The organism is Georgenia satyanarayanai (genome assembly GCF_009193135.1).
In the GTDB taxonomy this organism is placed as follows: Bacteria; Actinomycetota; Actinomycetes; order Actinomycetales; family Actinomycetaceae; genus Oceanitalea; species Oceanitalea satyanarayanai.
The window spans coordinates 111,319-166,727 of the sequence record NZ_VUKC01000003.1 but is presented as its reverse complement, the minus strand read 5'-3'; the positions used below and the strand labels follow the sequence as shown (position 1 = coordinate 166,727).

At 73.7% G+C, this 55,409-nt stretch carries 59 protein-coding genes, 1 pseudogene and 1 riboswitch (2 of these 61 only partly in view); of the genes and pseudogenes, 49 read left to right on the top strand and 11 right to left on the bottom strand.

Annotated features, from left to right (window positions below):
* From GD632_RS05680 to lgt, 8 genes are all read left to right on the top strand, one after another.
* Positions 1 to 1,499, top strand: partial view of an anthranilate synthase component I gene (locus GD632_RS05680; RefSeq protein WP_152189698.1) — the 3' portion only. It extends 58 nt beyond the left edge of the window; only the last 1,499 of its 1,557 coding nucleotides appear in the window; its start codon lies beyond the left edge, outside the window; the stop codon is at positions 1,497 to 1,499.
* On the top strand, positions 1,496 to 2,128 hold the full coding sequence (locus tag GD632_RS05675; protein WP_152189696.1) for a Trp biosynthesis-associated membrane protein: 633 nt from the start codon (positions 1,496 to 1,498) through the stop codon (positions 2,126 to 2,128). The genes GD632_RS05680 and GD632_RS05675 overlap by 4 nt, the downstream gene beginning before the upstream one ends.
* A 41-nt stretch (positions 2,129 to 2,169) precedes the next feature.
* On the top strand, positions 2,170 to 2,454 hold the full coding sequence (locus GD632_RS05670; RefSeq protein ID WP_152189694.1) for a hypothetical protein: 285 nt from the start codon (positions 2,170 to 2,172) through the stop codon (positions 2,452 to 2,454).
* Positions 2,451 to 2,729, top strand: coding sequence for a hypothetical protein (locus GD632_RS05665; protein WP_152189691.1), 279 nt, complete (start codon positions 2,451 to 2,453; stop codon positions 2,727 to 2,729). The genes GD632_RS05670 and GD632_RS05665 overlap by 4 nt, the downstream gene beginning before the upstream one ends.
* Before the next feature lie 83 nt (positions 2,730 to 2,812).
* Entirely contained in the window at positions 2,813 to 3,628 is an 816-nt protein-coding gene (gene trpC / locus GD632_RS05660) for an indole-3-glycerol phosphate synthase TrpC (protein WP_152189689.1), read from the top strand.
* The gene (trpB, locus tag GD632_RS05655) at positions 3,625 to 4,917 is read left to right on the top strand and encodes a tryptophan synthase subunit beta (protein WP_152189687.1); all 1,293 of its coding nucleotides are present in this window, start codon (positions 3,625 to 3,627) and stop codon (positions 4,915 to 4,917) included. Before trpC ends, trpB begins: the two co-directional genes overlap by 4 nt.
* Positions 4,917 to 5,732: a tryptophan synthase subunit alpha gene (gene trpA / locus GD632_RS05650; protein WP_152189685.1), complete on the top strand. Its 816-nt coding sequence runs from the start codon at positions 4,917 to 4,919 to the stop codon at positions 5,730 to 5,732. The genes trpB and trpA overlap by 1 nt, the downstream gene beginning before the upstream one ends.
* A 214-nt stretch (positions 5,733 to 5,946) precedes the next feature.
* Positions 5,947 to 6,888, top strand: a complete 942-nt coding sequence (gene lgt, locus GD632_RS05645) for a prolipoprotein diacylglyceryl transferase (RefSeq protein WP_452176641.1) — start codon at positions 5,947 to 5,949, stop codon at positions 6,886 to 6,888.
* An 11-nt stretch (positions 6,889 to 6,899) separates the two neighbouring features.
* On the opposite strand, the gene GD632_RS05640 is transcribed toward lgt, so the two are convergent.
* Positions 6,900 to 7,436: a DUF2231 domain-containing protein gene (locus GD632_RS05640; protein ID WP_152189682.1), complete on the bottom strand. Its 537-nt coding sequence runs from the start codon at positions 7,434 to 7,436 to the stop codon at positions 6,900 to 6,902.
* On the bottom strand, positions 7,433 to 7,867 hold the full coding sequence (locus tag GD632_RS05635; protein ID WP_152189680.1) for a DUF4383 domain-containing protein: 435 nt from the start codon (positions 7,865 to 7,867) through the stop codon (positions 7,433 to 7,435). The genes GD632_RS05640 and GD632_RS05635 overlap by 4 nt, the downstream gene beginning before the upstream one ends.
* Positions 7,868 to 7,977: 110 nt before the next feature.
* On the opposite strand from GD632_RS05635, the gene GD632_RS05630 reads away from it, so the two are divergent.
* The 15 genes and pseudogenes from GD632_RS05630 to GD632_RS16200 form a co-directional block, all read left to right on the top strand.
* On the top strand, positions 7,978 to 8,475 hold the full coding sequence (locus GD632_RS05630) for a CinA family protein (protein ID WP_226924641.1): 498 nt from the start codon (positions 7,978 to 7,980) through the stop codon (positions 8,473 to 8,475).
* Between the two features lie 232 nt (positions 8,476 to 8,707).
* On the top strand, positions 8,708 to 9,268 hold the full coding sequence (pyrR, locus tag GD632_RS05625) for a bifunctional pyr operon transcriptional regulator/uracil phosphoribosyltransferase PyrR (RefSeq protein WP_152189678.1): 561 nt from the start codon (positions 8,708 to 8,710) through the stop codon (positions 9,266 to 9,268).
* Positions 9,265 to 10,254, top strand: coding sequence for an aspartate carbamoyltransferase catalytic subunit (locus tag GD632_RS05620; RefSeq protein ID WP_152189676.1), 990 nt, complete (start codon positions 9,265 to 9,267; stop codon positions 10,252 to 10,254). The genes pyrR and GD632_RS05620 overlap by 4 nt, the downstream gene beginning before the upstream one ends.
* Complete coding sequence (locus GD632_RS05615; protein ID WP_152189674.1) at positions 10,251 to 11,570, top strand: dihydroorotase; 1,320 nt, start codon at positions 10,251 to 10,253, stop codon at positions 11,568 to 11,570. Before GD632_RS05620 ends, GD632_RS05615 begins: the two co-directional genes overlap by 4 nt.
* A complete protein-coding gene (carA, locus tag GD632_RS05610; protein ID WP_152189672.1) occupies positions 11,567 to 12,781 on the top strand; it encodes a glutamine-hydrolyzing carbamoyl-phosphate synthase small subunit in 1,215 nt (404 codons plus the stop codon). The genes GD632_RS05615 and carA overlap by 4 nt, the downstream gene beginning before the upstream one ends.
* On the top strand, positions 12,781 to 16,068 hold the full coding sequence (gene carB, locus GD632_RS05605; protein ID WP_152189669.1) for a carbamoyl-phosphate synthase large subunit: 3,288 nt from the start codon (positions 12,781 to 12,783) through the stop codon (positions 16,066 to 16,068). Before carA ends, carB begins: the two co-directional genes overlap by 1 nt.
* A complete protein-coding gene (gene pyrF / locus GD632_RS05600) occupies positions 16,065 to 16,913 on the top strand; it encodes an orotidine-5'-phosphate decarboxylase (protein ID WP_226924640.1) in 849 nt (282 codons plus the stop codon). Before carB ends, pyrF begins: the two co-directional genes overlap by 4 nt.
* A gap of 175 nt (positions 16,914 to 17,088) precedes the next feature.
* The gene (gene mihF, locus GD632_RS05595) at positions 17,089 to 17,400 is read left to right on the top strand and encodes an integration host factor, actinobacterial type (RefSeq protein WP_152189667.1); all 312 of its coding nucleotides are present in this window, start codon (positions 17,089 to 17,091) and stop codon (positions 17,398 to 17,400) included.
* Between the two features lie 2 nt (positions 17,401 to 17,402).
* Positions 17,403 to 17,984, top strand: a complete 582-nt coding sequence (gmk, locus tag GD632_RS05590; RefSeq protein ID WP_152190126.1) for a guanylate kinase — start codon at positions 17,403 to 17,405, stop codon at positions 17,982 to 17,984.
* Between the two features lie 64 nt (positions 17,985 to 18,048).
* On the top strand, positions 18,049 to 18,312 hold the full coding sequence (gene rpoZ / locus GD632_RS05585) for a DNA-directed RNA polymerase subunit omega (protein WP_110851226.1): 264 nt from the start codon (positions 18,049 to 18,051) through the stop codon (positions 18,310 to 18,312).
* A 2-nt stretch (positions 18,313 to 18,314) separates the two neighbouring features.
* Positions 18,315 to 19,532 (top strand): bifunctional phosphopantothenoylcysteine decarboxylase/phosphopantothenate--cysteine ligase CoaBC, encoded by a 1,218-nt coding sequence (gene coaBC, locus GD632_RS05580; protein WP_152189665.1) that lies wholly within the window; start codon positions 18,315 to 18,317, stop codon positions 19,530 to 19,532.
* A 14-nt stretch (positions 19,533 to 19,546) separates the two neighbouring features.
* The gene (metK, locus tag GD632_RS05575) at positions 19,547 to 20,752 is read left to right on the top strand and encodes a methionine adenosyltransferase (protein ID WP_152189662.1); all 1,206 of its coding nucleotides are present in this window, start codon (positions 19,547 to 19,549) and stop codon (positions 20,750 to 20,752) included.
* A gap of 89 nt (positions 20,753 to 20,841) precedes the next feature.
* Positions 20,842 to 22,872: a primosomal protein N' gene (locus GD632_RS05570; RefSeq protein WP_152189660.1), complete on the top strand. Its 2,031-nt coding sequence runs from the start codon at positions 20,842 to 20,844 to the stop codon at positions 22,870 to 22,872.
* A gap of 49 nt (positions 22,873 to 22,921) precedes the next feature.
* A complete protein-coding gene (locus GD632_RS05565) occupies positions 22,922 to 23,329 on the top strand; it encodes a VOC family protein (RefSeq protein WP_152189658.1) in 408 nt (135 codons plus the stop codon).
* Positions 23,330 to 23,468: 139 nt separating this feature from the next.
* Positions 23,469 to 23,693: pseudogene (locus GD632_RS16200) on the top strand (DUF6226 family protein); the annotation flags it as partial.
* A gap of 93 nt (positions 23,694 to 23,786) precedes the next feature.
* Here GD632_RS16200 and GD632_RS05560 read toward each other — a convergent pair.
* Positions 23,787 to 24,851, bottom strand: coding sequence for a YeiH family protein (locus GD632_RS05560; RefSeq protein ID WP_152189656.1), 1,065 nt, complete (start codon positions 24,849 to 24,851; stop codon positions 23,787 to 23,789).
* 88 nt (positions 24,852 to 24,939) lie between these two features.
* Between GD632_RS05560 and GD632_RS05555 the strand changes: the two genes are divergently transcribed.
* Genes GD632_RS05555 through GD632_RS05545 form a run of 3 tightly spaced genes read left to right on the top strand, consistent with a single transcriptional unit; the run spans position 24,940 to position 28,023 of the window.
* Positions 24,940 to 25,569 (top strand): HAD family hydrolase, encoded by a 630-nt coding sequence (locus GD632_RS05555; RefSeq protein WP_152189654.1) that lies wholly within the window; start codon positions 24,940 to 24,942, stop codon positions 25,567 to 25,569.
* 31 nt (positions 25,570 to 25,600) lie between these two features.
* Entirely contained in the window at positions 25,601 to 26,542 is a 942-nt protein-coding gene (gene fmt / locus GD632_RS05550) for a methionyl-tRNA formyltransferase (protein WP_152189651.1), read from the top strand.
* Entirely contained in the window at positions 26,539 to 28,023 is a 1,485-nt protein-coding gene (locus GD632_RS05545) for an RsmB/NOP family class I SAM-dependent RNA methyltransferase (RefSeq protein WP_152189649.1), read from the top strand. The genes fmt and GD632_RS05545 overlap by 4 nt, the downstream gene beginning before the upstream one ends.
* A gap of 57 nt (positions 28,024 to 28,080) precedes the next feature.
* Here GD632_RS05545 and GD632_RS05540 read toward each other — a convergent pair whose 3' ends face one another.
* Positions 28,081 to 29,586, bottom strand: a complete 1,506-nt coding sequence (locus GD632_RS05540) for an HNH endonuclease signature motif containing protein (protein ID WP_152189646.1) — start codon at positions 29,584 to 29,586, stop codon at positions 28,081 to 28,083.
* 200 nt (positions 29,587 to 29,786) lie between these two features.
* Between GD632_RS05540 and rpe the strand changes: the two genes are divergently transcribed.
* The 6 genes from rpe (at position 29,787) to GD632_RS05510 (ending at position 34,242) form a co-directional block, all read left to right on the top strand.
* Positions 29,787 to 30,446 (top strand): ribulose-phosphate 3-epimerase, encoded by a 660-nt coding sequence (rpe, locus tag GD632_RS05535; RefSeq protein ID WP_152189643.1) that lies wholly within the window; start codon positions 29,787 to 29,789, stop codon positions 30,444 to 30,446.
* A gap of 130 nt (positions 30,447 to 30,576) precedes the next feature.
* Positions 30,577 to 30,700: riboswitch (FMN riboswitch) on the top strand.
* Positions 30,701 to 30,787: 87 nt separating this feature from the next.
* On the top strand, positions 30,788 to 31,642 hold the full coding sequence (locus GD632_RS16460) for an ABC transporter permease (protein ID WP_152189641.1): 855 nt from the start codon (positions 30,788 to 30,790) through the stop codon (positions 31,640 to 31,642).
* Complete coding sequence (locus GD632_RS05525) at positions 31,639 to 32,613, top strand: ABC transporter substrate-binding protein (RefSeq protein WP_152189639.1); 975 nt, start codon at positions 31,639 to 31,641, stop codon at positions 32,611 to 32,613. The genes GD632_RS16460 and GD632_RS05525 overlap by 4 nt, the downstream gene beginning before the upstream one ends.
* Before the next feature lie 50 nt (positions 32,614 to 32,663).
* Positions 32,664 to 32,927, top strand: coding sequence for a phosphoribosyl-ATP diphosphatase (locus GD632_RS05520; RefSeq protein WP_152189637.1), 264 nt, complete (start codon positions 32,664 to 32,666; stop codon positions 32,925 to 32,927).
* A 23-nt stretch (positions 32,928 to 32,950) separates the two neighbouring features.
* Positions 32,951 to 33,793, top strand: a complete 843-nt coding sequence (gene hisG, locus GD632_RS05515) for an ATP phosphoribosyltransferase (protein ID WP_152189634.1) — start codon at positions 32,951 to 32,953, stop codon at positions 33,791 to 33,793.
* Entirely contained in the window at positions 33,790 to 34,242 is a 453-nt protein-coding gene (locus GD632_RS05510) for a PH domain-containing protein (protein WP_152189632.1), read from the top strand. Before hisG ends, GD632_RS05510 begins: the two co-directional genes overlap by 4 nt.
* A 110-nt stretch (positions 34,243 to 34,352) precedes the next feature.
* Here the strand turns inward: GD632_RS05510 and GD632_RS05505 are convergent, their stop codons facing one another.
* Positions 34,353 to 35,447 (bottom strand): DUF3866 family protein, encoded by a 1,095-nt coding sequence (locus GD632_RS05505; protein WP_152189630.1) that lies wholly within the window; start codon positions 35,445 to 35,447, stop codon positions 34,353 to 34,355.
* A 276-nt stretch (positions 35,448 to 35,723) separates the two neighbouring features.
* On the opposite strand from GD632_RS05505, the gene GD632_RS05500 reads away from it, so the two are divergent.
* From GD632_RS05500 to GD632_RS05460, 9 genes are all read left to right on the top strand, one after another.
* Complete coding sequence (locus GD632_RS05500; protein ID WP_226924638.1) at positions 35,724 to 36,686, top strand: helix-turn-helix transcriptional regulator; 963 nt, start codon at positions 35,724 to 35,726, stop codon at positions 36,684 to 36,686.
* Positions 36,679 to 37,650 (top strand): helix-turn-helix transcriptional regulator, encoded by a 972-nt coding sequence (locus GD632_RS05495; protein ID WP_152189628.1) that lies wholly within the window; start codon positions 36,679 to 36,681, stop codon positions 37,648 to 37,650. Before GD632_RS05500 ends, GD632_RS05495 begins: the two co-directional genes overlap by 8 nt.
* Positions 37,647 to 37,958 carry a hypothetical protein gene (locus GD632_RS05490; protein ID WP_152189626.1) on the top strand — a complete coding sequence of 104 codons (312 nt, stop codon included), beginning with the start codon at positions 37,647 to 37,649 and terminating at the stop codon, positions 37,956 to 37,958. The genes GD632_RS05495 and GD632_RS05490 overlap by 4 nt, the downstream gene beginning before the upstream one ends.
* Positions 37,959 to 38,021: 63 nt before the next feature.
* Entirely contained in the window at positions 38,022 to 38,282 is a 261-nt protein-coding gene (gene tatA / locus GD632_RS05485) for a twin-arginine translocase TatA/TatE family subunit (RefSeq protein WP_264371879.1), read from the top strand.
* A gap of 24 nt (positions 38,283 to 38,306) precedes the next feature.
* Positions 38,307 to 39,107 carry a twin-arginine translocase subunit TatC gene (gene tatC / locus GD632_RS05480; protein ID WP_226924636.1) on the top strand — a complete coding sequence of 267 codons (801 nt, stop codon included), beginning with the start codon at positions 38,307 to 38,309 and terminating at the stop codon, positions 39,105 to 39,107.
* A complete protein-coding gene (locus tag GD632_RS05475; protein ID WP_152189622.1) occupies positions 39,104 to 40,042 on the top strand; it encodes a diacylglycerol/lipid kinase family protein in 939 nt (312 codons plus the stop codon). The genes tatC and GD632_RS05475 overlap by 4 nt, the downstream gene beginning before the upstream one ends.
* Complete coding sequence (locus GD632_RS05470) at positions 40,039 to 42,870, top strand: DEAD/DEAH box helicase (RefSeq protein ID WP_152189620.1); 2,832 nt, start codon at positions 40,039 to 40,041, stop codon at positions 42,868 to 42,870. Before GD632_RS05475 ends, GD632_RS05470 begins: the two co-directional genes overlap by 4 nt.
* Before the next feature lie 381 nt (positions 42,871 to 43,251).
* Positions 43,252 to 44,805 (top strand): apolipoprotein N-acyltransferase, encoded by a 1,554-nt coding sequence (gene lnt, locus GD632_RS05465; protein ID WP_226924634.1) that lies wholly within the window; start codon positions 43,252 to 43,254, stop codon positions 44,803 to 44,805.
* Positions 44,802 to 45,545 carry a polyprenol monophosphomannose synthase gene (locus GD632_RS05460; RefSeq protein WP_152189616.1) on the top strand — a complete coding sequence of 248 codons (744 nt, stop codon included), beginning with the start codon at positions 44,802 to 44,804 and terminating at the stop codon, positions 45,543 to 45,545. The genes lnt and GD632_RS05460 overlap by 4 nt, the downstream gene beginning before the upstream one ends.
* Before the next feature lie 63 nt (positions 45,546 to 45,608).
* On the opposite strand, the gene GD632_RS05455 is transcribed toward GD632_RS05460, so the two are convergent.
* Positions 45,609 to 45,959, bottom strand: coding sequence for an RNA polymerase-binding protein RbpA (locus tag GD632_RS05455; RefSeq protein WP_152189614.1), 351 nt, complete (start codon positions 45,957 to 45,959; stop codon positions 45,609 to 45,611).
* Positions 45,960 to 46,113: 154 nt separating this feature from the next.
* Between GD632_RS05455 and GD632_RS05450 the strand changes: the two genes are divergently transcribed.
* Positions 46,114 to 47,067, top strand: a complete 954-nt coding sequence (locus GD632_RS05450; protein ID WP_152190120.1) for an aldo/keto reductase — start codon at positions 46,114 to 46,116, stop codon at positions 47,065 to 47,067.
* Between the two features lie 18 nt (positions 47,068 to 47,085).
* Here the strand turns inward: GD632_RS05450 and GD632_RS05445 are convergent, their stop codons facing one another.
* A complete protein-coding gene (locus GD632_RS05445; protein ID WP_152189612.1) occupies positions 47,086 to 47,574 on the bottom strand; it encodes a hypothetical protein in 489 nt (162 codons plus the stop codon).
* Positions 47,575 to 47,775: 201 nt separating this feature from the next.
* Between GD632_RS05445 and GD632_RS05440 the strand changes: the two genes are divergently transcribed.
* The 5 genes from GD632_RS05440 (at position 47,776) to GD632_RS05420 (ending at position 51,872) form a co-directional block, all read left to right on the top strand.
* The gene (locus GD632_RS05440) at positions 47,776 to 48,111 is read left to right on the top strand and encodes a single-stranded DNA-binding protein (protein ID WP_152189608.1); all 336 of its coding nucleotides are present in this window, start codon (positions 47,776 to 47,778) and stop codon (positions 48,109 to 48,111) included.
* A gap of 68 nt (positions 48,112 to 48,179) precedes the next feature.
* A complete protein-coding gene (locus GD632_RS05435; RefSeq protein ID WP_152189605.1) occupies positions 48,180 to 48,623 on the top strand; it encodes a helix-turn-helix transcriptional regulator in 444 nt (147 codons plus the stop codon).
* Between the two features lie 5 nt (positions 48,624 to 48,628).
* The gene (locus GD632_RS05430) at positions 48,629 to 49,036 is read left to right on the top strand and encodes a VOC family protein (RefSeq protein WP_152189603.1); all 408 of its coding nucleotides are present in this window, start codon (positions 48,629 to 48,631) and stop codon (positions 49,034 to 49,036) included.
* A gap of 24 nt (positions 49,037 to 49,060) precedes the next feature.
* Complete coding sequence (locus GD632_RS05425) at positions 49,061 to 51,433, top strand: ATP-binding cassette domain-containing protein (protein WP_152189601.1); 2,373 nt, start codon at positions 49,061 to 49,063, stop codon at positions 51,431 to 51,433.
* 121 nt (positions 51,434 to 51,554) lie between these two features.
* Complete coding sequence (locus GD632_RS05420) at positions 51,555 to 51,872, top strand: hypothetical protein (RefSeq protein ID WP_152189599.1); 318 nt, start codon at positions 51,555 to 51,557, stop codon at positions 51,870 to 51,872.
* A gap of 11 nt (positions 51,873 to 51,883) precedes the next feature.
* Here the strand turns inward: GD632_RS05420 and GD632_RS05415 are convergent, their stop codons facing one another.
* From GD632_RS05415 to GD632_RS05400, 4 genes are all read right to left on the bottom strand, one after another.
* The gene (locus GD632_RS05415; protein ID WP_152189597.1) at positions 51,884 to 52,177 is read right to left on the bottom strand and encodes a DUF4287 domain-containing protein; all 294 of its coding nucleotides are present in this window, start codon (positions 52,175 to 52,177) and stop codon (positions 51,884 to 51,886) included.
* A 92-nt stretch (positions 52,178 to 52,269) separates the two neighbouring features.
* Positions 52,270 to 52,509: a PspC domain-containing protein gene (locus tag GD632_RS05410; RefSeq protein WP_152189594.1), complete on the bottom strand. Its 240-nt coding sequence runs from the start codon at positions 52,507 to 52,509 to the stop codon at positions 52,270 to 52,272.
* Positions 52,510 to 52,674: 165 nt separating this feature from the next.
* Positions 52,675 to 53,610, bottom strand: coding sequence for a hypothetical protein (locus tag GD632_RS05405; RefSeq protein WP_152189592.1), 936 nt, complete (start codon positions 53,608 to 53,610; stop codon positions 52,675 to 52,677).
* 141 nt (positions 53,611 to 53,751) lie between these two features.
* Positions 53,752 to 54,504 (bottom strand): VOC family protein, encoded by a 753-nt coding sequence (locus tag GD632_RS05400; RefSeq protein WP_152189589.1) that lies wholly within the window; start codon positions 54,502 to 54,504, stop codon positions 53,752 to 53,754.
* A gap of 220 nt (positions 54,505 to 54,724) precedes the next feature.
* On the opposite strand from GD632_RS05400, the gene GD632_RS05395 reads away from it, so the two are divergent.
* Together GD632_RS05395 and GD632_RS05390 are read left to right on the top strand one after the other, a co-directional pair.
* Positions 54,725 to 55,192 (top strand): CPBP family intramembrane glutamic endopeptidase, encoded by a 468-nt coding sequence (locus GD632_RS05395; protein ID WP_226924632.1) that lies wholly within the window; start codon positions 54,725 to 54,727, stop codon positions 55,190 to 55,192.
* Between the two features lie 46 nt (positions 55,193 to 55,238).
* Positions 55,239 to 55,409, top strand: the start of a protein-coding gene (locus GD632_RS05390) for a hypothetical protein (RefSeq protein WP_152189585.1). Its footprint extends 282 nt past the window's final position; the window shows 171 of its 453 coding nt (coding positions 1-171); its start codon is at positions 55,239 to 55,241; its stop codon lies beyond the right edge, outside the window.

Sequence of the window (55,409 nt, the reverse complement as noted above, 5' to 3'; positions counted from 1 at the left end):
CCGCCGGCCGCCGCGTCATCCCGGTCGTCCGCCGTCTCCTCGCCGACGACGTCACGCCCGTGGGCCTGTACCGCCAGCTCGCCGCCGGCCGGCCGGGGACCTTCATCCTCGAGTCCGCCGAGCACGGCGCCTGGGCGCGGTGGTCCTTCGTCGGCGTCCGCTCCCGCGCGACGCTCCTGTCCCGCGGCGGGCGCGCCACGTGGCTCGGTGACGTCCCGGTGGGTGTGCCCACCGAAGGTCCCGTCCTCGACGTCCTGCGCGAGACGCTGCGTGTCCTGCACACCCCGGCCCTGCCCGACCTGCCCCCGCTCACCGGCGGGCTCGTCGGCTCCCTCGGCTGGGACGTCCTGCGCCAGTGGGAGCCGCGGTTGCGCGCCAACGCCCCCACCGAGCTCGACGCCCCCGAGGTCGCGTTGTGCCTGGCCAGCGACCTCGCCGCCGTCGACCACGCCGACGGCTCGGTGTGGCTCATCGCCAACGCCATCAACTTCGACGACACCGACGAGCGCGTCGACCAGGCCCACGCCGACGCGGTCGCCCGGCTCGACGCGATGCAGGCCGCGCTCCTGGCACCGGTGACCAGCCACGCCGCCGTCACCGCGCCCGGCGCGCCGGAGCCCGCGGAGCTGCGCTACCGCACCACCCGCGAGGACTTCGAGAACGGTGTCCAGGCGGCCAAGCAGGCCATCCGGGACGGGGAGGTCTTCCAGCTCGTCCTGTCCCAGCGCGTGGACGTCGACTCCCCGGCCGACCCGCTCGAGGTCTACCGCGCGCTGCGCACGATCAACCCAAGCCCGTACATGTACTACCTCGAGCTGCCCGACGAGCCGGCCGAGGGCCGCTCGGCGAGCTTCGCCGTCGTCGGCTCGAGCCCGGAGACGCTCGTCAAGGTCACCGACGGCACCGTCGTCACCTTCCCCATCGCGGGCTCCCGCCCGCGCGGCGCGCACGCGGAGGAGGACAGTGCGCTGGGGGAGGAGCTCCTCGCCGACCCCAAGGAGCGATCGGAGCACATCATGCTCGTCGACCTCGCCCGCAACGACCTCGTCAAGGTCTGCGAGCCGACGACCGTCGAGGTCGTCGAGCTCATGGAGGTCAAGCGCTACAGCCACATCATGCACATCTCCTCGACGGTGACCGGGCGGCTGCGCGAGACGTCCACGGCCCTGGACAGCCTCGTCGCGACCTTCCCCGCGGGCACGCTCTCCGGTGCCCCCAAGCCCCGCGCCATCGAGCTCATCGACGACCTCGAGCCCGCCCGCCGCGGTATCTACGGCGGCACGATCGGCTACCTCGACTTCGCCGGCGACGCCGACATGGCCATCGCGATCCGCACCGCGTACATCCGCGACGGCGTCGCGAGCGTCCAGGCGGGGGCCGGGATCGTCGCCGACTCCGTCCCCGAGCTCGAGTACGAGGAGTCCCGCAACAAGGCGGCCGCCGCGCTGCGTGCCGTCCACGTCGCCGCGTCCCTGCGCCCCGCCGAGGAGCAGGGATGACGACGCCGGGGGGCTCGTCCCGCCGGCCGCCGACGCGGGGACGCGCCGTCGTCGTCGTCCTCGTCCTGGGCGTCGTCACGTTCGGGCTGTCGCTGCTCACCTGGGCGAGCGCGCCCGTGCCGACGGTGCTGGCCGAGCAGACCGTGACCGTCAGCGGCGGGGACGCCGCGCCGGCCACCACCGCCACCGGCCTGGCCGTCCTCGCCACCGCGCTGGCCGTGGCGCTGGGCGGCCGGTGGGTGAGCCGCATCTGCGCCGTCGCCCTCGTCGTGCTCGGTGCCCTGCTGGCCGCCGCGGCGGTCGGCTTCCTCCTCGACCCCCGGCCGCCGCTCCTCGCCGCGGCCGCCGCCGTCAGCGGTGTGCGCGAGATCTCAGCCGAGCCGTCGACCACCCCGTGGCCCTACCTCGCGGTCGCGGCCGGCGTGCTCGTCGCGGCCTCCGCCGTCCTCGTCCTGCGCGCCGCGAGGACGACGACGGCGGGCGGGCGCCGCTTCGAGCGGGCCCCCGCCGCGGGGGCGCGCCCCCGTCCCGCTGCGGGCGCCGAGGCACGGGACGACCGCGTCCGGGCCATGGACGACTGGGACGCGCTCGGGCGGGGCGAGGACCCGACCGAGCCCGAGCACCGATAGGCTTGCCGGCAGACCACGGACCGTTTGAGAGGACTCGACCCATGGCGCACGACGGCACGAGCCGCGACTACGACCTGCCCCCGGTCGCCCCGTTCCACAACGAGGGCAAGACCGTCGCAGGCTGGGTGATGTTCTGGGGCGTGTGCGTGGGTGCCGTCGTCGTCGCCCTGGGCATGATCATGTGGGAGATGTGGATCATCGCCGTCGGTGGCGCGATCCTCGTCCTCGCGCTCGTCGTCAGCGGGGTCCTCAGCGTCATGGGCATGGGCCAGCCGCGGAACCGGGACAACCCGCCGCAGGCCGGGCAGCCCGACTGGTACGCGTGAGCAACCCCGCCACGGAGAGCAACCGCCTCGGGAGCTGGGCGCTCGGACTTGGTGTCCTCGGTCTCGTCGCGCTGCTCGCGCCGGCGGCGGTCGCCGTCGTCGTCGCGGGGGCGCTCGTGAGCATCACCGCCGTCGTCCTCGGGGTCAACGGCGTGCTCGCCCACTCGGCCGGGCGGGCGAGCAACCGCCCGCAGGCGGTCGCGGGCATCCTGCTCGGGGCCGTCGGTGCCCTGCTGTGGCTGCTCGCCGTCGTCGGCGTGGTCATCGGGGTGTAGCACCCGCCCGCTAGCCGGACGGTGGGCCGGGGGGTCAGTCGTGGCCCCTACCATGGGACCCAGAACCAGGGGAGGGAGACACCGTGACGGTCCTGGAAGACATCGTGGCCGGGGTCCGCGAGGACCTTGCCGAGCGTGAGCAGCAGGTGCCGCTCGACGCGCTCAAGGAGCGTGCCCAGCAGCAGCCGGGCGCCAAGGACGCGGTCGCGGCACTGCGTGGCGGCGAGGAGGCCGTCACCGTCATCGCCGAGGTCAAGCGGTCCAGCCCCTCCAAGGGCGCGCTGGCGGACATCGCCGACCCCGCCGGGCTGGCCGGCGACTACGAGGCCGGCGGCGCCAGCGCCATCTCCGTCCTCACCGAGCGGCGGCGCTTCGGTGGCTCCCTCGAGGACCTCGCAGCTGTGCGGGCGTCGGTGGACGTGCCGGTCCTGCGCAAGGACTTCGTCGTCACCCCCTACCAGGTGTGGGAGGCCCGGGCCTACGGCGCGGACCTCGTCCTCCTCATCGTCGCCGCCCTCGAGCAGACCGTCCTCACCTCGCTCGTCGAGCGCGTCCACTCCCTCGGGATGACCGCCCTCGTCGAGGCGCACGACCGCGAGGAGGCCAAGCGCGCGGTGGACGCCGGTGCACAGGTCGTCGGGATCAACGCCCGCAACCTCCACACCCTCGAGGTCGACCGGTCCGTCTTCGCCAACGTCGTCGACGTCGTGCCCAGCGGGCTGCTCCGGGTCGCCGAGTCCGGTGTCCGCGGCCCGCACGACGTGCTCGACTACGCCCGCGCCGGCGCGGACGTCGTCCTCGTCGGCGAGGCGCTCGTCACCCAGGGCACCCCCCGCCAGGCGGTGGCCGACATGGTCGCCGCCGGGGCGCACCCCGCCCTCCGGTCGGTGCGCAAGTGAGCCTGAGCCAGGCCGAGGGCCCCTACTTCGGTCGCTTCGGCGGCCGCTTCGTCGCCGAGGCGCTCGTCGCCGCGCTCGACGAGCTCGACACCGCGTGGCGCGAGCTGCGCGAGGACCCCGCCTTCCAGGCCGAGCTCGCCGAGCTGCACCGCACCTACACGGGACGCCCGAGCATCATCACCGAGGTGCCGCGCTTCGCCGAGCACGCCGGGGGTGCGCGGGTCATCCTCAAGCGCGAGGACCTCAACCACACCGGGTCCCACAAGATCAACAACGTCCTCGGGCAGGCGCTGCTCACCCGCAAGCTCGGCAAGAAGCGGGTCATCGCCGAGACCGGTGCCGGCCAGCACGGCGTCGCGACGGCCACCGCGGCCGCGCTCCTCGGCCTCGAGTGCGTCATCTACATGGGCGAGGAGGACGTGCGCCGCCAGGCGCTCAACGTCGCGCGCATGGAGCTGCTCGGCACGAAGGTCGTTCCCGTGTCCAGCGGCTCGCGCACGCTCAAGGACGCCATCAACGAGGCGTTCCGAGACTGGGTGACGAACGTCGAGACGACGAACTACGTCTTCGGCACCGCCGCCGGCCCGCACCCCTTCCCGGGGCTCGTCCGCGACCTGCAGAAGATCATCGGCGAGGAGGCGCGCGAGCAGGTCCTCGAGCTCACCGGCTCCCTGCCGGACGCCGTCGTCGCCTGCGTCGGTGGCGGCTCCAACGCGATCGGCATCTTCAACGCCTTCCTCGACGACGCCGCCGTGCGCCTGGTCGGGTGCGAGGCGGCCGGCGACGGCGTCGAGACGGGCCGTCACGCGTCCTCCATCACCGCCGGCACGCCGGGCGTGCTCCACGGCGCGCACACCTTCCTCCTCCAGGACGAGGACGGGCAGACGGTCGAGTCGCACTCGATCTCCGCCGGCCTCGACTACCCCGGCGTGGGACCCGAGCACGCGTGGCTCGCCGAGGCCGGCCGCGCCGACTACGTCCCGATCGATGACGCCTCGGCCATGGAGGCCTTCCGGCTGCTGTGCCGCACCGAGGGCATCATCCCGGCGATCGAGAGCGCGCACGCGCTGGCCGGGGCGATCCGGCTCGGCAGGGCGGCGGCGGACGCGGGGGAGCCGGCCCCGACGATCCTCGTCAACCTCTCCGGGCGCGGGGACAAGGACGTGGAGACGGCGGCGGCGTGGTTCGGGCTGCTCGATGACGAGTCGGCAGCGAAGCCGCAGGACGAGGCGAAGACCGGCTCGGTGGACGGCGCCGGCTACGAGGCGACGGGGAGCGTGGAGAACTGATGGGCCAGCAGACGACCACCTCCCGCCGGGGGTCCGGGGAGGCCATCGACGCCGCCCTCGCCGAGGGCCGCAAGGGTCTCGTCATCTACCTCCCGGTCGGCTTCCCGACCGTCGACCGGTCCGTCGCCGCCGCCCGCGCGGCCGTCGCGGCCGGGGCGGACGTCGTCGAGCTCGGTCTGCCGTACTCCGACCCCGGCATGGACGGGGAGGTCATCCAGCACGCGACCACCCAGGCACTCGCGCAGGGCACGCGGATCACCGACGTGCTGCGCGCCGTGGAGTCGGTCGCCAAGACCGGCGCCGCCGTGCTCGTCATGACGTACTACAACCCGGTGCTGCGCTACGGCGTCGAGCGCTTCGCGCGCGACCTCGCCAGTGCGGGTGGCGCGGGCCTCATCACTCCCGACCTCATCCCCGACGAGGCCGGCCACTGGGTCGCCGCCGCCGACGAGCACGACCTCGACAAGGTCTTCCTCGTCGCGCCGAGCTCCACCGACGAGCGCCTCGCGATGACGGCCGAGGCCTCCCGCGGCTTCGTCTACGCCGCCTCGACGATGGGCGTGACCGGCGTCCGGTCCGCCGTCGACACCCACGCCCGCGAGCTCGTGGCCCGCACCCGGGCCGCCGGCGCGCAGCGCGTGTGCGTGGGGCTGGGCGTCTCGACCGGGGAGCAGGCCGCGGAGGTCGCCGAGTACGCCGACGGCGTCATCGTCGGCTCCGCGCTCGTGCGCACCCTGCAGGACCCCGACGAGAAGGCCGCCCTCGCCGCGCTGGGCGCGCTCGTCGAGGACCTGTCCGCCGGCGTCCGCCGCTAACCCCGCCTGTCGTCCCCCTCCCGCCGACAGCCGACTTCCCGCCGACAGCCGACTTCCCGCCGAGAGCCGACTTGTCGCCGAGAGCCGACTTGTCGCCGTCAGCCGACTTGTCGCCGACAGCTGAGTTGCCGCCGACGGCTGAGTTGTTCGTGACCGCCACCCCGCGGCTTCGGGAATCGTCGCAAGCCGGGCACGTTACGCTGCCCGGGTGCTGATCCTTCCCGCATCGATCCCCAGCCCGTCCCAGGCGGAGTGGTTCCTCGGGCCCTTCCCGCTGCGGGTCTACGCCCTGGCCATCGGGCTCGGAATCGTCGCGGCCTGGTGGATCCTCGACCGCCGGTACACCGCCAAGGACGGTCCGCGGGACACCGCGATCGACGTCGCGCTGTGGATGGTGCTCTTCGGGATCGTCGGCGCGCGGATCTACCACGTCATCTCCTCGCCCGACGCGTACTTCGGGGAGAACGGTAACCCCGCGCGGATCATCGAGATCTGGAACGGCGGGCTGGGGATCTGGGGCGCGATCGCCGGCGGCGCCGTCGGCGCCGCGATCGCGATGCGCCGCCGCGGCCTGCGGCTCGCCCCCTTCGCCGACGCCCTCGCGCCCGGACTGCTCGTCGCGCAGGCGATCGGCCGCCTGGGCAACTACTTCAACCAGGAGCTCTACGGCGCCCCGACCACGCTGCCGTGGGGTCTGGAGATCGACGCCGCCCACCGCGTCGCCGGATACACCGACCCCGGCCTCCTCTTCCACCCCACCTTCCTCTACGAGATGGTGTGGAACCTCGCGATGGTCGGCGTGCTCCTGTGGGCCGAGCGCCGCTTCCGCCTTCGCCACGGCCGGGTCATGTGGCTCTACGTCATGCTCTACACGCTGGGCCGGGGCTGGATCGAGTACCTGCGCATCGACACCGCCGAGACGGTCCTCGGCGTGCGCCTCAACGTGTGGACCTCGGCGCTCGTCTTCCTCCTCGCCCTGGCGATCTTCGTCCGCGTCGGGCGGCGCACCCGCGGCCAGGAGGAGGAGATCTGGCTCCCCGGGCACGAACCCGCCGACGCGGCGGGTGACGACGCCGTCGTCGTCGAGGACGACGACGTCACCCGGCCCGGCGCGGACGAGCCCTCCTCCGTGGAGGACCGGCACACCGAGCGCTGATCGCTCGCTGCTCAGCTGTAGGTGCTGCCCACCTTGCGCCCGATCGCGAGGTGACCGCCGAGCGCGCCACCGCCCATGAGCGCGAGGCTGCCGAGCTGGCTCAGCACCTTGCCGGTGCCGTGCCGCCCGGAGCGCCGCGCCAGCCACGACCCGCCGAACAGGGCGGCCGCCGCGCCGTTCGCGGCCGCATGGACGACGCCGGTGCGCTGGTCCTCGCGCTTGCCGGTGCGCGCCCACTCCGCCCAGCCCGTCACCGCCGTCGGGACGGCGGCGAGGACACCGAGACCAACGAGCCGACGAGCGGCTCGGTGCGAGCCCGGCACCGTCAGGTCGAGGACGACCGAGCTCGTCCAGAACCCGATGGGCAGGTCGGTGAGGATGGGGTGCAGGGCGTGCCCGAGCTGCTTGCCGAGCAGGAGGTCACGCCTGCCCGGTGAGGCGATGAGCTGCTGCGTCGGGCCGGACAGGGCGGAGACGAGACCGTCGAGCCGGTCGTCCTTCTCGACGACGGCGGCGAGCCGAGCGCCCAGGGAGTCGGTCGCGGTCACCGGTCGGCTCCCTTCGCCGTGGTCCGGTAGGGCAGCAGCGCGACAAGCAGGCCACCGAGGACCGAGGCCAGGTGCAGCCAGTTGTCGGCCCAGTTGATGTTGAGGAAGTTCGCGTCCGGGTTGTCGACGACGAACAGCCCGTAGACGAACGCCGCGCCGTACCCGACGACGAGCAGCCAGCCGAAGGTGCGTGCTCCGCTCGCCGTGCGCCACAGGACGACGCCGAGAAGCCCGATGAGGAGATGGACGACGTTGTGCGCCGGGTTGATGGCGAAGCCGAGAAGCGTCTGGCTGTGGTCGTGCTCGGTCCAGCCGTCGAAGCCCGTCACGGCGAAGCCGGCGATGCCGACGACGAGGTAGACCGCTCCGATGAGGAGCGCGAGCCACTGGTGCGTCCCCCGCCTCGGTGCGGGGGCTCGGGTGGTTGACATGACATCCTCCAGCACTGGTCGGGTCCCGCCCATGATCGTGTCGGGGGGCACAGGGCGCATCCCGGGGCCAGCGGATGCCGTCGGGCGGGGCGGCCGTGACAATTCGGTCCATGGCTACCTCCCCCCACATGACCGGCGACGCCGAGCAGCTCGCCAAGATCGTCGCCGAGCGCGCGAGTGACCGCGGCGTCACCGTCGCCACCGCGGAGTCCCTCACGAGCGGACAGATCGCGGTCCATCTCGGTGCCGCCCCCGGCGCCGGCAGCTGGTTCTCCGGCGGCGCCGTCACGTACACCGTCGAGGCCAAGCAGAAGGCGCTCGGCGTCCCCGACGTCCCGGTCATCAGCGAGGACTGCGCCCGAGCGATGGCCGAGGGCGCCGCGCGTGTGCTGGGCGCCGACTGCGCCGTCGGGGTCACCGGGGTCGGTGGACCGGACCGCCAGGAGGACCAGCCGGTCGGCACCGTGTTCATCGCGATCCACACGCCGGCCGGCACGACCTGCGAGCAGCACCACTTCGACGGCGACCCGCAGGAGATCCTCGACGCGACGACCACCCGCGCGCTCGAGCTCCTCGGCGCGGGCCTGGAGGACGCGGGTCACAGCTGAGCCGGCGGTAAGTCGGCTGTCGGCGGCAAGTCGGCTGTTGGCGGTAAGTCGGCTGTCGGCGGTAAGTCGGCTGTCGGCGGTAGGGGGGCCGGGTCCTCCTGGTGTGAGGTGGGTCGCACCTTGTCCGCCACGGTGAGACGCGGGGCCGCGCGGGGAGCCGCGCCACTAGCATGAGGCGCGATCTGCCCGTCCTTTAAGACCCGTCCTGTGAGGCGGGGAAGGAGTCAGCCAGATGGCCCACGGCCCTGTCGTACCCGTGCTCGGTCCCCCGGAGATCACCCGGGCGTTGACCCGCATCTCCCACGAGATCCTCGAGCGCACCGATCCTGAGGACCGCCTCGTCCTCCTCGGCATCCCGACCCGCGGCGCCCCGCTCGCCCGGCGCCTGCACGAGCGCCTGCTCGCGGCCGGCGGCAGCGCCGAGCTCGGCACACTCGACGTCACGATGTACCGCGACGACCTGCGCTCCCAGCCCACCCGCACCCTCATGCGTACCGAGGTGCCGGCCGGTGGGATCGACGGCGCCACGGTCGTCCTCGTCGACGACGTCCTCTACTCCGGGCGCACCATCCGCGCCGCCCTCGACGCGATTAACGACCTCGGCCGCCCGGCCCGGGTCCAGCTCGCCGTCCTCGTCGACCGCGGCCACCGTGAGCTGCCCATCCGCGCCGACTACGTCGGCAAGAACCTGCCGACCTCCCGCCACGAGCGGGTCCAGGTCACCCTCGGGGACGTCGACGGCGGCGAGGACGCCGTCACCATCGTCAAGCCGGCCGAGGGGGAGGAGCGATGAGGCACCTGCTCTCCGCCGCCGACCTCGACCGCGACGCCGCCGTCGCCCTCCTCGACACCGCCGAGGAGATGGCCGTCACCCAGTCCCGGGAGATCCGCAAGCTCCCCACCCTGCGTGGCCGCACCGTGGTCAACCTCTTCTTCGAGGACTCCACCCGCACGCGCATCTCCTTCGAGGCCGCCGCCAAGCGCCTGTCCGCGGACGTCATCAACTTCGCCGCCAAGGGCTCGAGCGTGTCCAAGGGCGAGTCCCTCAAGGACACCGCCCAGACCCTCCAGGCGATGGGCGCGGACGCCGTCGTCATCCGCCACGGCGCCTCGGGCGCCCCGCACCGCCTCGCCCACTCCGGCTGGATCGACGTGCCCGTCGTCAACGCCGGCGACGGCACCCACCAGCACCCCACCCAGGCGCTCCTCGACGCCTACACGGTGCGCCGCCACCTCGCGGCGGACGACGACGGCGACTCCCGCGGCCGCGACCTCACCGGTCTGCGGGTGGTCGTCGTGGGCGACGTCCTCCACTCCCGGGTGGCCCGCTCCAACGTCAACCTCCTCACCACGCTCGGTGCGCACGTCACGCTCGTCGCCCCGCCGACCCTCGTGCCGGTCGGTGCCCACGCGTGGCCCGTACAGGTCGAGTACGACCTCGACGCGGCCCTCGCCACCGGCCCGGACGCCGTCATGATGCTCCGCGTCCAGCGCGAGCGGATGTCGAGCTCCGGCGGCGGGTTCTTCCCCTCCCCCCAGGAGTACCACCGCCGGTACGGCCTCACCGGCGCGCGCCTCGCGCGCCTGCCCGACCACGCGATCGTCATGCACCCCGGCCCGATGAACCGCGGCCTGGAGATCTCCGCGGCGGCCGCCGACAGCCCCCGCTCGACCATCGTCGAGCAGGTCGCCAACGGTGTCTCCGTGCGCATGGCCGTCCTCTACCACCTCCTCGCCGGCGCGCCGGCGCCCACGACGACGCAGGGAGCCCCCGCGTGACCAGCCACCTCATCCGGGGCGCCGCGCCCCTGGGCACCGAGCCCACCGACCTCCTCCTCACCGACGGCGTCATCGCCGCCACCGGCCCCGACGCCGCCGCGCAGGCGGGCAGCGACGCGACCGTCGTCGACGCCGACGGGCTCGTCGCCCTGCCCGGCCTCGTCGACCTCCACACGCACCTGCGCGAGCCCGGCCGCGAGGACGCCGAGACGGTGTGGTCCGGCACCCGCGCCGCCGCGCTCGGCGGCTTCACCGCCGTCCACGCGATGGCCAACACCCAGCCGGTCGCCGACACCGCCGGCGTCGTCGAGCAGGTGTGGCGGCTGGGCCGCGAGGCCGGCTGGGCCGACGTCCTGCCCGTCGGCGCCGTCACCGTGGGCCTGGCGGGGGAGCAGCTCGCCGAGCTCGGCGCCATGGCCGCCTCCCAGGCGCGCGTGCGGGTCTTCTCCGACGACGGCCTGTGCGTGTGGGACCCCGTCCTCATGCGCCGGGCCCTGGAGTACGTCAAGGCCTTCGACGGCGTCATCGCCCAGCACGCCCAGGAGCCGCGCCTCACCGCGGGCGCCCAGATGAACGAGGGCATCGTGTCCTCCGAGCTCGGGCTCACCGGCTGGCCGGCCGTCGCGGAGGAGGCGATCATCGCCCGCGACGTCCTCCTCGCCGAGCACGTCGGCTCCCGGGTCCACATCTGCCACCTGTCGACCGCCGGGTCCGTCGAGATCGTCCGCTGGGCCAAGGCCCGCGGCATCGACGTCACCGCCGAGGTCACCCCGCACCACCTGCTCCTCACCGACGAGCTCGCCCGCAGCTACGACCCGGTCTACAAGGTCAACCCGCCGCTGCGCACCGAGGAGGACGTCCTTGCGCTGCGGGCGGCGCTGGCCGACGGGACCATCGACATCGTCGCCACCGACCACGCACCCCACCCCGTGGAGGCCAAGGACTGCGAGTGGGCCGACGCCGCCTTCGGGATGACCGGGCTGGAGACCGCCCTGCCCGTCGTCATCGAGACGATGGTCGAGCCGGGCCTGCTCGACTGGGCGGGCGTCGCGCGCGTGCTGTCGACCACCCCCGCCCGGATCGGGCGCGTCGAGGGGCACGGGCGCCCGATCGCCGTCGGGGAGCCCGCCAACCTCACCCTCGTCGACCCGGCCGCGCGCGTCGTCGTCGACGGCGCCCACCAGGCGACCACCAGCCGCAACACCCCGTTCCAGGGCCGTACCCTTCCAGGGCGCGTCGTGGCCACGTTCCTCCGCGGGCGTGCGACCGTGCTCGACGCCCAGCCCGTCGCCGACCACACAGGAGGAACCCGTTGAGGAACCAGCGTGAGGACGCCCTGCTCGTCCTCGAGGACGGCTACGTCCTCTCCGGGCAGGCCTACGCCGCCGAGGGCCGCACGGTCGGGGAGATCGTCTTCGCGACGGCGATGACGGGTTACCAGGAGACGGTCACCGACCCCTCCTACCACCGTCAGATCGTCACGATGACCGCCCCGCACATCGGCAACACGGGCGCCAACGACGAGGACCCCGAGTCCACCCGCATCTGGGTGGCCGGCCTCGTCGTGCGCGAGCCCGCGCGGCGCGCCTCGAGCTGGCGCTCGACCCGCGAGTTCGAGGACGAGCTGCGTGAGCAGGGCGTCGTCGGCATCGCCCACCTCGACACCCGCGCCCTCACCCGCCACCTGCGCGACCGCGGCGTCATGCGCGCCGGCATCTTCTCCGGCTCGGCCCTGCCGGCCGGTGCGACGGCGCGCGACGCCTCGGCGATCAGCGTGCTCGTCGACCTCGTCCGCCAGGCGCCCGCGATGAGCGGCGCCGCCCTGGCCGGGGAGGTGACCACCCAGGAGCGCTACGTCGTCGAGCCCACCGGCGAGTTCGAGGGCAAGGAGCCGCTGGCCGAGATCGTCGCCGTCGACCTCGGGATCAAGGCCCGCACGCCCGCCCAGCTCGCCGAGCGCGGCGCGCGCGTCCACGTCGTCCCCCAGCACACGACGCTCGCGGAGATCGTCGCGCTCAACCCGGACGGCGTCTTCTTCTCCAACGGCCCGGGCGACCCGGGCAGCGCCGACCACGAGGTCGAGGTGCTGCGTGGGGTGCTGTCCCAGGGGCTGCCCTTCTTCGGCATCTGCTTCGGCAACCAGCTCCTCGGGCGCGCCCTCGGCTACGGGACCTACAAGCTCGACTACGGCCACCGCGGCGTCAACCAGCCCGTCCTCGACCGGTCCACCGGCAAGGTCGAGATCACCGCGCACAACCACGGCTTCGCCGTCGACGCGCCCGTGGGGGAGGAGAGCCTCGCCCCCTACGACGACGGACGCTTCGGTCGCGTCGAGGTCTCCCACATCAGCCTCAACGACGGCGTCGTCGAGGGCCTGCGCGCCCTCGACATCCCCGCCTTCTCCGTCCAGTACCACCCCGAGGCGGCCGCCGGCCCGCACGACGCCGCCCACCTGTTCGACCGCTTCCTCGAGCTCGTCGCCGCCCGGCGGCAGGCGGGCTCCCAGACGACCGGAGAGGACGCCTGATGCCGCGTCGTACCGACCTGCGTTCCGTTCTCGTCATCGGCTCCGGGCCGATCGTCATCGGGCAGGCCGCGGAGTTCGACTACTCCGGCACCCAAGCCTGCCGGGTGCTGCGCGAGGAGGGCCTGCGGGTCATCCTCGTCAACTCCAACCCGGCGACGATCATGACCGACCCGGAGATCGCCGACGCCACCTACGTCGAGCCGATCACCCCCGAGGTCGTCGCGACGATCATCGCCAAGGAGCGCCCCGACGCGCTGCTGCCCACCCTGGGCGGGCAGACCGCGCTCAACACCGCGATCGCGCTCGACGAGGCCGGGGTGCTGGCCGAGTACGACGTCGAGCTCATCGGCGCGTCCGTCGCCTCCATCCACGCCGCGGAGGACCGTCAGGCCTTCAAGGACATCGTCGAGCAGTGCGGCGCCAGCTCCGCCCGCTCGGTCATCGCCCACTCGATGGAGGAGTGCCACACCGCCGCGGAGGAGCTGGGCTACCCGCTCGTCGTGCGCCCGTCCTTCACCATGGGTGGCCTCGGCTCGGGCCTCGCGTACAACGCCGAGGACCTCGAGCGGATCGCCGGCGCCGGCCTGCACTACTCGCCGACCACCGAGGTCCTCCTCGAGGAGTCGATCCTCGGCTGGAAGGAGTTCGAGCTCGAGCTCATCCGCGACAAGGCCGACAACGTCATCGTCGTGTGCTCGATCGAGAACGTCGACCCCGTGGGCGTCCACACCGGTGACTCGATCACCGTCGCCCCGGCGATGACGCTCACCGACCGCGAGTTCCAGCGGATGCGCGACATCGGCATCGCGATCATCCGGGCCGTCGGCGTCGACACCGGCGGGTGCAACGTCCAGTTCGCCGTCGAGCCGGACACCGGGCGCATCGTCGTCATCGAGATGAACCCCCGCGTCTCGCGCTCCTCCGCGCTCGCGTCCAAGGCCACCGGCTTCCCGATCGCCAAGATCGCCGCGCGCCTGGCGGTGGGCTACACGCTCGAGGAGATCCCCAACGACATCACGAAGACCACCCCGGCCTCCTTCGAGCCGGCGCTGGACTACGTCGTCGTCAAGGTGCCCCGCTTCGCCTTCGAGAAGTTCCCCGCCGCCGACCCCGTCCTCACGACCACGATGAAGTCGGTGGGCGAGGCGATGGCGCTGGGCCGCAGCTACACCGAGGCCCTGCAGAAGGCGATGCGCTCCATCGACGCCAAGGGCAGCGTCTTCCACTGGCAGGGCGAGGCACCCGACGCCGAGGAGACCGCCGCGCTCCTCGAGGCCGTGCGCACGCCCACCACGGAGCGGCTCGTCCAGGTGCAGCAGGCGATCCGCGGCGGCGCCACCGTCGAGGAGCTCTTCGCGGCGACGTCCATCGACCCCTGGTTCCTCGACCAGATGGTCCTCCTCGACGAGGTCGCCACCGAGCTGCGCGCCGCGCCGGCCCTCACGCCGGACCTGCTGGCGGGGGCCAAGCGCCACGGGTTCTCCGACGTCCAGATCGGCCAGCTGCGCGACCTGTCGGAGGACACCGTCCGCGAGGTGCGCCACGCCTACGGCCTGCGCCCCGTCTACAAGACGGTGGACACCTGCGCCGCGGAGTTCGCCGCGCAGACGCCGTACCACTACTCCTCCTACGACGAGGAGACCGAGGTCGAGCCCCGTGAGCGCGAGGCCGTCATCATCCTCGGGTCGGGCCCCAACCGGATCGGGCAGGGCATCGAGTTCGACTACTCCTGCGTCCACGCGACGATGGCGCTGGCCGAGCGGTACGAGACCGTCATGGTCAACTGCAACCCGGAGACGGTCTCCACCGACTACGACATCTCCGACCGGCTCTACTTCGAGCCGCTGACCTTCGAGGACGTCCTCGAGGTTTACCACGCCGAGCTCGCCGTCGGCCCGGTCGCCGGCGTCGTCGTCCAGCTCGGCGGCCAGACGCCGCTGGGCCTGGCGCAGCGGCTCGCCGACGCCGGCGTGCCGATCCTCGGCACCCCGCCGGAGGCCATCGACGCCGCCGAGGACCGCGGCCGTTTCGGCGCCGTCCTCGACCGCGCCGGCCTGCCCGCACCCGCCTTCGGCACGGCGACGTCGCTCGCGCAGGCCGAGGAGGTCGCCGAGAGCATCGGCTACCCGGTGCTCGTGCGGCCCTCCTACGTGCTCGGCGGCCGCGGCATGGAGATCGTCTACGACGTCGCGCAGCTGCGGGACTACGCAGTCCGCGCCGGCATCGGCGCCACGACCGGTCCGCTCCTCATCGACCGCTTCCTCGACGACGCGACCGAGATCGACGTCGACGCCATCTACGACGGCACCGAGCTCTTCCTCGGCGGCGTCATGGAGCACATCGAGGAGGCCGGTATCCACTCCGGCGACTCCGCGTGCGTGCTGCCGCCGGTGACGATCTCCGAGCGCGAGATCGCCCGGATCGCCGAGTCGACCCGGGCCATCGCCGACGGCGTGGGCGTGCGCGGGCTCATCAACATCCAGTTCGCGCTCGTCTCCGACGTCCTCTACGTCATCGAGGCCAACCCGCGCGCCTCGCGCACGGTGCCCTTCGTCGCCAAGGCCACCGGTGTGCCGCTGGCCAAGGCCGCCTCGCTCGTCATGGCCGGCGCGACCATCGCCGAGCTGCGCGAGCGGGGGATCCTGCCCGAGCACGACGCCACCCGCCTGGACCTCGGCGCGCCGATCGCCGTCAAGGAGGCGGTGCTCCCGTTCAAGCGGTTCGCCACCCGTGCGGGCTCCGTCGTCGACACCGTCCTCGGCCCGGAGATGCGCTCGACCGGTGAGGTCATGGGCTACGACGTCGACTTCCCGCGTGCCTTCGCCAAGTCCCAGGCCGCTGCCTACGGCGGGCTGCCGACCACCGGCACGGTCTTCGTGTCGGTCGCGGACCGTGACAAGCGGGCGCTGGCCATCCCGGTCGCACGCCTGCAGAGCCTCGGTTTCGAGATCCTCGCCACGAGCGGCACCGCCTCGGTGCTGCGCCGCAACGGCATCCCCGCGCGGCTCGTGCGCAAGGCCTCGGACGGCCGCGGCCCGGACGGCGAGCCGACGATCGTCGACCTCATCGAGACCGGCCAGGTCGACATGGTCGTCAACACCCCCTCCGGCCAGGGCGCCCGCGCCGACGGCTACGAGATCCGCACGGCGACGACGGCGGCCGACAAGCCGATCATCACGACCGTCCAGGAGCTCTCGGCCGCCGTCCAGGCGATCGAGGCCGCCGGGCTCGGCCCGATGACCGTCACCTCCCTCCAGGAGCACGACGCCGCCCGGGCGGCCCGGTGACCCCCTTCGGCACCCGGCTCGCCGCGGCGATGGCCGAGCACGGGCCGCTGTGCGTCGGCATCGACCCCCACCCGGGCCTGCTCGCCGGGTGGGGGCTGCCCGACGACGCGGCCGGCCTGCGGGAGTTCGCGATGCGGGTCGTCGAGGTGCTCGGCGGACGCGTGGCGGCGCTCAAGCCGCAGTCGGCGCTCTTCGAGCGGCACGGCTCGGCGGGCGTCGCCGTCCTCGAGGACGTCCTCGCCGCGTGCCGGGAGACCGGCACGCTGAGCGTCCTCGACGTCAAGCGGGGGGACATCGGCTCCACCATGGCCGGCTACGCCCAGGCCTACCTCGCCGACGGCGCCCCCCTGGCCGCGGACGCCGTCACCCTCTCGCCGTACCTGGGGCTCGGCTCCCTCGCCCCTGCGGTCGAGCTGGCCCACGCCACGGGCAGGGGAGTGTTCGTCCTCGCGCTCACCTCCAACCCGGAGGGGGCGTCGGTGCAGCACGCCGTCGGCGCGGACGGGCGCGCGGTCGCCGCCGGGATCGTCGACGGCGTCGGCGCGCTCAACGCGGGCGGCCCGGTGCCGACCGGCCTCGGCTCGGTCGGGCTCGTCGTCGGCGCGACGATCGGTGACGCCGCCCGCCGGCTCGGCATCGACCTCGCCGGCTCGCGGGCCCCGCTCCTCGCCCCGGGTTTCGGCGCCCAGGGCGCCGGGCGGGCCGAGGTCGCCGAGGTCTTCGCCGGCGCCGAGCAGGCGGTGCTCGCCAGTACCTCGCGCGCCGTCCTCGCGGCCGGTCCGGACGGCCTCGCCGGCGCCGCCGAGCAGGCCGTCGCCGATGTCCACGCCGCCCTCGGCCGCTGACCGGCCACGCCCGTCGGCCGGTCCCGGTGGCGCGGTGCGAACAAGTGTGGTGAGGACGACCCCCGCCACCCCCACCGGGCCGGTTCTGGGGCCTTGCGGGTACTGGCACACTGAGCTGGTCGCTGGGTACCTTGCCCTCAGCCCCTCCCGTGTCCCCGTCCCCGAGGTGATGACTGTGGCCCTGCCCTCCTTGACCCCCGAGCAACGCGCTGCCGCGCTGGCCAAGGCAGCGGCCGCCCGCACCCGTCGGGCCGAGGTGAAGAACCGCCTCAAGTACTCCCAGACCTCGCTCTCGCAGGTCATCAAGGACGCCGCCGGCGACGAGGCCCTCGGCAAGATGCGTGTCGTCGAGCTCCTCGAGTCCCTCCCGGGGGTCGGGAAGGTGAAGAGCCGGGCCATCATGGCCGAGGTCGGCATCTCCGAGGCCCGCCGCGTGCGCGGGCTGGGCCACAACCAGGTCGAGTCCCTCGTCGAGCGGTTCGGGTGACCGTGCCGCACACGACACCCGCCGCCGAGGCACGCCTCACCGTCCTCGCCGGACCTACCGCCGTCGGCAAGGGCACCGTCTCCGCCGACATCCGCCGTCGCTACCCGCAGGTGTGGCTCTCGGTCTCCGCGACCACGCGTCGGCCCCGCCCCGGTGAGGTCGACGGTGTCCACTACCACTTCGTCTCCGAGGAGGAGTTCGAGCGGATGGCCGCCCAGGGCGAGCTCCTCGAGTGGGCCGTCGTCCACGGGCAGAACCGCTACGGGACCCCGCGCGGCCCCGTGGAGGAGCAGTTGCGCAGCGGCGAGCCCGCCCTCCTCGAGATCGACCTCCAGGGTGCCCGGCAGGTCCGCAGGACCATGCCCAACGCCCACTTTGTCTTTCTCGCCCCGCCGTCCTTCGAGGAGCTCGAGCGCCGGCTCGTCGGCCGCGGCACCGAGGGCCCGGAGGAGCGCGAGCGCCGCCTGCGCACCGCCCGGGAGGAGCTCGCGCACGCCGACGAGTTCGACGACATCGTCGTCAACGACGTCGTGACGCGCGCCACCGACGAGCTCGTCTCCCTCATGGGTCTGCCGACCGAGTAGACTCGGACGTTGCGCGTGCCGCACCCCGTGCCGGCGCGCCCCGAAACGAACACGTGAGGTGAGCATGTCCGGAACCGTTGCCCAGCCCGTTGGCATCACCAACCCCCCGATCGACAAGCTGCTCGAGGCCGCCGACTCCAAGTACGCCCTCGTCATCTACGGCGCCAAGCGCGCCCGTCAGATCAACGCCTACAACTCCCAGCTCCAGGAGGGGCTGCTCGAGTTCGTCGGCCCGCTCGTCCCGCACGGCCAGACCGACAAGCCCCTGTCGATCGCGCTGCGCGAGATCAACGAGGGACTGCTGACGGTCAACCCGACCCAGGAGTGACCGTGTCGGGGGCGCCCGGGCTCCGCGTCCTGCTCGGCGTGACCGGGGGGATCGCCGCCTACAAGGCGGTCTTCGTCCTGCGTGCGCTGCGTGAGGCCGGGCACCGCGTCCGGGTCGTCCCCACCGAGGCCGCCCTCGAGTTCGTCGGGCGGCCCACCTGGGAGGCGCTGTCCGGCGAGCCCGTGACGACGAGCGTCTTCGAGGGCGCCACCGGGGTCGACCACGTCGCCCTCGGACGCAGCGCCGACCTCGTCGTCGTCGCCCCCGCCACCGCGGACCTGCTCTCGCGGGCCGCGACCGGCCGCGCCGACGACCTGCTGACGACGACGCTCCTCACCGTCACCGCCCCCGTCCTGCTCGCCCCGGCGATGCACACGGAGATGTGGCAGCACCCGGCGACCGTCGCCAACGTCGCCACCCTCCGCGCCCGCGGCGTCACGGTCCTCGAGCCCGACTCCGGGCGGCTCACCGGCGCCGACACCGGCCCGGGCCGGCTGCCGGAGCCGGAGGCGATCACCGCCGGCGCCCTCGCGCTCGTCGCCCCGCAGGACCTCGCCGGGCGCACCGTCGTCGTCAGCGCCGGCGGTACCCGTGAGCCCCTCGACCCGGTCCGCTTCCTCGGCAACCGCTCCTCGGGCCGGCAGGGCGCCGCGATCGCCGTCGAGGCCGCCCGCCGCGGCGCCCGGGTCACGCTGGTCGCCGCCTCCATCGACGAGGCCGCCCGCCGCGCCGCCCAGCACCCCGCCGTCGACGTCGTCGAGGTCGAGACCACCCGCGAGCTCGCCGACGCCGTCGACTCCGCCACCGCGGACGCGGACGTCCTCGTCATGGCCGCCGCCGTCGCCGACTTCCGCCCCGCGACGACGGCGGAGGGCAAGATCAAGAAGGACGGCTCGGCCCCGGCCCCTGTCGAGCTCGTCGAGAACCCCGACATCCTCGCGACCGTCGCCCGCCGTGAGCGGGCGCGTCTCGTCGTCGTCGGCTTCGCGGCCGAGACCGGGGACCGCGACGAGGTCCTCGAGCTCGGGCGCGTCAAGGCACGGCGCAAGGGTGCGGACCTGCTCGCCGTCAACGCCGTCGGGCAGGGCCGCGGCTTCGGGGACGTCGCCAACTCCGTCACCGTGCTCGACGCCGCGGGCGAGGTGGTCGGCGAGGCCGCCGGCACCAAGGACGACGTCGCCCGAGGCCTGTGGGGCCTCGTCGTGCCCCGCCTGCGCTGAACTAGGATCTACCGGTGACCTCCAAGCCCAACCTGCGTCTGTTCACCTCCGAGTCGGTGACCGAGGGCCACCCCGACAAGGTGTGCGACCGGATCTCCGACTCCATCCTCGACGCGATCCTCCGGGAGGACCCGGCCGCTCGCGTCGCCGTGGAGACGGTCGTGACGACCGGTCTGGTGACGGTCGTCGGCGAGGTCACGACCTCCGCCTACGTCGAGATCCCGCAGCTCGTGCGCGCCGAGGTCAACGCCATCGGCTACACGTCCTCGTCCATCGGCTTCGACGGCCACTCCTGCGGCGTGCAGGTGTCGATCGGCCAGCAGTCCCCGGACATCGCCACGGGGGTGGACACCTCGTGGGAGGACCGCGCCGGCGAGAGCCGCGACAGGTTCGACGCGCAGGGCGCCGGGGACCAGGGCTTCATGGTCGGCTACGCGAGCGACGACACGCCCCAGCTCATGCCGCTGCCGATCTGGCTCGCGCACCGGCTCGCCGAGCGGCTCACCCGCGTGCGCAAGGAGGGGATCGTCCCCGGCCTGCGCCCCGACGGCAAGACCCAGGTGACCATCGCCTACGACGGCGACCGCCCCGTCGCCCTCGACTCGCTCGTCGTCTCCACCCAGCACGACGCCGACGTCACCTCCGCGTGGCTGCGCTCGGCCGTCGCCGCCGAGGTCGTCGCGCCCGTGCTCGCCGAGCACGCCGGTGCGCTCGACAGCGCCGGGCACACCCTGTACGTCAACCCGACGGGCAAGTTCGTCGTCGGCGGGCCGATGGGCGACGCCGGGCTCACGGGACGCAAGATCATCGTCGACACCTACGGGGGCATGGCCCGTCACGGTGGGGGCGCCTTCTCCGGCAAGGACCCGTCGAAGGTGGACCGCTCCGCCTCCTACGCCACCCGCTGGGTCGCGAAGAACGTCGTCGCTGCCGGGCTGGCCCGCCGCTGCGAGGTGCACGTCGCGTACGCCATCGGCAAGGCGCACCCGGTGGGCCTGTACGTCGAGACCTTCGGGACCGAGACGGTCCCGGTCGAGAGGATCAACGCCGCGATCGGCGAGGTCTTCGACCTGCGTCCCGCCGCGATCGTCGACGCCCTCGACCTGCTGCGCCCGATCTACCGCGACACGAGCGCCTACGGGCACTTCGGCCGCGAGCTGCCGACCTTCACGTGGGAGCGCACCGACCGCGTCGAGGAGCTGCGCCGCGCCGTCGGCTGAGCGCGTCCGAGGGCGGACCGTGACCCCGCCTGTGGACGGCGCCCGCCGTGTCGGTGGCGCGTGGTGAGATGGGGGCGGAGGTGAGACCGGTGCACCAGCCCGCCCTGCTCGAGCAGACCGTCGCCGTGCGCACGGTCTCCGGCGCCGAGGCGGCGGGTGTCGAGCTGCCCGTCGCGCGGGTCGCGGTCGACATGTCGCTGCCCCACCTGGACCGTCCCTTCGACTACCGGGTCACGCCCGAGCAGGACGCCGCCGCCCAGCCCGGCACCCGGGTGTCGGTGCGTTTCGCCGGCAAGGACCGCACCGGCTACGTCCTGGAGCGGGCCGCCACCACCGACCACCACGGCACGCTCACACCGCTGCGCCGGGTCGTGTCCGCCCTGCCGGTCCTCACCCCGGAGATCGCGGCCCTGTGCCGCGCGGTGGCCGACCGCTACGCCGGTTCCCTCATGGACGTCGTCCGGCTCGCGGTGCCCCCGCGGCACGCCACCACCGAGAAGGCCGTCCTCGAGGGGACGGCGCCGGACCGCACCGGCACCACCGCCGCCCACCTGCCCGGCACCGCGTGGGACCACTACGTCGGGGGAGCGGCCTACGTGCGACGGCTCGGGGCGGGGGAGTCGCCGCGGGCGGTGTGGTCGGCGCTGCCCGCCCACGAGCCGGGTGTCCCCGACCGTCTCGCGTCGATCGCGGAGGCTGCGGCCGCCACGCTCGCCTCTGGTCGCGGGGTCGTCGTCGTCGTGCCGTCCGCGCACGAGGCCGAGGTGGTGGAGGCGGCGCTGACCGCGGCCCTGCCGGGGGAGCCGGTCGTGTCGTTGCAGGCCGACCACGGGCCCTCGCGCCGGTACCGCGCCTTCGTGCGGCTGCTCACCGGGCAGGCACGCGTCGTCGTCGGCACGCGGGCCGCTGCCTTCGCGCCCGTGCAACGCGTGGGCCTGCTCGTGTGCTGGGACGACGGTGACGACCTCCTCGCCGAGCCGCGGGCGCCCTACCCCCACGCCCGCGAGGTCCTCACGCTGCGCGCCGCCCAGGAGGGCGCCGGTCTGCTGCTGGGCGGGTGGTCACGGAGCATCGAGGCCGGGCTGCTCGTCGCCACCGGCTGGGCGGCCTCCGTCACCGCCTCCCGGGCCACGGTCCGCGAGCGTACGCCCCGCGTCGAGGCGCCGGGCGAGGTCGACCTCGCGCGCGAGGGACCGGCGGCCGCCGCCCGGATCCCGCGCCCGGCGTGGGAGCTCGTGCGCAAGGCGCTGGAGAAGGGGCCCGTCCTCGTCCAGGTGCCGCGCTCGGGGTACCTGCCCGTCGTCGCCTGCCAGGGTTGCCGCGAGCCTGCCCGCTGCCGTGAGTGCCACGGGCCGCTCCAGCTCGGCGGACGCACGAGCGTGCCCTCGTGCCGCTGGTGCGGGCGTCCCGACCGCACCTGGGCGTGCCCGACGTGCGGCAGCTCGGCGATGCGCGCCGGCCGCGTGGGCTCGGCGCGTACGGCCGAGGAGCTCGGCCGCGCCTTCCCCAAGGTGCCGGTCGTGCTGTCCGGCGCGCGCGCCGACCACGGGGTCGTGCGCGAGGTTGACGAGAAGGCGCGGGTCGTGGTCGCGACGCCCGGCGCCGAGCCGGTGGCCCGCGGCGGCTACCAGGGCGCGCTGCTGCTCGACGCCGCCGCCGTGTCGGGCCGCCAGGACCTCGCTGCCCCGTCCGAGGCGCTGCGCCGCTGGCTGGCGGCGGCCGCCCTCGTGCGGCCGGCGTCCGAGGGTGGTCGCGTCATGCTCCTCGGCGATCCCGCACCCATTCCCGGCCAGGCGCTCGTGCGGTGGGACCCGGCCGGCTTCGCCGAGCGTGAGCTCGCCGAGCGGCGCGAGCTCCACCTGCCCCCGGCCAGCCGCATGGCCTCGGTCCGCGGCAGCGCCCGCGCGGTCGCGGGGCTGCTGCGCTACCTCGAGCGGCCCGACGGCGTCGAGGTGCTCGGTCCCGTGCCGTTCTCGGAGGAGGAGGTCCAGGCGCTCGTGCGCAGCGACCTCGCACAGGGCAGCCGCCTGACGAGGGCACTGGCCCAGGCCGCGGCCGTGCGCAGCGCCCACAAGGAGCCGGACCCCGTCCGGATCCGGGTCGACCCGACCGAGCTGTGACGGACGAGCACGGGTCGTGCGAACGGTGGGCCCGACTACGCTGCCGCCCATGACCGCACCGGTGCCTTATGTCTTCCTCCCGGGCACTGCCCGGGACGCACTGCTCTTCTACGCCGAGGTCTTCGGCTGCTCTGCCCAGCTGCACACACTAGAGGACTTCGGGAGGACGGACGGCCCTCCCGAGGCGATCGCTCACGGTGTGCTCTCCGACGGACCGATCACCCTGTACGCCGCCGACGCCACGGGGGACCAACCCGCGGTGCACTGGCAAGGCCTGCTGTTCTCGCTGCTCGGAGCAGCTGCTCCGGCCACCCTGCATGAGTGGTTCCAGAGGCTCGCCGAGGGCGGTCAGGTGGTCGACGACCTCCAGCAGCGTCCGTGGGGAGCCACCGACGGGCAGGTCATCGACCGTTACGGGGTGCCCTGGCTCATCGGGTACGAGGACGAAACTCCTTGACCGTCCCGGCGCTGCCCGCGGACCGCACCCGGTGAGCTCGGCTGCCGGGCCATCACGGTGTTCGCAAACCTCCGGTCGCAGCACTGAGCTCTCACTGGATCCCACGGAGCCCTCGGGATGCGGTGGACGCTGCGAGAGCATGGAGACGTGCGCCTCTACCGGCGGCCGTCCATCGACTCACCGGTCTTTCACGACACTTGGCGGGCGGGTCATCGACTACGGGAACCGGTGGAGCGGGTCACGGCCGGAGGACACGTACTCGGTCGCTCGGCACCCGAAGCGGTTCGTACCGCTGCACACGGTGGCCGACGCCCTCATCACCCACCTGCGCGCAAGCCAGGTCGCGCGCCACCCGCCGGAGGTCGTCACGACCCCAGCGCTCCCGGTGAGGATCGTCCTGCCCCGTTGCCGTGCCGTCGTGCTGCCGACGACGCCGCACCCTCCCGGCGCGGGCGGGTCAGAGGGCGCCGGTGAGGGCCATGAGACCGAGCGCGCTCAGGGTGACGAGCAGCCAGAGGATCCCACCGAAGGCGAGCGGCTTCAGTCCTGCCGCGCGGAGTGCCGGTACGTCGGTCGACAGGCCGATCGCCGTGAGCGCCACGGTGATGAGGACGGTCGCCGCCGTGGCGAGCGCGTCGTGCCAGGCCCCGGGCACGAGCCCGATGCTGTTGAGCGTCGCGAGCAGGAGGAAGCCCACGAGGAACCACGGCACCAGCCGCCACACCGCCGGCCGCGGTGCCCCGGCCCCGTCACCGGCGGCCAGGCGGTCGCGCCGCGCGACGAGCACGGCGAGGCCGATGACGATGGGGATGATGAGCAGCGTTCGCACGAGCTTGACGACCACCGCGTGGTCGGCGGCCTCCGAGCCGAACGTCGTCGCCGCCGCGACGACGGAGGAGGTGTCGTTGACCGCGGTGCCCGCCAGGAGGCCGAACGCCTCCTGCTCCATGCCGAGCAGCTGCCCGAGCGGGGGGAAGAGCAGCACGGCGGCGATGTTGAACGCGAAGACCGTGGACAGCGCGTAGGCGACGTTGCTGCCCGAGGCACGCACCACCGGCGTGACGGCGGCGATCGCCGACGCGCCGCAGATCGCCGTTCCCGTCCCGATGAGGACACGCAGCTCGCGGTCGATGCCCAGCACCTGCCCCAGCGCCGTCGCCGCGACGAGGCAGACGATCACCGTGCCGAGCATGACGGGCAGCGAGTCGAGACCCACCTGCGCCACCTGGGCCAGCGACAGCCGCGCCCCGAGCAGCACGACGGCGACCTGGAGCACGAGCTTGCTCGCCAGCCTGAGCCCCGGGGAGAGCGTCGCCACGGTCGCGGCCTCGGTACGCCGCCGGACGAGGACCCCGACGAGCACCCCGAGGACGACGCCGGCCACCGGGCCGCCGACCACCGGGACCGCGGCCCCGACCGCCGTCGCCACGAGCGCGAGCGCGACCGCCAGCGCGAGACCGGGCACCTTGGTCCGCCATGTGCCGGTGGCGGGGACGGCGGGTGCGCTGCGGTCGGTCGACATGGCCTCCATCCTCGCCCCGGGCACCGCACCACGCCGAATGACGGTGTCGTCTAGGGTCGGGACGACCCCTACAGGAAGGCGACCCGCGATGCAGTCCTCCGTCCCGGTGACCGGCCCGATCACCACCGTCGTGTTCGACCTCGGACAGGTCCTGGTGAGGTGGGACCCCTACGAGGCCTTCGCCGAGCGCTGGACCCGCGAGGAGTTCGACGCCTTCCACACCGAGATCGACTTCCCGAGCTTCAACCACGAGCAGGACGCCGGCCGCAGCTTCGCCGACGCGCGCGCCGCGCTCGAGGCCAGCCACCCGCACCGCGCGCCCGACTTCGAGCACTACGTGACGAACTTCGCGCAGTCCCTCGGCGGGCCGGTCCCCGGCACCACGGAGATCGTCGAGGAGCTCATCGCCGCCGACATCCGCGTCCTCGGCCTGACGAACTGGTCGGCGGAGAACTTCCACGAGGCCGCACGGTCCGCTCCCGTCATCGACCGGCTCGAGGCCGTCCTCGTCTCCGGGGAGGTGGGCGTGGCCAAGCCGGACCCGGCGATCTATGACCTGCTCATCCAGCGCTTCAGGCTCGACCCTCCGCTCACCGTCTTCACCGACGACTCCCTGCGCAACGTCGACGCCGCCTCCGGCGCCGGCCTGGTGGCCCGCCACTTCACGGACGCGGAACAGCTACGGGCGGACCTGCGCGAGCTCGGCCTGCCGGTCTGACGCCCTGCTCGGGCGCCTAGACTCTTGGCCCATGCGCCTCCTCTTCGCCGGCACCCCCGAGGTCGCCCTCCCGTCACTGCGTGCCCTCGCGGAGTCCGCGCACGAGGTGGTCGCCGTCCTCACCCGGCCCGACGCCCGACGCGGCCGCGGCCGCACCCTCCATCCGAGCCCGGTCGCCGCGTGGGCCCGTGAGCACGGCATCCCGGTCCTCACCCCGCGCACCCTGCGCGACGTCGAGGTCCAGGAGGAGATCGCGGCCCTCGGCGTCGACGCCGCCCCCGTCGTCGCCTACGGGGCGCTCATCCCGCCCGCGCTGCTCGACGTCCCGCGCCACGGCTGGGTCAACCTCCACTTCTCGCTGCTGCCCGCGTGGCGCGGCGCCGCACCCGTGCAGCACGCCGTCATCGCCGGCGACGACGTCACCGGCGCGACGACCTTCCGCATCGAGGCGGGCCTGGACACGGGCCCGGTGCTCGGCACCCTCACGGAGACGGTCCGCCCGAGCGACACCTCCGGTGACCTCCTCGCCCGCCTCGCCGAGTCCGGCGCCCCGCTCCTCCTCGCCACCCTCGACGCGCTCGAGTCCGGCAGCGCCGTCCCGGTCCCGCAGCCGGCCGACGGCGTGAGCCACGCCCCGCGCCTCGAGGTCACCGACGCGCGGGTCGAGTGGGCCGCGCCCGCCGTCGCCGTGGACCGTCTCGTCCGCGGCACCACCCCCGCCCCCGGACCCTGGACGACGGCGCCCGACGGCTCCCGGCTCAAGCTCGGTCCCGTCACGGTGCGTGCCGACGTCGTCGACCTGGCCCCCGGCGCCCTGCGCGCGGCGAAGACGGAGGTGCTCGTCGGCACGGGGAACGGCGCCGTCGAGCTCGGGCAGGTCGCCCCCGCTGGCCGCTCGTGGATGGCCGCGGCCGACTGGGCGCGCGGTGCCCGGCTGCCCGAGGACGCACGTCTCGGCGGGGAGGCAGCATGAGCGAGCAGCGCCCGGGCTCCCGTCACTCCCGCCGCGGCGGGGGTCGCCCGACCGGCCCGCGCCGTCGGGAGGCTGCTGACGAGGCCCGCACCGCGGCCGCCGACACCCTCGAGGCCGTCGCGACGAGCGACGCCTACGCCAACCTCGCGCTGCCGAAGATGCTGCGCGAGCGCGGGCTGACCGGCCGCGACGCCGCCTTCGCGACCGAGCTCGTCTACGGCACGCTGCGCCTGCGCGGCCGCTACGACGCGATCCTCGCGCGCTGCACCAACGGCCGGCCCCTCGACCAGCTCGACCCGCCCGTCCTCGACCTCCTGCGCATGGGCGCCCACCAGATCCTCGGCATGCGGGTGCCCTCGCACGCCGCCGTCTCCCAGACGGTCAACCTCGTGCGGGCCCGCGTCGGCACCGGCGCGAGCGGCTTCGCCAACGCCGTGCTCCGTGCCGTCGGGCGCCAGGACCTCGACACCTGGCTCGCCCAGCTCCGCGAGGAGATCCCTGACGACGGCGCGTACCTTGCGGCAGTCGAGTCCCACCCCGCGTGGGTGGTGCGCGCCCTGCGCTCCTCGCTGCGCGCCGCCGACCGGCCTGCCGAGGAGCTCGGCGAGCTGCTGCGGGCCGACAACGCCCCGCCCGCCGTGACGCTTGTGGCGCGCCCTGGGCTCGTCTCCCCGGAGGAGCTCGCCGAGCAGGTGACGCGGACTCTGGGGGAGCGCGGAACGCCCGGCAGCTGGGCGCCCACCGCGCTGCGCCTCGCGGGGGGCGACCCCGCCTCGCTCCCCGCCGTGCGCGACGCCCTGGCCGGGGTCCAGGACGAGGGCAGCCAGCTCGTCGCCCTCGCCCTCGCCGCGGCGGAGGTGCTCCCCGGGCCAGACGGCGAGCAGGAGAGACGCTGGCTCGACCTCTGCGCCGGCCCGGGCGGCAAGTCCGCGCTCCTCGGCGCGATCGCCGCTGAGCGCGAGGTCCACCTGCTCGCCAACGAGGTCGCCCCGCACCGTGCCCGTCTGGTCCGCCAGTCCACGGCCGCGCTGCGCGAGAGCGTCGACGTCCGCACGGGCGACGGCCGGGAGATCGGCGCGGCCGAGCCGGGCGTGTACGACCGGGTGCTCGTCGACGCGCCGTGCACGGGCCTGGGTGCGCTGCGCCGCCGTCCCGAGTCGCGGTGGCGCCGTCAGCCGAGCGACCTGCCCGGCCTCACGTCGCTGCAGCGCGAGCTGCTCGGCTCGGCGCTGGAGGCGGTGCGGCCCGGGGGAGTGGTCGCCTATGTCACGTGCTCCCCGCACCTGGCAGAGACCAGTGCAGTCGTCGAGGACGTGCTGCGCGGCCGGGAGGGCATCACCCGTCTCGACGCCCGTGCCGCGCTCAGCGAGGCCACCGGCACCGAGATGCCGCACCTTGGCGAGGGTCCTGACGTGCAGCTGTGGCCGCACCTCCACGGGACCGACGCCATGTTCCTCTCGTTGCTGCGCAAGGACGCCTAGGAGCGGCCGCTCCTTCCGCCCTGTTCTCGCGGTGGGCAGACCTGTCCCCTGGGGTTTCTAGGTCTGTTCGTGCTTGGCGGTGAGGAGCTGGCCGTGGCGGGTGTAGAAGTACCAGCGGCTTGCGGCGCGGACGATGGTGATGCCGTAGGCGTGGACCCAGTCGTGGTGGTGCCAGCACAGCAGGATCCCGTGCTCCACACAGGTCGCCCCGCCGTCGCGGTACCACTGGACCGAGTGGTGGATCTCCCCGGCCCCGGGTGGCTGGTCGCAGTCTGGGTACTGGCACTTCTTGTCGCGGGCAATGATCGCCCGGACCATGTGGGCGGGGAAGATCCGCTGCTCCCTGCCCACGTCCAGGACCGTGGAGTCCGGTCCGAACACCACCCGGGAGAGGCTCGACTCGCACACGAGCCTTGCCAGCATCGCCGGTGGGATAGGGGTGCCGTCCTCCAGGGTCGCCGGCTGCACCCCGGTCATGGCACGCGGGTCAATCGCCGCAGAGATGACGTGGGTGTCACCGGGCTGCCAGGTGTCCATCCAGGCCTGCGCCTCCGGCGAGAGCTGGAAGGGATCCGGTGCGGTGTGGTCGGGGTCACGTGGGCCGCCGGGTGCGGTGAACAGTGCCTCTTCCCAGAATCCCAGCTCACCGCCCGGCTCATGCTCCGCACCGGCCGCGGTGACCGGCGGCTTAGGTGACCCGGTGGCTGCGGCCAGCGCGCGCAGGGTCTCGATGTCGGCGGTGACGGTCACGTGGGGCCGGATGCGGGCACTCTTGCCCTGCTCCCCGGCATCCAGCGACTGCCGCGCCAACGACGTCAGCGCCGCCGCCCGCCGCTGGGCAGGGGTGCGCTCATCACCCTTGGCCTTGCGACCCATGTGCGCCCGCAGCGCGGTGTCCACGCTCTGGCCGGACAGCTCATCCAGCCACCCGTTGAGGTGGTAGCCGTCCATCGTGCGCGAGAGGGTCAGCTGCTCCTTGGCGCCGTCCTCACGCCACGCCCGGTCGGCGGCCTCGGGGTCCGCGGTGATCGCCCACGTGCCCACGAGCTTGGCGAAGGACCCGGCATCCATCCGCTGGGCCTGCTCCACGAGGAACGCCTCACCGAGCTGCTCGTCGGCCAGCTGGGCCCGCTGCCGGTTGGTGGTGATCGCCCCACGGACCAGCACACCCACGTGCTCCTCGCCGATGCGGCCCTCCTGCAGGGCCGTCCGTGTCAGCGGGAGCAGGTCGCGCAGCGCACGGGCCTGACGCACCTGCCGGGAAGCCGTCACCGGTGTGGTGTCGGTCCGGGTGCGCAACCACGCGGCGAAGGTCCGCTGCCCGTCCAGCGCCCACAGGCCATTGGCCTCGATCGTGGCGAGCATCGCCGCTCGAACCCCGGAGAGCTGCCGCTCCAGCTGCTCGAGCACACCCAGCCCCTCGTGGACACGGTGGCCGTCGACCTCGTGCCAGTCCGCCCCCACCAGCCCAGCCGCCTTGCTGAGCATTGCCGCCAGACCCTCGACCGGGTCGGGGACGCACTCGGGTGCGGACGCTGCGCCGTCGGACGTGTCTACGGCCACGGTCCCCACCTCCTTTCGCGACCCTCCATGTGCTGCTGGTCACATCGTCTCAGCGACCACTGACATCCGGGACGATCGCTGCGCCGCGGGCAGTCCTGTCACCGCCCACGAGCCGAGCCGTGCGATGTGGGCAGATGCCCCCGGCCATCGACCGGTGGGCGAGCCCGGCCGCTCACGCCCGGCATGGGTAGGCTCGTTCCGTGGCCGTACGCATCACTCCCAGCATCCTCAACGCCGACTTCGCCGACCTCACGGGGGAGCTGGGGCGCATCTCCGGTGCCGACCTCGTGCACGTGGACGTCATGGACAACCACTTCGTCCCCAACCTGACGGTGGGCCTGCCGGTGGTCGAGCGGATCGTCGCGGCGAGCCCCGTGCCGGTGGACGCGCACCTCATGATCGAGGACCCCGACCGCTGGGCCCGCGGCTACGCCGAGGCGGGCTGCGCCTCGGTCACCTTCCACGCCGAGGCCTCGGTCGCCCCGATCCGCCTCGCCCGCGAGATCCGCGACGCCGGCGCCCGCGCGGCCGTCGCGGTGCGCCCGACCACCGACATCACCCCGTACCTCGAGTACCTCGAGGAGCTCGACATGCTCCTCGTCATGACCGTCGAGCCCGGTTTCGGCGGCCAGCGCTTCCTCAAGTCGACCGTCAGTAAGATCGCCGCCGCCCGGAAGGCGATCGACGCCTCCGGCCGGGACATCTGGCTCCAGGTCGACGGCGGGATCTCGCGCGACACCATCGCCACCGCCGCCCGCGCCGGTGCGGACACCTTCGTCGCGGGCTCCGCCGTCTACGGCGCCGCGGACCCGAACGCCGAGGTCACCGCGCTGCGAGAGCTGGCGGCAGCGGCCCGCTGACCGGCCTGCCGCACCCGGCGCCCGCGCTCGCCGTACTTCCCGCCTGCCTCACGGTCGCGAGTCCCGGTTGTGGCGCATGCCCCACCGTGCCCGGGAACAGATCGGCCTGTGGCATGCTTGATGCTGCAAGAACGTGCTCCGGGGTCGGTGAGATTCCGAACCGGCGGTGACAGTCCGCGACCCACCTTCCGAGGTGGTTGACCTGGTGGAACTCCAGGACCGACGGTGAAAGTCCGGATGGGAGGATGCACGGGTGCCTTCGACGACCCGTCGGCGAGGCGCCGCGGACGCTTGCGCGTCCGTCGACCCCGGATCACACCACCAGTGACCGGAGGGACGACATGGAGCAGGCACCGCTCGGGCGCGCACTGGCCGCGCACCGTCGCGCCCGCCGCAGCGTGCTCCTCACGCCGCTCGCCCTCGGCGCCGTCGTCCTTCTCGTCTGGGAGCTCATCACCCGCGCCGGCGTGGTGTCCCCGTTCTTCCTTCCCGCCCCCAGCGCCGTCGCGGCCCGCCTGTGGAGCGAGCTCACGGCGGGAAACCTCCTCGCCTACACGTGGGTCACCTGGGTGGAGGCGCTGCTCGGCAGCATCCTCGGCGCGGCGGTCGCCTTCCCCCTCGGGTACCTCATCGCCCGCAACCGCTGGGCCGCAGCGGGTCTGCAGCCCTACGTCGCGGCGTCCCAGGCGCTGCCCGCCGTCGCGCTCGCCCCGCTGCTCGTCATCTGGGTGGGCTACGGCCTGCTGCCGATCGTCCTGCTGTGCTCCCTGCTCGTCTTCTTCCCGATCCTCCTCGCCACCATTCTCGGCATGCGCACGCTGGACCCCGAGGTCGTCGACGCCGCCCGGCTCGACGGCGCCCACGGCTGGTCGATGCTGCGCCACATCGAGGTGCCGATGTCCCTGCCCAGCCTCCTCACCGGCCTGCGCAACGGCTTCACCCTCTCGGTGACCGGCGCCGTCGTCGGGGAGTTCGTCATGGGCGGCCGCGGGCTCGGGATGGTGCTGTCCGTCCAGTCCAACTCCGCCGACACGACCGGCCTCTTCGCCACCCTCGCCGTGCTCGCCCTCCTCGCCGTCGTCATGTACGCCGTCCTGCGGCTCGTCGAGCGCCTCGCCGTCGACGACCGCCCCACCGTCCGCACCCGCTTCGGCGCCCGCCGCGCCGCCCGCCCCGCCCTCAGGAGCACCTCGTGAACCGCCACCGCACCGCCCTCGTTCTCGCTGCCGCCACCCTGGCTCTCGCTGCCTGCGCCGAGCCGCGGACCCCCGAGCCGGCGACCACCGCCGCCGACGAGCTCGTCATCGGCCTCACCTACACCCCCGACGTCCAGTTCGCGCCCTTCTACGTCGCCGAGGCGCGCGGCTACTACGAGGACGCGGGCGTCGACGTCAGCCTGCGCCACCACGGCGCCTCCGAGTCCCTCCTCGGGGCGCTGGAGGCGGGGGAGGAGGACCTTGTCGTCGCCGGCGGGGACGAGATGCTCCAGGCGCGCTCGGCCGGCGTCCCGGTGGTGAACGTCGCGACGCTCTACGAGGAGTACCCCGTGGCCCTCATCGTGCCCGGCGACTCCGACATCACCACCGCCGCCGACCTCGCCGGCCGTTCCGTCGGCATCCCCGGACCATTCGGCGAGACGTACTTCGGCCTCCTCGCCCTGCTCGCCGACGCCGGGCTGAGCGAGGACGACGTCACCGTCGAGCACATCGGTTTCACCCAGCAGGCCGCACTCAGCGCCGGGCACGTCGACGCCGTCATGGGCTACGCCAACAACGACGCCGTCCAGTTCGCGCAGGCGGGCGTCGACGTGCGCACGATCCCCCTCGGCGACGTCCCGCTGGTCGGCATCGGCATCGGCGCTCACGAGAACATCGCCGACGACGACGCGACGGCCGCCGTCGTCGAGGCCACCATGCGCGGGGTACGCGACGTCGTCGAGGACCCGGCCGCCGCCGTCGAGGTCGCCGCCGGGCACGTCCCCGGGCTGGCCGACCCGGCCGCCCGCGAGGCCGCGCTCGCCACCGTCGAGGCGACCGTCCCGCTCTACGGCAGCGCCACCGGCGCCAGCGACCCCGCCCGCTGGGAGGCGATGGTCGCCTTCATGGCCGAGCATGGCCTGCTCGAGGGTGAGGTCGACCCGGCGGACGCCGTCAGGACGCTCGGCTGAGCGTGGACGCCGTCCCGGGCGCTCCACGGCGGGGGCCTATCCTGAGTGGCGTGAAGACCTTCGACGACCTGTATGCCGAGCTCAAGCACAAGGCGGACACGCGGCCCGAGAACTCCGGGACCGTCGCGCAGCTGGACGCGGGGGTCCATGCGATCGGCAAGAAGATCGTCGAGGAGGCCGCCGAGGTGTGGATGGCCGCGGAGCACGAGGGCGAGGACGCCACCGCCCTGGAGATCTCCCAGCTGCTCTACCACGTCCAGGTCATGATGGTCGCTCGCGGCATCAGCCTCGAGGACGTCTACCGCAAGCTCTGACCGACCGACTGGAAAGAACCCCCGTGCTGCGCATCGCCGTCCCGAACAAGGGATCCCTGTCCGAGCCCGCCACCCAGATGCTCGCCGAGGCCGGCTACCGCCGCCGCCGTGACCGCGAGCTCGTCCTGCCCGACCCCGCCAACGGGGTCGAGTTCTTCTTCTTGCGTCCCCGCGACATCGCCGTGTACGTCGGCTCGGGCACCGTCGACGTCGGCATCACCGGCCGCGACCTGCTCCTCGACTCCGGCACCTCCGCCGTCGAGCACCGGTCCCTCGGCTTCGCCCGCTCGACCTTCCGCTTCGCGGCTCCCGCGGGCACGATCCGCTCCGTCGAGCAGCTCGCGGGGGCGCGGGTGGCGACGAGCTACGACGTCCTCGTCGGGGACTACCTCGCCGGGCGCGGCATCGAGGCGAGTGTCGTCCACCTCGACGGCGCCGTGGAGTCCTCGGTGCAGCTCGGCATCGCCGACGCCGTCGCGGACGTCGTGGAGACCGGGTCCACGTTGCGCGCCGCCGGCCTCGAGGTCTTCGGCGACCCGATCCTCCAGTCCGAGGCCGTGCTCATCCGCCCCGCGGACCGTCCCGCCGAGGCCGCCGTCGACGTCCTCGACCGCCGCCTCCAGGGCGTCCTCGTCGCGCGCCGCTACGTCCTCATGGACTACGACGTGCCGGTCGAGCACGTTGACAAGGCCGTCGCGGTGACTCCCGGCCTCGAGTCGCCCACCGTCTCCCCGCTGCACGACGGCAACTGGCGAGCGGTGCGGGCCATGGTGCTGCGCGAGGACGCCAACCGCGTCATGGACGAGCTGTACGAGGTCGGGGCGAGGGCCATCATCGTCACCACCATCCACGCCTCGCGGCTGTGAACCTGCCGGCCGAGCTGCTGCGTCCGTTCCGCCCCAGGGCGGCACGGTGGGTGGCCTCGGTCCTGCTCGCCCTCACCGTGCTCGGGCCGCCCGTGCTCTTCATGGTCATGGCCGCCAACGACCTCGACATGTCCGGCGCCGACGTCATCGGGATGGTCGCGACCGCCGTCGTCCTCGCGTGGTTGTGCTTCCGCCAGGCGGCGGTCCGTGCCGTGCCCGACGACGACGGGCTCACTGTCCGCAACTTCATCAAGGTCCGCCGGCTGGAGTGGGCCGAGGTCGTCGAGGTGCGCTTCGGCGTCAACAGCGCGTGGGCGCAGCTCGACCTCTCTGACGGCACGACGCTGCCAGTCATGGCGATCCAGGCGGCCGACGGCGGGTACGCCCGCCGCGAGGTCGGCCGCCTGGCCGCCCTGGTCCAGCTCCACGAGTCGGGAGAGCCCGGCTGACCACACCCCCCTCCCTGGCTCAATTGGTCAGTTGGGCGACGGGGGCACGCGCTTTCCCCGTCGCCGAGTCGACCAATTGCGGAGTTGGGGGGCGGAGGTGGGGGACGGGGTTAGGTTGTCTCCATGGCGGCGTGGGCGCCGGCGGCGGCCGAGGCGATGAAGGCGGCTGCGTCCTCGCCGAGGCCGCGGCCCATCGTCGAGAGCCGCACGGGGGAGGTCTCCAGCGCCTCGCGCAGCCCGGCGACCGGGACCTCGACGAGCCGGTGGCGACCGACCGGTTCGCACAGGGTGCGGGCCTGCTCGCGCACGCGGGCCCAGAGCTCCCCATCGGCCAGGGGGACGACGACGTCGGCCGGGCGCAGCGCCACCCGCCCGTAGGCGGTCATCGAGTGGTGGGAGACGCCGCGGTGCCGCTCGCGCGGGTCGGCCTCGGACACGCGCAGCGCCGCCACCGGCCGTCCGCCGAGCACCGCAGCCGCGTTGACCGCCTCCCCGGCCGCCACCCCCGAGAAGCCCCAGCGGGTCCCGGTCCCGAGGTTTCCCGGCCCCTGCGTGACGACGACGACGTCGGCACCCACCACGTGCCGCGCCGCGAGGAGTGCAGTGTGGACGTTGACGGCCTCGTGGTCGCCGCCGAACGCCTGCCCGGCAGTGATCGTCGCCGCGAGCCAGCCCGCCTCACGCAGCTGCGCGACCGAGCGGGAGAAGGCGAGCGGCAACGCCCCGCCGTCGGTCATGACGTAGGCGACCTTCCGCTCCCCGCCGGTCGCGCGCACGCCCGCGAGGACGGCGGGCAGCGCGGAGTGCAGGTCCGCGACGACGACGGCGAGCCCGCCGAGGTCGTCCGCGTCGCGCATCCGCTCGTGCCAGGGTGACTCCTGCTCGTCGACCCCGAGGACCATCGGCTGGAGCGGTGTGTACCGCGCCTTGACGACGTGGCCCGGGCCGGGAGGCGGGTCGGCGGGCAGGCGGTCGGGGAGCGCGACGACCATCGCGTAACCGCCCGTTCCCAGTCCGCGGACGAGTGCGGAGACGGTGAGGGTCACGCGGTCGCCGACCTCGGGCGCACCGACCAGCGCGGTGTACGCCAGCGCGCGGACGGAGGAGCGGTCGCCGGCCGGGCGGTCCAGGTCCACGTCGAGCTCGACGGCGCCGGCCCACGAGCCACGCACCGCCCTCACCACACCGTCACGCCAGGAGATCACCCCGTGCACGCTACCGCCGCGCACCCGTGGTCGCCGGGACCGCCGCGGAACAAGCCGGCTGTCGGCGACAAGTCGGCTGTCGGTGACAAGTCGGCTGTCGGTGACAAGTCGGCTGTCGGTGACAGGTCGGCTGTCGGTGACAGGTCGGCTGTCGGTGACAGGTCGGCTGTCGGTGACAGGTCGGCTGTCGGCGACAGGTCGGCTGTCGGCGGGTGAGGCGGCGGCCGGCGCGGCGCGTGGGCGGGGGAGCGGCCTCCAGCAAGTACGGTGGGCACCGTGACTCGCGTGGACCCGGCCGAGCGGCTGCTCGACCTCCTCATCGCGCTCCGGCACGCCCCGGGCCGCCTGACGAAGGCCGACATCCGCGCCTCGGTCAACGGCTACCACGACGCGGCGAACGACGTCGCCTTCGAGCGGATGTTCGAGCGCGACAAGGACCTCCTGCGCCAGCTCGGCGTGCCGATCGTCACCGACGTCGACCCCGTCCACGAGGACGCGGTCGGCTACCGCCTCGACACCGCCGGGTACTCGCTGCCCGAGGTCACCTTCACCGCCGCGGAGATCGGCGTGCTGTCCCTGGCCGCCACGGTGTGGCAGGACGCCCACCTCCACGGCTCGGCCCACCGCGGCCTCACCAAGCTCCGCGCCGTCGCCGCGGGCGCCGACCCCGACGCCCACATCGGCGTCGCCCTGCGCGTGCAGCCCGCCGAGACGGCCCTCGGCCCGCTCCTCGACGCGATCGGCGCCCGGCAGACCGTCTCCTTCACCTACCGCGCCGCCTCGACCGGCGAGGAGACCACGCGCCGCGTCCACCCCTGGCGCCTCGTCAGCCGCGACCGCGGCTGGTACCTCATCGGCCACGACGTCGACCGCGCCGCCCCACGCGTCTTCCGCCTCTCACGCGTCGTCGGCGCGGTCCGCACCACGGGGCCGACCGGTGCCTTCGACGTCCCCGAGCACGACGCCCAGGCCATCCTCGCCGGCAGCGGCGGGGCCCGCGCCGTCCTCGCGGTCCTGCCCGAGCGCGGTGCCGCCCTCCGGGCCCGCGCCGTCGAGGAGCGCGGTGAGCGGGACGGGCGCGACGTCGTCGTCGTCGAGACCGACGACGAGGTCTCCCTCGCGGCGGAGATCGCCGCCTACGGGCCTGCCGTCCTCGTCCTGGAGCCGCCCGCACTGCGCGAGGCGGTCGTCGCACGCCTGCGCGCCGTCGCCGCACTGGGGGAGGCCGTCCGTGGCTGAGACCACCGGGGAGCGCCTCACCCGGCTGCTCGCCCTCATCGCCTACCTCGGGGAGAACCCGGGCGTGCCAGTCGCCGACGTCGCGGCCCACTTCGCGGTGAGCGAGCGGCAGGTCCTCGCCGACGTCAACGTGCTGTGGGTGACCGGCACGCCCGGCTACCTGCCCGACGACCTCATCGACTTCGCCGCCGACGAGTACGACCGCCAGGTCCTCACCCTGACCAACCCGCGCGGCATGGACCGCCCGCTGCGGCTCGGGGCCCACGAGGCCCTGGCGCTGCTCGTCGCGCTGCGTCCCCTGGAGGCGTTGAGCGCCGACGGCGGCATCGACGACGACGTGCTCCGCAGCACCACCGCCAAGCTCACGGCCGCCGCGGGCGAGGCCGCCCGCGCGGCCCAGGCCGTCGACGTGCACGTGAGCGACGCGACCGCGGCCCTCGCCCCCGTCCGGCAGGCTCTCGCCGCCGGCCGCCGGCTCCACCTGCGCTACGTGTCGGCGGCCGACGTCGTCACCGAGCGTGACGTCGACCCCCTCGAGCTCGTCTGGGACGGGAGCCGCTGGTACCTGCGCGCCTGGTGCCACCGCGTGGACGGGCTGCGTCACTTCCGCCTCGACCGCGTGCTGGCCGCGGAGGTCCTCGGGACCGCCGCCGTCCACCCACCGGAGGCGACCGGCCGCAGCACCGAGCCCGAGCTCGACGACGACGACCTCCTCGCCGAGCTCGAGCTCGCCCCCCGGGCACGGTGGCTGGCCGAGCGGGTGCCCGTCGTCGATCACGAGGACCTGCCCGACGGCGGGATGCGGGTGCGCCTGCGGGTGGCGGACCCGGCGTGGCTGGCGAACGTCGTCCTCGGGCTCGGCGCCGACGTGCGCGCCGTCGCCCCTCCGGAGCTCGCCACGGCCGTCGCGCGCCACGCCGCGGACGCCCTGGCCGCCTACGACGACATATCCTCGGGCCCATGACCTGGTGGCTGTGGCTCCTCCTCGTGCTCGCGGCACTGGCCCTGTACGCCGTCATCGGCCTGGGCCTGTGGCGACGCGTCAAGGTGCTGCTCGCCGAGCTGCGCGGCCTCGAGCAGCTGAGCGAGCGGCTCGCGGCCGTGACGGGCGCCGAGCCGCCCGCGCCGATCGTGCCGTCCTACCTCGCGCCTCCCGCCGAGGTCGCCGAGGCCCGCCACCTGCGGCAGGACAACCTGCGCGCCCGGCGTGAGCGACGCGCCGCCCGCGCCGCGCAGGCCATGGCCCGGTGGCGCCGGGTCGGGCTGCGCTGAGCCCGCGGCGTAGACTCGAGATCCACGGACCCGACGCGAAGGCACGTCATGCGACCCCCATCCATGCTTCAGATCCTCATCATCGTCCTCATCATCGTGGTGCTCTTCGGTGCGAAGCGGCTCCCCGACGTGGCGAGCAGCATCGGCAAGTCCCTCAAGATCTTCAAGAAGGAGGTCACGGAGCTGCGTGAGGACGACACCACGCCGCCCTCCGGCCCCGTCTCCGGTGGCCCGACCTCGCCGAGCACCACGCCCAACCCGACGACCGCCCCGCCGTCCGCGGACGACCACGGCACCACACCACCGGGCGGGGCCGGCCGCTAGCACGTACCGCAGGACGAGGACTCCGTGGCGTTGAGGACGGGGCGCGCCCGCAACCCCGAGGGCCGCATGCGGCTCATCGAGCATCTGCGCGAGCTGCGTCGCCGCGTGCTGCTCGCCCTGGCGGGGATCGCCGTCATGGCCGTCGTGGGCTGGTTCCTCTACGAACCGGTCTTCGACGCCATCCAGGCCCCCGTCCGCGCCGTCGACGACGCCGGCCTCAACGCGGCGCTCACCTTCACCACCCCCGCGGCCGCCTTCGACATGAAGATCCGGGTGTCGCTGTGGCTGGCGACCTTCCTCGCCAGCCCGTGGTGGCTCTACCAGGTGTGGGCCTACATCGCTCCCGGCCTCACCCGCAGCGAGAAGCGCCGCAGTCTCCTGTTCGTGGTCGCGGGGGTGCCGCTCTTCCTCGGCGGCGCCGCGCTCGCCTGGCTGGTGCTGCCCAACGCGATCAAGGTGCTCACCCAGTTCACCCCCGAGGGCGCGCTCAACTACATGCCCGCGACGGACTACGTCCGCTTCGTCATGCGGGTGGTCCTCGCCTTCGCCATCGCCTTCCTCGTCCCGCTCGTCATGGTGCTCCTCAACGCGGTCGGGCTCGTGTCGGCCCGCGCGCTGCTCGCGGGGTGGCGCTGGGCGGTCCTTCTCGTCTTCGTCTTCGCCGGCATCGCCAGCCCGACCCCGGACCCGTGGACGATGATCGCGCTGGCCGTGCCCATGTGCGCCCTCTACTTCGGGGCCGTCGGCATCGCCGCGCTCCACGACCGCCGGGCCGCCCGCCGCCAGGCCGCACACGAGGCCGACCTCCTCGAGCCGGACTCGTGAGCCGCCGGGTCGGCGTCGTGGCCAACCCCACGGCGGGGCGTGGCCGGGCCGCCAGGTCCCGGGGCGAGGTCCTCGCCGGGCTGGCCGAGGGCGGTCACGAGACGGTCGACCTCACCGGACGGGACTACGCCGACGCCCTCTCCCGGGCCCGCGCCGCCCTCGCCGAGGGCCTGGACGCCGTCGTCGTCGTGGGCGGGGACGGCATGGTGCACCTCGGAGCGAACGTCCTCGCCGGGACGGGCGTGCCGCTCGGGATCGTCGCCGTCGGCAGCGGCAACGACATCGCCGGGGCCCTCGCCCTGCCCGTCCACGACATCCCCGCCTCGCTCGTCGTCCTGCGCGACGCCCTCACCGCTCCCGACGGCGTGCGGCAGGTGGACGCCGTCGCCGTCAGCACCCCGGGGGAGCCGACGAGCCGCTGGTACGTGAGCTCACTGTGCGCGGGTCTCGACGCCGCCGTCGCCCACCACGCCTCGCGCCTGCGCTGGCCCCGGGACGGGGGGCGCTACGTCCGGGCGATCTTCGCCGAGCTCTCCGCCTTCCGGCCGTACGGGTTCCGGATCACCGCCGACGGCCACACGTGGGAGCAGGACGCCACGCTCGTCACCGTCTCCAACACCCCGCTGTTCGGTGGCGGGATGCGGGTGGCGCCCGGTGCCGTGCCGGACGACGGCCTGCTCGACCTCGTCACGGCGCGCGGCCTGTCGCGTGCCGCCGTCGTGCGGCTCTTCCCGCTCCTGTTCTCCGGGCGCCACGTCGACCACCCGGCGGTCCGCGTGCGGCGGGCGCGGAGCGTGCGCATCGAGCCGCTCACCGCGCTGGGCGCCAACCCGCCCGTGGCGATCGTCGACGGCGAGCCCCTCGAGGCGCTGCCCCTCCAGTGCGACGTCCACCCGCGTGCACTGTCGGTGCTGGCGCCTAGAGTCGAGGAGTGAGCCCACGACGCAAGCGCCGCCCCGAGACCGCGGTCGAGGAGGCGGACCACTCCACCGAGCCGAGCCCCGCCGAGCGCTACGCCGCCGCCCGCCGGCGTGCCCGTGCCGAGCGCAGCGAGCTCGCCGTGTTCGCCGCCGGCATCGGCTTCCAGCTCGACGACTTCCAGCGGGAGGCCTGCGAGCAGCTCGAGGAGGGCCGCAGCGTGCTCGTCGCGGCACCGACGGGGGCGGGCAAGACGGTCGTCGGGGAGTTCGCCGTCCACCTCGGGCTGCGCACGGGCCGCAAGACCTTCTACACCACGCCCATCAAGGCGCTGAGCAACCAGAAGTACCTCGACCTCGTCGCTGCGCACGGGGAGAGCCGGGTCGGCCTGCTCACCGGTGACACGACGATCAACGGGGAGGCCGACGTCGTCGTCATGACGACCGAGGTGCTGCGCAACATGCTCTACGCGGGCTCGCCCACCCTGGCGGACCTCGGCTACGTCGTCATGGACGAGGTCCACTACCTCGCCGACCGCTTCCGCGGCCCGGTGTGGGAGGAGGTCATCCTCCACCTCGCCGACGACGTCCTCCTCGTGTCGCTGTCGGCCACCGTCTCGAACGCCGAGGAGTTCGGCGACTGGCTCACGATGGTGCGCGGGGACACCGCCGTCGTCGTCTCCGAGCACCGGCCCGTCCCGCTGTGGCAGCACGTCATGGTCCGGGACCAGGTGCTCGACCTGTACAGCGCCCGCGTCGACCCCACCGACCCCGGGCCGAACCCGCCGATCAACCCCGACCTCGCCGAGGCGGTGCGCCGCGCCGCCCGCACCGGCTCCGCCCCGCCCGGGCGGCGGCGCGACGCACGCGGGGGCAGGGCCCGCCCGCCCGCCCGGGTCGGCCACGTGCGCCCCGCCCCTCGCCCGGTCGTCGTCGAGCGGCTCGACGAGGCAGGGTTGCTGCCCGCCATCGTCTTCGTCTTCTCCCGCGCGGGCTGCGAGGCCGCGGTGGAGCAGACGCTGCGCTCGCGCGTGCGGCTGACGAACGCCGCCGAGGCCCGCGCCATCGCCCAGGTCATCGAGGAGCGCTGCGCGGCGCTGCCGCCGGAGGACCTCGCGGTCGTCGGCTACCACGCGTGGTCGCAGGCGCTGCAGCGGGGCGTGGCCGCCCACCACGCCGGGCTGCTGCCGGTGTTCAAGGAGACGGTCGAGGCGCTGTTCACCGCGGGGCTCGTCAAGGTCGTGTACGCGACCGAGACGCTCGCGCTCGGCATCAACATGCCGGCGCGCTCGGTCGTCCTCGAGCGCCTGGACAAGTGGAACGGCACCGCCCACGCCGCGCTCACGCCGGGGGAGTACACCCAGCTCACCGGTCGCGCCGGGCGCCGCGGCATCGACGTCGAGGGCCACGCCATCGTCCTCTACGGCGAGGACGTCGACCCCTCCGCCCTGGCCGGCCTCGCCTCGCGCCGCACCTACCCGCTGCGCTCGAGCTTCCACCCCACGTACAACATGGCCGTCAACCTCCTCGGGACGCTCGCCTACCCGCAGGCGCGGGAGACGCTCGAGAGCTCCTTCGCCCAGTTCCAGGCCGACCGCGGCGTCGTCGGGCTGGCCCGCCAGGCGCGGCGCAACGAGGAGGCCCTGGCCGGGTACGCCACCGCGATGACGTGCCACCTCGGCGACTTCACCGAGTACGCACGCCTGCGCCGGCAGATCGGCGAGCTCGAGAAGGACCGCTCCCGCGAGCGGTCGCGGGCGGCGCAGCGCGCCGTGCACGCCTCCCTCGCGGCCGTGCGGCGCGGCGACGTCCTCGAGTACCGGCGCGGGCGGCGCACCCTGTGGGCGCTCGTCCTCGACGTCGACGCCGACCGCCTCGACTCCCCGGTGCTCCGGGTGCTCACCCCCGAGCCGCGCGTGCGCACGCTGACGAGCACCGAGCTGCCCCACGGGGCGACCGCCGTGGCCACCGTCCCCGTCCCCAAGCACGCGAACCTGCGCGACGCGGGCCAGCGCCGCGACCTCGCCGCGCGGCTGCGCAGCGCCGTCCAGGCCGCGCCGCCCGCCGCCCCCGCCTCCGCCGCCGGCCAGGCCGGCGCGGACATCGGGCAGGAGATCGACGAGCTGCGCCGCCGGCTGCGCGCCCACCCGTGCCACGCGTGCTCGGACCGGGAGGAGCACGCCCGCTGGGCGGGTCGCTGGGCCACCCTGGACGCCGAGCACCAGCGCCTGCTCCAGCGCATCGAGACCCGCACCTCCTCCATCGCCCGCGACTTCGACAAGGTCTGCGCCCTGCTCACCGAGCTCGGCTACCTCGAGCCCGGCGCTGACGGCGGGCTGGCGGTCACCGACAACGGCCGCTGGCTCGCGCGCCTGTACGCGGAGAAGGACCTCGTGCTGGCCGAGTGCCTGCGGCGCGGCCTGTGGCAGGGCCTGGACGCCGCCCAGCTCGCCGCCGTCGTGTCCACCGTCGTCTACAGCGCCCGCAACGACGCCCTCAGCGCGCCAACCGGCGCCGGCGGTGGGGCGCTGGGCGACGCCGTGCGCCAGACCGTGCGGGTGTCGGACGAGCTCGCCGAGCGGGAGTCCCAGCACGGCGTGCCGTCCTCCGAGCCCGTCGACGCCGGGATCGTGTCCATCGTCCACGCGTGGGCCAAGGGCGCGCCGCTCGACACGGTGCTGGACGGGACGGAGATCGGCGCGGGGGACTTCGTGCGCTGGTGCAAGCAGATCCTCGACGTCCTCGACCAGCTCGCCACGGCCGCACCGGACGCCGAGGGCCGTCGGACCGCCCGACGCGCCATCGAGCTCGTCCGCCGCGGCGTCGTCGCCTGGTCCAGCGTCTGAGACGAGCCGTGACGGTGGCGCCGGACCGCCGTGAGACTTCCCACGACACGCCGCGACACGCCGGTCACGGGGAGATCACGGAGGCTGCCGAGCACCGGTGCTGACCTGCGTGCATGCCGCTGACCTGCACGTTCGCGGGCTTGATGACGCGGACGCTGGGCGCTAGTTTCGTCTCTCGTACCGCCCGCCCGCACCGGTGGCCACCGCGCCGACCGGGACGAGCGCCGCGGCGGACAGTGGCCAGGCCCGCGTGTTCAGTAGATAACGACAGCTGCCCCCGGCAGCGTCGGTCCGAAGGACACGCGGGTCGGTCACGTCCGCCCCTCCCAGCTCCCCGACGCCGGGGTCGGGACCGGTCTCGCGGGCACCTATCCTTGTCTGGTGCCCCTGCCTTCCCGTCGTGTCGCCGTGCTCCTCAGCGTTCTCGGGGCCCTGGCGACGGACGCGGCCTTCCCGGGGCGTTCCTGGTGGCCGCTGGCCCCGGTCGGGGTGGCGCTGCTCCTCCTCGCGCTGCGGGGCGCCACGGTGCCGCGCGCCCTCGTCTACGGCTGGGTCTGGGGAGCGGTGTTCTTCCTCATCCACCTGTGGTGGGCCGAGGAGGCCGCCGGCGCGGTGCCCTGGGTGCTGCTCGGGGTCGCCGAGGCGCTCTTCGTCGCCGTCTTCGCCGCCGGGTGGGTGCTCGCGGCCCGCTGGGGGCCGGTGGCCCGTCACCCGGCGCTCGGGGTCGTCGTCGTCGCGTGCCTGTGGGTCGCGACCGAGGCGGCCCGCGGGCTCGTGCCGTTCGGGGGCATGCCGTGGGGCAAGCTCGCCTTCTCCCAGACCAACGGCCCGCTGCTGCGCCTGGCATCGCTCGGAGGTGAGCCCCTCGTCTCCGGCACCGTCGTCGTGCTCGGTGCGCTGCTCGCGCTGGCCCTGAGCCACCTGCGCCGCGCGCGAGTGGGACGGGCCAGCGGGGCGCTCGTCGTGGCCGCCGCGATCGTCGCCGTCGGCCTCGTCATCCCCGTCGACACGCGCGCCGAGAGCGGCACGCTGCGCGTCGGCGCGGTCCAGGGCAACGTCCCCGGCCCGGGGCTCGACGCCTTCGCCGTGCGCCGCGACGTCCTCGAACGGCACGTGACCGGCACCGAGGCGCTGCTCGAGCAGGTGGAGCCCGGGGCGCTGGACATCGTCCTGTGGCCCGAGAACTCCACCGACATCGACCCGCGCACTGACGCCGAGGCCGGCCGGCTCGTCGACCGCGCCGCCGCGGCCGTGGACGCGCCGATCCTCGTCGGTGGGCAGCGCTACGGGGAGGACTACCGGTACAACGAGGCGATCCTGTGGCAGCCCGGCGAGGGCCAGGTGGACGTCTACGCCAAGCAGCACCCCGCCCCGTTCGCGGAGTACATCCCGTTGCGCGACATCGCGCGGAAGGTGACCGACGCCGTCGACCTCGTGTCCATCGACATGCTCCCCGGCGAGGAGGTCGGGACCATCGCGCTCGACAGCCCGCGCCTGGATCGGGTGGTCGACCTCGCCGTCGGGATCTGCTTCGAGGTCGCCTACGCCGGACTCATGCGCGAGGCGGTCCTGGCCGGTGGCGAGCTCATCGTGGTCCCGACGAACAACGCCTCCTTCGGGTACACCCAGGAGTCCACCCAGCAGCTGGCGATGTCGGTCTTCCGTGCCGTGGAGCACGGCCGGTCGACCGTGCAGATCTCCACCGTCGGCGTCAGCGGGATCATCGCGCCCAACGGTGTCGTCACGCAGTCCTCGGGGCTGTTCACCGCTGACCGCTTCGTGGCGGACCTCCCGCTGCGCACCTCCCTGACGGTCGCCGACCGGCTCGGGGTGTGGCCCACGCTCGTGGCGGCCGCCGTCGCGGCCGTGGCAGCTGCGGCAGGCGCCGTCACCACCGTCCGCCAGCGTTCGCGCCGATCGAGGGGGGCCGCGTGAGGACCCTGGTCGTCATCCCGACCTACAACGAGCGTGAGTCGCTCCCCGGCGTGCTGGAGCGCACCCGGCGGGCCGTCCCGGACGCCGACATCCTCGTCGCCGACGACAACAGCCCCGACGGCACCGGCGCCGTCGCCGACGCCGCGGCCGCCCACGACGACCACGTCCACGTGCTGCACCGGCCGGGCAAGCAGGGCCTGGGACGTGCCTACGTCGCGGGCTTCCAGTGGGCGCTCGAGAGGGGGTACGACCTCGTCGTCGAGATGGACGCCGACGGCTCACACCGCCCCGAGCAGCTGCCCGACCTCCTCGCGCGCGTGCAGCGGTCGGACGTACCTGCGCTCGTCATCGGCTCGCGGTGGGTGCCCGGGGGAGCCGTCGTCAACTGGCCGCGCCACCGCGAGCTCCTCTCGCGGGGCGCCAACACCTACGTGCGGCTCGCCCTCGGCCTGCCGGTGCGGGACGCGACCGCGGGTTTCCGGGTCTTCCGCGCCGAGGTGCTCGCGGCGCTGCCGCTGGAGGAGATCGAGTCCCAGGGCTACTGCTTCCAGGTCGACATGACGTGGCGGGTGCACCGGGCCGGTGGGCGTGTCGCCGAGGTGCCGATCAGCTTCGTCGAGCGGGCCGAGGGCGTGTCGAAGATGAGCCGGGCGATCATCACCGAGGCGCTGGTCCGCACGACAGTGTGGGGCCTGTCCCACCGGGCCCGGCAGCTTGCCGCGCTCGTGCGCCGGCGCTGACGCCCCAGGGGTGCGAGAAGGCCCGCAGACCGTGTCTGCGGGCCTTCTCGGTGCTGGGGTGCGTCAGGCGCTTCGCCGCCGCAGCTGGCCGCTGCGGAGCAGCTCCAGCCGCTCGGTGAGCAGCTCCTCGAGCTCGGGGATGGTGCGACGCTCGAGCAGCATGTCCCAGTGGGTACGCGGCTTCTTGACCGGCTTGGTGGGCTCGGGGCGGGTGGCGTCACGCAGGAGCGCCTCCTCACCGCAGCGGCACTCCCACAGCGCCGGCATCTCCGCGTCGGCTGCGAAGGGCAGGACGATGGTGTGACCGTTGGGACACTCGTAGTGCGCCTCGGTGCGGTCCGCGTATTGGACGCCGACCTCGCTCTCCAGGCTCTTCGCGCCGATCCCGACTCCGCGCAGTGATCGATCTGCCATGACGCGTCTCCTCTCGGGCGCGTTGCGAGACGCGCCGGTGTGAAAGCTTCTACTGGGCCCAACGAACGATGGTGTCGAGTTGTTCCACGATCGTGGTGAACGTCCTGTGAAGGTCCCGCAGACCTTCGCCGGGTATGGTCCCGGTGTGACCGAGATGACGTACCGCCAGCTGGGTTCCAGCGGCCTTGTCGTGTCCGCTGTCGGCCTGGGGTGCAACAGTTTCGGAGCGACCCTACCGCCGGACGAGGTTCCGCGCGTGGTGAGTGCCGCGGTTGAGGCCGGTATCACCCTCTTCGACACCGCCGACGTGTACGGCGGTGACCCTGGCCAGGGGGAGGAGCTCCTCGGCGCCGCGCTGGAGGGCCGTCGCGACGACGTCGTCGTCGCGACGAAGTTCGGGATGGACACGCGGGGCCTCAACGGCGACGACTACGGCGTGCGCGGGTCGCGCCGCTACATCCGCCGCGCCGTCGAGGGCTCGCTGCGCCGCCTGCGGACCGATCACATCGACCTCTACCAGCTCCACCGCCTCGACCCGGTCACCCCGATGGAGGAGACCCTCGGCACGCTGGACGAGCTCGTGCGGGAGGGCAAGATCCTCTACACCGGCTGCTCACAGGTGACCGGCTGGGAGCTCGTCGACGCCGACTGGACGGCGCGGACGGCCGGGCTGGCCCCGTTCGTCTCCGTGCAGAACGAGTACTCGCTGCTCTCCCGCGGGATCGAGGCCGAGGTCATCCCGGCGGCCGCGCACGTGGGTGCGGGCATCCTCCCGTACTGGCCGCTCGCCTCCGGCCTCCTCACCGGCAAGTACCGTCGCGGTGAGCCGGCGCCCGGGGGCAGCCGCTTGGAGAAGCGCCCGGAACGGCTGGAGAACGCCGACTTCGACCGCATCGAGGCGCTCCAGACCGTGGCCGAGCAGGCCGGCGTCTCGCTCCTCACCCTCGCCATGGGCGGCCTGTCCGCCCAGCCCGGCGTCGCGAGCGTCATCGCCGGCGCTCGCACTCCCGAGCAGGTCGCGCAGAACGTCGCCGCCGGCCTGTGGGAGCCCGACGCCGACACGCTCCTCGCGATCGACGAGGCGGCCCCCGGCCCCGCCGCAGCCTGAGACGACCGGGCGCGCGGCTCATCGCGGCACTGCCGACTGCAGCAGCCGAGCCCGGTGTGCCCCGACGGCGACCACCGCACGCACCGGGAGCGAGCCGGCGTGAGCAGCGTCCACGACGGCGGCGCACCATCGGGCCTCGCGGGCGCCCCGGTCACCGCCGCCCGGGGTGGCGAGGGCGACGAGGACGGAGCCCCGCGGAACCGCCTGCTCGATCAGGCTGCTCATCCGCGTGAGCACGGTGAGCACCTCGCCCGGCGCGGGACTGTCGGCGAGCCCCTCGAGCTCGACGACCAGACCCGTGGACCAGCTGTGCTCGTCGAGGACGATGAGCCACATCGACAGCCCGTCGCCGCGCGCTGCCGCGCGGACCGCGCCCGCCGCGCAGGCGACGGCGTCGGCGTCGCCGAGGACGAGCCGTCCGGCGTGCATCCAGCGCTCGTCCTCGGGTCCGCCGTCGTGCTGGGCGGAAGCCCACGTCTCCGGTGCCAGGGTCTCGTCGGGAGTCATGGGCCAGACGCTTCCAGGCGGCGGCGTCCTCCGGCCCCGCTCATCGGTGGAGCTGGGGACCGGCCGGCGCGGTACTCGCCCTGTGGAGCAGCTGCGACCGCTCCACAGGGGCGCCCGGAGCGCCGCTCTCCACCGCAGGCCGCCCGAGGAGCCGGCCATGTCGCCCTCGCGTCCCATCCTGAGGACGGAGAGGAGTGCGACATGACCAGTGACCACCAGGTGGGGCACAACGCCGTCAGTCTCGTCGGCCGGGTGAGCGGGGAGGTCGAGGAGCGTGAGCTGCCCAGCGGTGACCGGCTGACGACCTTCCGGCTCGTCGTCCCGCGGCCGGACGCCGGCGAGGGGCGTGCCCGCGTCGACACCATCGACATCTCCTGCTGGAGCGGGCGCACCCGCCGGGTGGCCGGCCGGGTGGGGGAGGGGAGCGTCGTCGCGGTCGAGGGGGCGCTGCGGCGCCGGTTCTTCGCCACCGGGGTCGGCCGTGCCTCCCGCTACGAGGTGGAGGCCCAGCGCCTACGGCGGCTCCCCGGCCCGTAGCACGGCCGCCACCGGCCGGGGCGGACGGGGCCTAGGCAGGTTCCTCCGGACGTGGCACGATCGGCGCCGTGGACACCGCCGCGGAGCAGCGACTGCACGATCTCGCGCTCCTGCGTCGTGTCCGCGACCGGATCGACCGGGAGTACGCGCAGCCGCTGGACGTCGCGGCCCTGGCCCGAGGCGTGCACATGTCCGCCGGGCACCTGAGCCGCGAGTTCCGCCGCGCGTACGGGGAGCCGCCGTACTCCTACCTCATGACCCGCCGGGTCGAGCGCGCGATGACGCTGCTGCGCCGCGGCGAGCTGACCGTCACCGAGGTGTGCTTCGCCGTCGGCTTCTCCTCCCTGGGGACCTTCAGCACCCGCTTCCGCGAGCTCGTCGGGGTCCCGCCCAGCGTGTACCGGGAACGTGCCTCGGACCTCCCTGCGGGCATCCCGCCCTGCGTCTCCAGACGGGTGACCAGACCGGTCAGGAATCGAGAAGCCCGCGTCGCCGCCCTGCCCCTAGCGTGACGGCCATGGACATCACCATTCACGCCAGCTTCCTGCCCACCACCGATCCGGAGGTCTCCCTGGCCTTCTACCGGGACGCCCTAGGCTTCGAGGTCCGTCAGGACGTCGGCCAGGGCACCATGCGCTGGATCACCATCGGTGCGCCCAGCCAGCCCGGCACCTCGATCGTCCTCTACCCGCCGACGGCGGACCCCGGTATCACCGACGACGAGCAGCGGACCATCGCCGAGATGATGGCCAAGGGCACCTTCGCCAGCATCCTCCTCGCCACGCCGGACCTCGACGCCGCCTTCGAGCGCGTCCAGGCCACCGACGCCGAGGTCATGCAGGAGCCCACCGACCAGGACTGGGGGGTGCGCGACTGCGCCTTCCGCGACCCGGCGGGAAACACCGTCCGCCTCCAGCAGAGCTGACCGACCCCCGAACGGAGAACCCGGATGACGACGACGGAGACCTCGACCACCCGCGTGGAGCAGGCAGACACCCACGACCTCATCCGGGTGCGCGGCGCCCGCGAGAACAACCTCCGGGACGTCGACGTCGACATCCCCAAGCGCCGCCTCACGGTCTTCACCGGGGTCTCCGGCTCGGGCAAGAGCTCCCTCGTGTTCGACACCGTCGCCGCGGAGTCGCGCCGACTCATCAATGAGACCTACAGCACCTTCCTCCAGGCCTTCATGCCCACCCAGGCGCGGCCCGACGTCGACGTCCTCGAGGGCCTGACGACGGCGATCATCGTCGACCAGGAGCGGCTCGGCGCCAACCCGCGCTCCACGGTCGGGACGGTCACCGACGCCAACGCGTTCCTCCGCATGCTCTTCAGCCGGCTCGGGGAACCGCACGTCGGGTCCCCGAACGCCTACTCCTTCAACGTCCCGTCGGTCACCTCGCAGGGCGCGATCTCGGTGGGCGGGAAGAAGGCGGTCAAGGCGACCTTCAACCAGCTCGGCGGAATGTGCCCACGCTGCGAGGGGCGCGGCTCCGTCACCGACATCGATCTCGCCCAGCTCTACGACGAGTCGAAGTCCCTCGCCGACGGCGCGATCACCGTGCCCGGGTACGTCGCCGACGGCTGGTACGTCAAGCTCTTCATGGAGTCCGGCTTCCTCAAGCCGGACAAGCCGATCCGCGACTACACCAAGCGCGAGCTCCACGACTTCCTCTACAAGGAGCCGGTCAAGGTCCCCGTCGGCGGGGCGAACATGACCTACGAGGGCCTGGTCCCCAAGATCAAGAAGTCGATGCTCGCCAAGGACCGTGACGCGATGCAGCCGCACATCCGCGCCTTCGTCGACCGCGCCGTCGTCTACCAGACCTGCCCCGACTGCGAGGGCACGCGCCTGGCACCGCACGCCCGGGAGTCGACGATCCGCGGGACGAGCATCGCCGACGCCTGCGCGATGCAGATCAGCGACCTCGCCGAGTGGGTGCGCGGGCTGGACGAGCCGTCCCTCGGCCCGCTGCTCGACAGCCTGCGCCACCTGCTCGACTCCTTCGTCGGGATCGGGCTCGGCTACCTCTCCCTCGAGCGACCGTCGGGCACCCTCTCTGGCGGCGAGGCCCAGCGCGTCAAGATGATCCGCCATCTCGGCTCCTCGCTCACCGACGTCACCTACGTCTTCGACGAGCCCACGGTGGGCCTGCACCCGCACGACATCGAGCGGATGAACGCGCTGCTCGTCCAGCTGCGGGACAAGGGCAACACCGTCCTCGTCGTCGAGCACAAGCCCGAGACGATCGCCATCGCCGACCACGTCGTCGACCTCGGCCCGGGAGCGGGGACCGGCGGCGGGGAGATCGTCTACGAGGGCACGCTCGAGGGGCTGCGGGGGAGCGGTACGCTCACCGGCCGCCACCTCGACGACCGCGTCTCCCTCAAGGAGCCGGCGCGGGAGCGCAACGGCGTCCTCGAGATCCGTGGTGCGCGGCAGAACAACCTCAAGGACGTCGACGTCGACGTCCCCACCGGGGTCCTCACCGTCGTCACCGGCGTGGCCGGGTCGGGCAAGAGCTCGCTCATCCACGGCAACCTCGGCGGGCGCGAGGGAGTCATCGTCGTGGACCAGGGCCAGATCAAGGGCTCGCGCCGCTCGAACCCGGCCACCTACACGGGGCTCCTCGAACCGGTCCGCAAGGCCTTCGCCAAGGCGAACGGCGTCAAGCCGGCGCTGTTCAGCGCGAACTCCGAGGGTGCCTGCCCCGTGTGCAACGGCGCCGGGGTGATCTTCACCGAGCTCGGGTTCATGGACACCGTGACCACGACCTGCGAGGAGTGCGAGGGCCGGCGCTTCCAGGCCGCGGTCCTGGAGTACACCCTGGGTGGGCGCAACATCGCCGAGATTCTCGAGATGCCCGTCGCCGAGGCTGAGGCGTTCTTCGCCGACGGCGAGGCCCGGACCCCCGCCGCGCACGCCGTGCTGTCCCGCCTTGCCGACGTCGGCCTCGGGTACCTCACGCTCGGCCAGCCGCTCACCACCCTCTCCGGCGGCGAGCGTCAGCGGCTCAAGCTCGCCGTCCACATGGGCGAGAAGGGCGGTGTCTTCGTCCTGGACGAGCCGACCACGGGCCTCCACCTCGCCGACGTCCAGCAGCTTCTCGCCCTTCTCGACCGTCTCGTCGACGCCGGGCGCACCGTCATCGTCATCGAGCACCACCAGGCCGTGATGGCCCACGCCGACTGGGTCATCGACCTCGGCCCGGGCGCCGGGCACGACGGCGGGCGTGTCGTCTTCGAGGGCACGCCCGCCGACCTCGTCGCGAAGCGAGGCACCCTCACCGGCGAGCACCTCGCCGCGTACGTCGGCGCCTGACGGGTAGTGTCCGTGTGGTGCTCGGCGGGGCCGGGGCTGCCGAAGGCTGACGGCAGGGGCTGGTCGGCGGTACGGTGCTCAGCGGGGGGTCGATGACGACGACGTGCACGGAGGCTCCATCGTGGCAAGGCCCGCTCCCAGTCCAGCTGTCACCCCCGCCGCCACGCGGGACGTGCTGACCTGGCTCATGCTCGTGTTCGCCGTACCGGTCCCGGTCGGCGTGGTGCTCGCGTTCCTCCCGCAGCTCCGGGAGATCGGGGAGGTCTCCCACTGGCCGTGGGACTCGTACGGGTTCTTCGGCTGGTGGCTCGTCCCGCTCAGCCTCGCCGTGGCCGCCCTGCTCGGTGCGGCCCGGCCGGGGGGCGCGCGGAGCCGCGCGGTCCGGGTGCTCGGCGCGGTCGCGGTACTCACGATGCTGGCGCTCTTCGTCAACCCCTGAGCCGCGCCGAGTCACCACCCGTCGGGCTTGGTGGCCTTCCCGTCGAGCCACAGCCGGTCGGAGGCGTCGGCGTGTGAGCCGTCGGACCCGACATGCTTGGGGTTGATGTGCTCGCCCTTGGTGACGACGTGGACGATCGCCATGGCGTGACCGCGGCCCAGGCCGTACTCGTCGCGCAACCACTCGATGATGGGGGTCGCCCTGGTACCCGGGCCGAAGCCACGCTCACCGGCCTGCTCGACGAGCTGGCGTGGGGTGAGCCCGGTCTTCGTCTCGACGGCGTCGAGGTAGGCCTGGAAGGACATCGGTGCTCCTCTCCGTGGAGCGTCGGCACGCGCCCCGGTGCGTCACACCGTACCGAGACGGTCGGCCCCGTCGGCAGGCGGCGCGCTGTGCGTCAGCGGGCCAGCGCCCGCGCGAGCGGGATGCTGCCGTCCTGCCAGGGCAGCAGCGCCCAGAGCGCCACGTACAGGACCCAGCCGATCCCCGGCAGGAGGAACGCGAGGAGCAGCAGGAGGCGCACGACCATGACGTTCGCCCCGAGCCGCGCCGCGACGCCCCCGCACACGCCGCCGAGGAGTCGCTGGGGGCCGCGCCGGAAGCCGGTGCGTCGGATGCTGTCGAAGAAGGTGTTCATGGGCTCCACGCTAGGCACGCGGCTCGTGTGCCACATCGGGGAACACCCTGATCGTGTCCCTGGTCGATGTGGTGCGGCAGGCGAGGTTATGCGACGTTGGTCACGCCGACTCGTCTGTACGGCTGCAGGCGGACGACGAGCCCGCGACGAGCGCGGGCGATGCACTCAGCCCGCGTCCCACCAGCGCAGCACGCGCAGGGCGCGCAGCGTCACCCACCTGCTCGGGAAGCCCTCGCCCTCGTCGAAGTCGAGGAGAGTGGGCCCCTCGTGGTGCAGCTCCAGGGTCCACAGTCCGCGGTCGTCCGCCTTGCCGCGGACGAGCTCCACCGCCTCGGCGAGCCGGGCGTCGCGGCGCTTGGCGCGCCGGAAGTGCTCGAGACCGCGCAGCACGTCGTGGTACCAGTGGACCGGGTAGGACAGCATCGTCATCCGGGGGTCGGCGACGGTGCCGTCGGAGCGGCGCCGGTACAGCCCCCGCTCGAGGAGGTACTCCTCGCCGGCGAGGCGCGCCTCGCGCACGGCGTCGTCGTCGTGGCCGACGCGTTCCCAGGCGAGCAGCCCCTCGACGACGCAGACCGTCGAGTGGAAGGAGGAGACCGCCGCACCGTGCTCTGCCCAGCAGTTCCACCCGCCGTCGGGAAGCCGGCCGGCGAGGAGGGTGGCGACCATGGGTGAGGCGTCCTGCCCGAAGTACGCGGCCGTGCGCAGCGCCACGCCGTTGATGCACGGCTCGACCTCGCCGTCGAAGAAGGGCTCGCCCTCGTGCTCCCAGCGCACGTGCTCGCGCACCAGGGCCAGGGCCCGCTGGGCCTGGGGGCTCGCCGGGTCCAGACCGAGGTCGGCGAGCTGCTGGAGGACGAAGTGCGTGGCCGTCCACGCGTCGAAGAAGGGGCGCGACTCGTCGGCCCAGCCGGGGCGGTAGGTGCCGCCGTCCCACCGTCCGTCGTCGGCCTGCTCGGCGAGGAGCTGTGCGCCCCAGCCGGTGGTGGCAACCTTGGCACGCTCGGCGGCGGCCTCCTCCGGCGGCGCATCCGCGAGGTCTGCGAGCACCTGCCACCGCAGCGCGGGGTCCGAGTCGAGCAGCCACGCCAGGGGGTCCATGGGGGAACGTTACGCCCGCCACCGCAGCGCAGCGCCCGAACGGAGTGGCAGTCCTTGGGCCGAGCTTCTTCGGTGCGAGACTGACCGGATGGTCGGGGACTCCAGTGTCGCTGTCGTGACGGGTGCATGGTCCGTCTCGGGCTACCCGGCCGACCGCGGGGAGGCCCGCGCGTTCGTCGAGGTCGCGGGCAGCACGCACAGCTCGTTGCCGGACGGGTCGGTGTAGACGCGCCACGGCAGGTCGCCCCACCCGGGGTCGAGCTCACGGCCGCCGCGAGCGGCGATGCCCGCGGCGACGGCGTCGGCGTCGTCCTCAGGACCGAGCCGGACGTCGAGGTGCACGCGGTTCTTCCCGGCACCCTTCGGTGCCGGCTCGGGGCACAGCTCGAGCAGGGGACCGCGCCGGGAGGGGTGGCGCAAGGAGTGCGGTGACACCCCGGGAGCCGGGACCCAGCCGGTGAGCCAGGCCCAGAACTCCACGTCGCGCGCCGGGTCGGCCGAGTCGAGCGGGAGCGCCGCGATCGGGCCGGTGTCGCTGTACACCTCGCGGTGCTCCATCACGCAGAAGGGGTTGCCCTCCGGGTCTGCCAGGACGACCCACGGCACCTCGCCCTGACCGATGTCGAGGTGGCGGGCACCGAGCCCGAGGAACCGGTCGACGAGCTCGCGCTGCCGGTCGCCGCCGAGCAGGTCGAGGTGCAGCCGCAGCGGCTCGGCCGGGGGTTGCGGGACGGGCTGGACGCACAGGTCGATGGCGGGGCCACCCGGGATCGGCAGCCGGGTCTCGAAGCCGTCCGGTCCGTCGCTGAGCCGTTCCCCACCGAGACCGGCCTCCCAGAACCTGCCCACGAGGGCCGGGTCGACGGCGTCGAGCACGATGTTCTCCAGGTCCATGGAGCCACCGTAGAGCCGGTCCGGGGGAGCGGTACACCCCGGCACGGACGAGCCGGGGCGCGGCGGGCGGCCTCACTGTCCGAACGACCGCTCCCGCCCGAAACGGACTCCCCGCCAGGCCCGGTGGCCTAGCGTCGACACGTGACCCAGACGAGCAGCGCTCCGGCCGCGGTGGCTGCGCATCGACATCGACGCGACGCTCGCGGAGACCGCCGCGGTCGTGCTCCTTCTCGTCGCACTGGTCCTCGTCTACGAGGCCGTCCCGGAGGAGCTTCTCTTCCGCGGGTACGTCTACCGCAACCTCACCGCCACGATGGCGCCCTGGCTCGCGGTCCTCGTGCAGGCGCTGGTCTTCGCCGCGTTCGGCACGGCGCTGTGGGTCGTCACCGAGGGGTGGGGCGTGCTGCTCGACCGGCTCGTCCTCTTCGCCGGGATGGAGGTGGTCACCGGCTGCGTCCGGTTGGTCTCCGGCTCCGTGTGGGCCACGGTCGGTTGGCACCTGGCGTTCCAGGTGGTCATGCAGCTGGTCCTGTCGAACCAGTACCTCGAGGTCACCGTCAGCAACGAGACGACGTTCGTCGTCGCGACGGCGGTGGTCGCCTTCGCGACCTCGACGACGATCGCCGGGCTCCTTTGGGGAGGCGGGGAGAACTGGGCCCGCCTGGAACCCGAGACCGTGACGGCGTGAGCGGGCCGAGGAGCCCGAGGTAGCCGCTGTGTCCTATCGTGACCGAATGCCTCCCGCGGGGGGCCGTCGCCGGCGGCGCTCGAACGTCCGTACGACAGCTGCGACGGTCGTCGGGGGAGTTGTTCTCGCCGGCTGCGGGGCGGGCGTGCCGGGGGCTGCGACGGGCGACCTTGCCACCTGGGAGCTCGCCGACCCGCGCGTCGTTACCGCGGAGACT

Bases quoted from the DNA above. Each gene is read 5' to 3' on its own strand.
- GD632_RS05635 (WP_152189680.1), bottom strand. From the start codon at position 7,867: ATGTCAACCACCCGAGCCCCCGCACCGAGGCGGGGGACGCACCAGTGG.
- GD632_RS05430 (WP_152189603.1), top strand. From the start codon at position 48,629: ATGGACATCACCATTCACGCCAGCTTCCTGCCCACCACCGATCCGGAG.
- rpoZ (WP_110851226.1), top strand. From the start codon at position 18,049: ATGTCCGGAACCGTTGCCCAGCCCGTTGGCATCACCAACCCCCCGATC.
- GD632_RS05445 (WP_152189612.1), bottom strand. From the start codon at position 47,574: ATGACTCCCGACGAGACCCTGGCACCGGAGACGTGGGCTTCCGCCCAG.
- GD632_RS05425 (WP_152189601.1), top strand. From the start codon at position 49,061: ATGACGACGACGGAGACCTCGACCACCCGCGTGGAGCAGGCAGACACC.
- GD632_RS16460 (WP_152189641.1), top strand. From the start codon at position 30,788: ATGGAGCAGGCACCGCTCGGGCGCGCACTGGCCGCGCACCGTCGCGCC.
- pyrR (WP_152189678.1), top strand. From the start codon at position 8,708: ATGGCCCACGGCCCTGTCGTACCCGTGCTCGGTCCCCCGGAGATCACC.
- fmt (WP_152189651.1), top strand. From the start codon at position 25,601: ATGCGCCTCCTCTTCGCCGGCACCCCCGAGGTCGCCCTCCCGTCACTG.
- tatA (WP_264371879.1), top strand. From the start codon at position 38,022: ATGCTTCAGATCCTCATCATCGTCCTCATCATCGTGGTGCTCTTCGGT.
- GD632_RS05440 (WP_152189608.1), top strand. From the start codon at position 47,776: ATGACCAGTGACCACCAGGTGGGGCACAACGCCGTCAGTCTCGTCGGC.
- GD632_RS05415 (WP_152189597.1), bottom strand. From the start codon at position 52,177: ATGTCCTTCCAGGCCTACCTCGACGCCGTCGAGACGAAGACCGGGCTC.
- GD632_RS05450 (WP_152190120.1), top strand. From the start codon at position 46,114: ATGACGTACCGCCAGCTGGGTTCCAGCGGCCTTGTCGTGTCCGCTGTC.
- GD632_RS05410 (WP_152189594.1), bottom strand. From the start codon at position 52,509: ATGAACACCTTCTTCGACAGCATCCGACGCACCGGCTTCCGGCGCGGC.
- GD632_RS05675 (WP_152189696.1), top strand. From the start codon at position 1,496: ATGACGACGCCGGGGGGCTCGTCCCGCCGGCCGCCGACGCGGGGACGC.
- GD632_RS05560 (WP_152189656.1), bottom strand. From the start codon at position 24,851: ATGTCGACCGACCGCAGCGCACCCGCCGTCCCCGCCACCGGCACATGG.
- GD632_RS05400 (WP_152189589.1), bottom strand. From the start codon at position 54,504: ATGGACCTGGAGAACATCGTGCTCGACGCCGTCGACCCGGCCCTCGTG.
- GD632_RS05490 (WP_152189626.1), top strand. From the start codon at position 37,647: ATGACCTGGTGGCTGTGGCTCCTCCTCGTGCTCGCGGCACTGGCCCTG.
- GD632_RS05455 (WP_152189614.1), bottom strand. From the start codon at position 45,959: ATGGCAGATCGATCACTGCGCGGAGTCGGGATCGGCGCGAAGAGCCTG.
- GD632_RS05555 (WP_152189654.1), top strand. From the start codon at position 24,940: ATGCAGTCCTCCGTCCCGGTGACCGGCCCGATCACCACCGTCGTGTTC.
- GD632_RS05565 (WP_152189658.1), top strand. From the start codon at position 22,922: ATGACCGCACCGGTGCCTTATGTCTTCCTCCCGGGCACTGCCCGGGAC.
- carB (WP_152189669.1), top strand. From the start codon at position 12,781: ATGCCGCGTCGTACCGACCTGCGTTCCGTTCTCGTCATCGGCTCCGGG.
- GD632_RS05545 (WP_152189649.1), top strand. From the start codon at position 26,539: ATGAGCGAGCAGCGCCCGGGCTCCCGTCACTCCCGCCGCGGCGGGGGT.
- GD632_RS05620 (WP_152189676.1), top strand. From the start codon at position 9,265: ATGAGGCACCTGCTCTCCGCCGCCGACCTCGACCGCGACGCCGCCGTC.
- GD632_RS05405 (WP_152189592.1), bottom strand. From the start codon at position 53,610: ATGGACCCCCTGGCGTGGCTGCTCGACTCGGACCCCGCGCTGCGGTGG.
- trpA (WP_152189685.1), top strand. From the start codon at position 4,917: ATGGGCCAGCAGACGACCACCTCCCGCCGGGGGTCCGGGGAGGCCATC.
- GD632_RS05670 (WP_152189694.1), top strand. From the start codon at position 2,170: ATGGCGCACGACGGCACGAGCCGCGACTACGACCTGCCCCCGGTCGCC.
- GD632_RS05630 (WP_226924641.1), top strand. From the start codon at position 7,978: ATGGCTACCTCCCCCCACATGACCGGCGACGCCGAGCAGCTCGCCAAG.